The 57,671-nt window shown below is 43.2% G+C and carries 35 protein-coding genes, 1 other RNA gene and 1 pseudogene (2 of these 37 running past the window's edge); 33 read left to right on the forward strand and 4 right to left on the reverse strand.

Going from position 1 to position 57,671, the window contains the following annotated elements; all coding sequences use genetic code 11:
* From F597_RS0112270 to F597_RS0112280, 4 genes are all read right to left on the reverse strand, one after another.
* A protein-coding gene (locus F597_RS0112270; protein WP_019540047.1) for an MlaE family ABC transporter permease crosses the window boundary here: on the reverse strand, positions 1 to 453 show its 5' portion. It extends 297 nt beyond the left edge of the window; 453 of the gene's 750 nt are visible here — the first part of the coding sequence; its start codon is at positions 451 to 453; its stop codon lies off the left edge, out of view.
* 75 nt (positions 454 to 528) lie between these two features.
* Positions 529 to 2,061 carry a YihY/virulence factor BrkB family protein gene (locus tag F597_RS0112275; RefSeq protein ID WP_081624372.1) on the reverse strand — a complete coding sequence of 511 codons (1,533 nt, stop codon included), beginning with the start codon at positions 2,059 to 2,061 and terminating at the stop codon, positions 529 to 531.
* A gap of 15 nt (positions 2,062 to 2,076) precedes the next feature.
* Positions 2,077 to 2,438, reverse strand: an RNA gene (gene rnpB / locus F597_RS21685) — RNase P RNA component class A.
* Between the two features lie 108 nt (positions 2,439 to 2,546).
* Positions 2,547 to 3,401 (reverse strand): LytR/AlgR family response regulator transcription factor, encoded by an 855-nt coding sequence (locus F597_RS0112280; RefSeq protein WP_019540049.1) that lies wholly within the window; start codon positions 3,399 to 3,401, stop codon positions 2,547 to 2,549.
* Positions 3,402 to 3,678: 277 nt separating this feature from the next.
* Here F597_RS0112280 and F597_RS0112290 point away from each other — a divergent pair, with 277 nt between their 5' ends.
* From F597_RS0112290 to F597_RS0112465, 33 genes and pseudogenes are all read left to right on the forward strand, one after another.
* The gene (locus F597_RS0112290; protein WP_019540051.1) at positions 3,679 to 4,794 is read left to right on the forward strand and encodes a DUF6051 family protein; all 1,116 of its coding nucleotides are present in this window, start codon (positions 3,679 to 3,681) and stop codon (positions 4,792 to 4,794) included.
* A 329-nt stretch (positions 4,795 to 5,123) separates the two neighbouring features.
* Positions 5,124 to 6,272, forward strand: coding sequence for an efflux RND transporter periplasmic adaptor subunit (locus F597_RS0112300; RefSeq protein WP_019540053.1), 1,149 nt, complete (start codon positions 5,124 to 5,126; stop codon positions 6,270 to 6,272).
* Between the two features lies 1 nt (position 6,273).
* The gene (locus F597_RS0112305; RefSeq protein ID WP_019540054.1) at positions 6,274 to 9,456 is read left to right on the forward strand and encodes an efflux RND transporter permease subunit; all 3,183 of its coding nucleotides are present in this window, start codon (positions 6,274 to 6,276) and stop codon (positions 9,454 to 9,456) included.
* Complete coding sequence (locus F597_RS0112310) at positions 9,443 to 10,852, forward strand: efflux transporter outer membrane subunit (RefSeq protein WP_019540055.1); 1,410 nt, start codon at positions 9,443 to 9,445, stop codon at positions 10,850 to 10,852. The genes F597_RS0112305 and F597_RS0112310 overlap by 14 nt, the downstream gene beginning before the upstream one ends.
* Positions 10,853 to 11,003: 151 nt before the next feature.
* A complete protein-coding gene (locus F597_RS0112315) occupies positions 11,004 to 11,567 on the forward strand; it encodes an RNA polymerase sigma-70 factor (RefSeq protein ID WP_019540056.1) in 564 nt (187 codons plus the stop codon).
* 149 nt (positions 11,568 to 11,716) lie between these two features.
* Positions 11,717 to 11,953, forward strand: coding sequence for a hypothetical protein (locus F597_RS0112320; RefSeq protein WP_139224192.1), 237 nt, complete (start codon positions 11,717 to 11,719; stop codon positions 11,951 to 11,953).
* 184 nt (positions 11,954 to 12,137) lie between these two features.
* Positions 12,138 to 12,305 (forward strand): annotated as a pseudogene (locus tag F597_RS22005) (sigma factor-like helix-turn-helix DNA-binding protein); the annotation flags it as partial.
* Positions 12,306 to 12,442: 137 nt separating this feature from the next.
* Positions 12,443 to 13,414: a FecR family protein gene (locus F597_RS0112330; RefSeq protein WP_019540059.1), complete on the forward strand. Its 972-nt coding sequence runs from the start codon at positions 12,443 to 12,445 to the stop codon at positions 13,412 to 13,414.
* 356 nt (positions 13,415 to 13,770) lie between these two features.
* Positions 13,771 to 17,022 carry a SusC/RagA family TonB-linked outer membrane protein gene (locus tag F597_RS0112335; protein ID WP_157279121.1) on the forward strand — a complete coding sequence of 1,084 codons (3,252 nt, stop codon included), beginning with the start codon at positions 13,771 to 13,773 and terminating at the stop codon, positions 17,020 to 17,022.
* A gap of 18 nt (positions 17,023 to 17,040) precedes the next feature.
* A complete protein-coding gene (locus F597_RS0112340; protein ID WP_019540061.1) occupies positions 17,041 to 18,615 on the forward strand; it encodes a RagB/SusD family nutrient uptake outer membrane protein in 1,575 nt (524 codons plus the stop codon).
* 52 nt (positions 18,616 to 18,667) lie between these two features.
* Positions 18,668 to 20,329 carry an FAD-dependent oxidoreductase gene (locus F597_RS0112345; protein WP_019540062.1) on the forward strand — a complete coding sequence of 554 codons (1,662 nt, stop codon included), beginning with the start codon at positions 18,668 to 18,670 and terminating at the stop codon, positions 20,327 to 20,329.
* A 2-nt stretch (positions 20,330 to 20,331) separates the two neighbouring features.
* Positions 20,332 to 21,699, forward strand: coding sequence for a glycoside hydrolase family 2 TIM barrel-domain containing protein (locus F597_RS0112350; protein ID WP_245542037.1), 1,368 nt, complete (start codon positions 20,332 to 20,334; stop codon positions 21,697 to 21,699).
* A gap of 35 nt (positions 21,700 to 21,734) precedes the next feature.
* Positions 21,735 to 22,952: a hypothetical protein gene (locus tag F597_RS0112355; protein ID WP_157279123.1), complete on the forward strand. Its 1,218-nt coding sequence runs from the start codon at positions 21,735 to 21,737 to the stop codon at positions 22,950 to 22,952.
* Between the two features lies 1 nt (position 22,953).
* Positions 22,954 to 25,290: a glycoside hydrolase family 3 N-terminal domain-containing protein gene (locus F597_RS0112360; protein ID WP_019540065.1), complete on the forward strand. Its 2,337-nt coding sequence runs from the start codon at positions 22,954 to 22,956 to the stop codon at positions 25,288 to 25,290.
* 20 nt (positions 25,291 to 25,310) lie between these two features.
* A complete protein-coding gene (locus F597_RS0112365) occupies positions 25,311 to 26,885 on the forward strand; it encodes a sulfatase family protein (RefSeq protein ID WP_081624373.1) in 1,575 nt (524 codons plus the stop codon).
* A 12-nt stretch (positions 26,886 to 26,897) separates the two neighbouring features.
* Positions 26,898 to 28,754, forward strand: coding sequence for a sulfatase-like hydrolase/transferase (locus F597_RS0112370; RefSeq protein ID WP_019540067.1), 1,857 nt, complete (start codon positions 26,898 to 26,900; stop codon positions 28,752 to 28,754).
* A 33-nt stretch (positions 28,755 to 28,787) separates the two neighbouring features.
* Complete coding sequence (locus tag F597_RS0112375) at positions 28,788 to 30,785, forward strand: FAD-dependent oxidoreductase (protein ID WP_019540068.1); 1,998 nt, start codon at positions 28,788 to 28,790, stop codon at positions 30,783 to 30,785.
* Positions 30,786 to 30,878: 93 nt separating this feature from the next.
* On the forward strand, positions 30,879 to 31,904 hold the full coding sequence (locus tag F597_RS0112380) for a sugar phosphate isomerase/epimerase family protein (protein ID WP_019540069.1): 1,026 nt from the start codon (positions 30,879 to 30,881) through the stop codon (positions 31,902 to 31,904).
* A gap of 54 nt (positions 31,905 to 31,958) precedes the next feature.
* Entirely contained in the window at positions 31,959 to 33,404 is a 1,446-nt protein-coding gene (locus tag F597_RS0112385) for a carbon starvation CstA family protein (RefSeq protein ID WP_019540070.1), read from the forward strand.
* Between the two features lie 316 nt (positions 33,405 to 33,720).
* Entirely contained in the window at positions 33,721 to 35,124 is a 1,404-nt protein-coding gene (locus F597_RS0112395; RefSeq protein ID WP_019540071.1) for an arylsulfatase, read from the forward strand.
* Positions 35,125 to 35,233: 109 nt separating this feature from the next.
* Complete coding sequence (locus F597_RS0112400) at positions 35,234 to 36,790, forward strand: sulfatase family protein (RefSeq protein WP_019540072.1); 1,557 nt, start codon at positions 35,234 to 35,236, stop codon at positions 36,788 to 36,790.
* Between the two features lie 401 nt (positions 36,791 to 37,191).
* Positions 37,192 to 37,758, forward strand: coding sequence for an RNA polymerase sigma-70 factor (locus F597_RS0112410; protein WP_019540074.1), 567 nt, complete (start codon positions 37,192 to 37,194; stop codon positions 37,756 to 37,758).
* A 127-nt stretch (positions 37,759 to 37,885) separates the two neighbouring features.
* The gene (locus F597_RS20750) at positions 37,886 to 38,881 is read left to right on the forward strand and encodes a FecR family protein (protein WP_019540075.1); all 996 of its coding nucleotides are present in this window, start codon (positions 37,886 to 37,888) and stop codon (positions 38,879 to 38,881) included.
* 256 nt (positions 38,882 to 39,137) lie between these two features.
* Positions 39,138 to 42,440, forward strand: coding sequence for a TonB-dependent receptor (locus tag F597_RS0112420; protein ID WP_019540076.1), 3,303 nt, complete (start codon positions 39,138 to 39,140; stop codon positions 42,438 to 42,440).
* A gap of 183 nt (positions 42,441 to 42,623) precedes the next feature.
* The gene (locus tag F597_RS0112425; protein ID WP_019540077.1) at positions 42,624 to 44,462 is read left to right on the forward strand and encodes a RagB/SusD family nutrient uptake outer membrane protein; all 1,839 of its coding nucleotides are present in this window, start codon (positions 42,624 to 42,626) and stop codon (positions 44,460 to 44,462) included.
* A 107-nt stretch (positions 44,463 to 44,569) separates the two neighbouring features.
* Entirely contained in the window at positions 44,570 to 47,575 is a 3,006-nt protein-coding gene (locus F597_RS0112430; RefSeq protein ID WP_019540078.1) for an FAD-dependent oxidoreductase, read from the forward strand.
* Between the two features lie 147 nt (positions 47,576 to 47,722).
* Complete coding sequence (locus tag F597_RS0112435) at positions 47,723 to 49,429, forward strand: FAD-dependent oxidoreductase (protein ID WP_019540079.1); 1,707 nt, start codon at positions 47,723 to 47,725, stop codon at positions 49,427 to 49,429.
* 2 nt (positions 49,430 to 49,431) lie between these two features.
* A complete protein-coding gene (locus tag F597_RS0112440; RefSeq protein WP_019540080.1) occupies positions 49,432 to 51,075 on the forward strand; it encodes an FAD-dependent oxidoreductase in 1,644 nt (547 codons plus the stop codon).
* Positions 51,076 to 51,082: 7 nt separating this feature from the next.
* Positions 51,083 to 52,507, forward strand: coding sequence for a carbon starvation CstA family protein (locus tag F597_RS0112445; RefSeq protein WP_019540081.1), 1,425 nt, complete (start codon positions 51,083 to 51,085; stop codon positions 52,505 to 52,507).
* Between the two features lie 81 nt (positions 52,508 to 52,588).
* On the forward strand, positions 52,589 to 53,617 hold the full coding sequence (locus F597_RS0112450) for a sugar phosphate isomerase/epimerase family protein (protein ID WP_044060301.1): 1,029 nt from the start codon (positions 52,589 to 52,591) through the stop codon (positions 53,615 to 53,617).
* A 2-nt stretch (positions 53,618 to 53,619) separates the two neighbouring features.
* Complete coding sequence (locus tag F597_RS0112455) at positions 53,620 to 55,131, forward strand: sulfatase-like hydrolase/transferase (RefSeq protein WP_019540083.1); 1,512 nt, start codon at positions 53,620 to 53,622, stop codon at positions 55,129 to 55,131.
* Positions 55,132 to 55,500: 369 nt separating this feature from the next.
* The gene (locus F597_RS0112460) at positions 55,501 to 56,781 is read left to right on the forward strand and encodes an acetylxylan esterase (RefSeq protein WP_019540084.1); all 1,281 of its coding nucleotides are present in this window, start codon (positions 55,501 to 55,503) and stop codon (positions 56,779 to 56,781) included.
* 66 nt (positions 56,782 to 56,847) lie between these two features.
* On the forward strand, positions 56,848 to 57,671 hold the 5' portion of the coding sequence (locus F597_RS0112465; RefSeq protein WP_019540085.1) for an alkaline phosphatase family protein. 106 nt of this gene lie beyond the right edge of the window; only the first 824 of its 930 coding nucleotides appear in the window; the start codon lies at positions 56,848 to 56,850; the stop codon falls past the right edge of the window.

Genomic DNA, 57,671 nt, shown 5'->3' on the forward strand with positions numbered 1-57,671 from the left:
AATAACCAATACCGGCATAAAAGCCACAAATGAAGCTATCTTGGGGAATATCAGGTAATTGGCGGAATTCACTCCCATAATATCTAATGCGTCGATCTGTTCGGTAATACGCATCGTTCCTATTTCCGAAGCCACATTCGATCCCACTTTACCGGCCAGAATAAGACACATGATGGTAGAGGAGAACTCCAACAGGATGATCTCACGCGAAACCATACCGACCGTAAACCGGGGTAGCATAGGAGAATCTATATTGAGTGCGATCTGCAGCACAATAACAGCTCCGATAAAGAAAGAGATAATCACTACAATCCAGATAGAATTCACTCCTAAAAAAAAGATACCTTTCATGAATTCTTTCATGAATTCACTCATCCTATCCGGAATGGTCAGCACCTTTTTCATCAGCAGTGCATATTCCCCTACATCTTCTATGGAACTTATAAAACTCATGTGGCCTGTTCGAAAAGTATCCTGTTTCTATACTTCGCAAAGATAATCATTTTATTTTTTATCTACGGCGGCGGCTCAAAGATCTTTCAGCAGGAGATCACTGTTTCCGCCATGGAGCCCCATACGCGTGTTCATCAACGCTTTCCAGTGCTCGTGATAATTCCCGTCAATATCAATCATAAAATCTTCCGACCCCTGTTCATCCAATTCGGAAATTAACCGGTCTACGGTAATCAGATTTATATCCATGGCAGGCTGAAAGGCCGGCACACGTTCGTCGCTTCCTGAAGGAGTCACTGAAATGATGTTCAGTTCTACCAATTGATCCAGGATATCGTTGGTAAGCCGTCCCGGCACCTTACATCTGACCGATATCTGATCGGCAGTAAGGGGAGGTTTTTCATCGGCAAAACGCTGTACAATTTCCGAAGCGATCATCAATGTGAAGAAGTCTCTGTAACGCCGGCTGATATTACGGGTCTCCTTTTCGAATGAGAATTTCCGCACGTTCTGCGCCGCATAGGAGATCTCCGCCCCAATCAGTACAATGAACCAGGACATCTGTATCCACAGCAGCATCAGGGGGATGGCTGCAAACGTACCGTAGATGGCGTTATAGCGGGTAATCCACATCTGTCCGCTCAGGTAGAGCATCTGGAAGAACTGGAATGCCATGCCGGCGACAATCCCGGCGATCAGGGCATTCATGAACTTCACTTTTGTATTGGGCAGGAACTTGTAGAGCGCGGTGAACAGCAGGATCATTACCACAAAAGGCACAATATCCAATAAACGGGGAATAAAGGGATAAAGGATATAGATAATTTTGAGAGTATCGTTTTGCGGGTAGCTGAGAATGTTCAGCGCATTGACGAGAATAAAAAATACAGGCATAAAAAGCACCATGGCGGTGTAATCGGTCATCTTGCGCCCGATTGCCCTCCCTTTGCTCACCTGCCATATCTTGTTCAGGTTGTTCTCTATATCGTTAAAAAGGATCAGCACCGTGTAGAGGAACAGCAAAATACCAATTCCGGCAAATACACCACCGCCTTTTGCTTCTTCGAGCGAATTATCAATAATCTGGAACAGGAGGTCGAGAAATTCTCGTGTCCGTCCCTCTGCCGAAACTTCTTCTTCAGCGGTTATAGCTGGGGAGATAGCTGGGATCGTATCCACAACTCCTATCCCCGAAACAATGGCTATCGTACTATCGGCTCCCGCTCCCGGTGCTGCAATCACAACCTCATCAGAAGGCCTGTTACCCAGCATAAAACTGAAGATACTGCTCTCCATAATATTCTCGATGCCAAACCCGCGGGCAATAGCAAAGATAATAGCCAGTAGCGGCACAATAGAGAGCAATGTCCTGTAAGTGAGTGAGCGGGCACTTGCAGCGATATCCAATTCCTGCACATTTCTGACGGTAAGCATAATCGTCTTTATGGCATCATACAGGATATTTCTCTTGCCGGATAGTGTTTCTGGATTTTGGCGCCAGATACCGTAGGAGAGGAAGTGGATCAATTCCTTTATCTTGATCCTCAACAGTTCAAGCCTGCCGGGCCTTTCCTCTTCCGGTTCATATCTTTTCCTTTTCTTCGCCATGACTTTTTTTGTAAAAAAAGCAGCCGGTCTGTAAGCCGGGTTCTGTATACCGACGAATCGGATGTTTGTCATTTATCTACGGAGAAATGTCACCACCCTCCTTTAGCGGCCTACCCCTCGGCATCGGGCGAGCAACCCTAAAAATCCGATATACATGGCCTTGCAACCCATAATGCGTACGGCACACTGCATTACTACAGCGTCCGGTGAGCTCTTACCTCACCTTTTCACCCTTACCCCGACATCAGCCGGGGCGGTTATTTTCTGTTACGCTTATCCGCCCTCACGGACAGCTTCCCGTTAGGAAGTATGGTGCTCTGTGTTGCCCGGACTTTCCTCCACGACAATAGTGTCGTAGCGACAAACCGACCTGCTGCAAGTACAAAAGTAATACGAAATTAGCGATTTAACCCCTATTTCCTGCAGTTTTTTTACATTTCAGGATATGATTCGGGATGTGGGATCCCAATTCCGAATTCCACATCTCAAACCGAATAATACGAAAATTTATGCATAAATGACTCATAATAGGTCTTTGAGACAGGGATATCGGGTGTGCGTTCCTCATCCAGTTCCAGGACAATGCCACCTTTTATCTTTTTCAGTATTTTCACCTTGTCCATATTTACTATATAAGAACGATGGCAACGGACTAAAGGAGTCTCTTTTGTAAGATGTTCCTCCATCCATTTCAGGGAATTACGCAACAGGAATTGCGATACACCCGATTTATTCAGGTAATAGATAGTCGCATAATTATCCGCGGATTCAATATAGAGCAGATTTTCCAGCATCACCGAGATTTTCAGGTCACCCTTCTCATCAGGGAACGCAATCAACGTTTTTGCGCGGGCATCGGCAGATTTCTCCTGTTCGATATGTTCCAGCAGGGCGCTTTTTTCTTTCCATGAGAAATAGAGCCAGGTGATGGCATAAGGTAAAAGCAGCACTAAGGCTGTATTAAAAAGACTCTGCCTGAAGATCTCTGAGATATCCCTCTCGATCCCGTCTTTGGGAAAGAATTTCGCAAAGAGGGTATAGAAGATAGCCATTGCCACTATCTCACATAATATCCATAATGCATATTGCCAATATAATATATCCCGTTTTTTAGAGTAGGCCGTAAGAATTACCCGGCTGATAACTACCACTAACATACCGGTAAGGATGATCAGGCTTGAAAAAGCAAAATACTTGATATCAGATACGCCGGGATACCAGTCACGGGATCCGAACGGTTGAAAAAGATTGATAAACAGCAGGGCAAAGAGAGCCGTAAAAAAGATAGTTTTTATACTGTTTTTCTTTTCATACAAATATGCAGGGATCTTTCCTTCCATCGTTGAATGAATTTATATGTTCACCCACTACAAATATAATGAAAGCCGAACGCAGAGACAAGCTTGCTTGATCTATGCTGAGGCGCATCTTATATTATGCAAAAGTAAATTTTTATTGATGATTAACCAAAATAATCAGATTTTCCGACATTTTTTTCACCCCTGAATAACCGATTTCACCCCATATATAGGATTTTGCCCCATTTTCATTGCAATTTTCCCTTTGATTTGCATACAAGCGGGAAAGCATGTTTTTTTGTCGGAAAACAACTTGATTATGATAAATTACAAGGAACGATACATTACACTGAACAGTCATTTCAAACAGGGAATGGACTGTCATTTAGAAGAAACCGGCATCAACATACGTTTCTTCCGTTTTCACAGCCTTTCAAGCGACGAAAAAGGCGGCACAATGCAACATACGGACAGTAATATAATAGAGAACTTTTCTTTTGAATACCCGGTATTCACTCCTTCAGGCAAATGCAGGCAAGAGAAAGCCATACTGCTACTGCATGGGTTGAATGAACGGAATTGGAATAAATATCTCCCCTGGGCAGAGTTTTTATGCCTTAATACTGGTAAACCCGTAATACTTTTTCCGATCGCGTTCCATATAAACCGGGCGCCCGTAACATGGTCGAACCCACGCAGCCTGATCGGCCTGCTGAACTTCCGGAAAGAGAAATATACGGACGATCGCACTATTAGCTATGCTAATGTGGCTTTGAGTGACCGGATCAGTCAGAGTCCGGAACGGTTCTATCTGTCGGGGAGGCAAACCTGGGCAGATTTGACTGTGTTGTTCGAAGAGATAAAAACAGGACGCCATCCTCTTTTCAGGGAAGATACAAAAATTGATATCTTCGCCTACTCTATCGGTGCGTTCCTTTCTCAGGTAGCTCTGATGGCCAATCAGAAGGGTCTTTTTTCCGACTCCCGTCTCTTTATGTTCTGTGGAGGAAGCATCTTTCGCTCCATGTTCGGCATTTCCAGAAGTATCCTGGACAAACCTGCTTTTGAAAAACTGCAGGAGTACTACATTCATATTTTTGGAAACGAAGCCACTCCCCTATGGGAGCGTGACAATGCTTTCAACGCTTTCCTTCAGATGATCACCCCCGAAAGATTCCGTTCCGAACGTGAAAAGTTCTTTACATGCTTAAAAGGAAAAATCAAAGGAATCGCCCTGTCGAATGACATGGTGATCCCTTATCACGGTGTATTGGAGGCATTGGGCAGAAAAAATGCGGAATCGACCATTCAGTTACTTGATTTTCCGTTCCCCTATACGCACGAAAATCCGTTCCCCCTCACTTCAAAAGATACCACCTCCCTGAACAATGCCTTCACCAATGTTTTTTCCCGGGCAGCAGAGTTTTTGGCATAAATTCATTTTGCACTCACTTAATGAAATAGTTCAGCTATTCCCTGTCAAATAACAGCGTTGTTGCTCCTTCGTAATAAATCGTCTTTGTAGAGGCGTCCTATCGGCACTATTTTTCCGGCTAAGGTCAATTGATTGCGTTCTATCATTTCGATAACACAAAAAAATGTTTATTGGCCATAATATGCAGTTCGTCGATTTTTTTTGTCAAAACGAAAAATTATACTTTTTTTTGTACGTCAAAAAGGTTTGGGTTATTGAATTCATCTTCCTATTCCTTTTAAGATTGGGTTATTCCTCATTTGTTACGATGTAAAAATCATCAATTATTTATGAGTCATAAAATTAAAAAAAACGCGTATTTCATTTCGTCGGCGCTTCTGATAATGCTATTCTCAACCGCCTGCGGAAACAGATCAAAAAATGACGCCAACACTTTATCAGCAAGGGTTTATCCAGTACAGGAGCTTACAAAGCAAACTGCCGTACTGGAGTCAGTGTTCCCCGTTACGCTGAGAGGGGAAGAAGATGCGGAGATCAAACCGCGGGTGAACGGATATATCGACAAGGTATATATCGAAGAGGGCGCTGTTGTGAAAAAAGGGCAGGCGCTGTTCTCTATTAATTCGCCTACTTCCGAACATGATCTGGCCTCGGCAAAAGCAGCATTGGAGAGTGCGAACGCCAACCTCAACACAGCACGGTTAAATGTGGAACGCATACGCCCTCTTGCCGAAAAAAATATCGTCAGCGGGGTACAGCTACAAACCTACGAGAACGCTTATAGTGCGGCACAAGCGGCTTACAGTGAAGCTGAGGTGGCACTGAAAGCGGCGCAAGCTACTTCCGGCTGGACAACTGTCAGCAGTCCGATCGATGGAATAGTCGGATCAATCCCGTACCGTAGCGGAAATATGGTTACCAATGCAACCACACTGACCACCATTTCAAAGACCCACACCACGTATGCTTATTTCTCTCTGAATGAAAAAGCATTATCATCCTTATTGGAGACTCTTGAAGGAGAAACCCAGGCCGAAAAAATAAACAATATCCCCGAGGCCACTCTCCTTCTGGCAGATGGGAGTATATATCCCGAAAAAGGGAAAATAACAGCCATTTCCGGCATTGTCAATTCCCAGACAGGCGCTGTAAGCCTCCGCGCGAATTTCCCCAATAAGAACGGAGCGCTCAGAAGCGGAGCCAGTGGCAGAATATCCATTCCCAGAGAGCTGGATGATGTTTTTGTCATACCCCAAAAAGCCACTTTTACCCAACAGGACAAAGTGGTACTCTATAAAGTGGTGAAAGATTCGGCCAATGAAAACGACTCCACCGTGCAAACAATTATATCGGTACTTCCTTTGCCCGATGGCAAGCATTACGCCGTAACCTCCGGCTTGTCCGAAGGAGACAGGATCGTCGTGGACGGGATAGCCACATTAGCCAACGCACGAAAAATAAAAACCGCACAACAATAATATGCTGAAAATATTTGTAGAAAGGCCGGTGCTTGCCACCGTTATTTCGATCCTGATAGTAGTGTTGGGCATAATAGGCCTGGCTACGCTTCCCGTAGAGCAATATCCCAATATTTCTCCTCCCACCATACGTGTATCCACTAATTATAGTGGAGCAAGCGCAGAAGTGGTGATGAACAGCGTGATCATACCGTTGGAAGAGCAGATAAACGGTGTGGAAGGTATGACCTATATGACTTCCACCGCTACAAACAGTGGTTCCGGAAGTATCACTGTATATTTTGAACCGGGGGTTAATCAGGATATCGCTGCCGTGATGGTACAAAACCGGGTAAGCCAGGCAACCTCCCTCCTTCCGGCAGAAGTTACACGATCCGGTGTAACCGTTGCAAAACAGCAGAGTGATAATGTGTTGACAATCTCTTTATCGTCCACCAATCCGGATCATGACCAGGCGTTTATCCAGAATTATACCGATATCAACGTACTGCCTCAGATAAAACGTGTGATGGGTGTGGGTGATGCCAGCGTAATGGGAGCAAAGACATATTCAATGCGAATCTGGCTGAATCCAAACCTTATGGCATCCTACAATCTGACTCCTGCCGAGGTGCAGGCAGCGTTAAACGACCAGAATGTGGAAGCAGCTCCGGGTTCAATCGGCCAAAACAGCGATCAGACATTTGAATATTCACTGCAATATACCGGAAGATTAAAGTCGGTAGAAGAGTTCGAGAACATTATTATCCGTTCTCAGGACGGACATATACTCCGTCTGGGCGATGTGGCAGAGGTTGAATTAGGAGCCCTGTTTTACGCAGTAATGTCGGCTACCGATGGTACCCCTTCGGTAGTGATGCAGGTAAGCCAGATCGCCGGCTCCAATGCTACCGAGTTGATCAAAAATATAAAAGCGACACTCGATGAAGCCTCAAAGACGTTCCCTCCGGGTTTTAAATTCGTCTATATGGCAGACGCCAGCGAATTTTTAGATGCATCTATCTCCAAAGTTATCTCCACCTTCTTTGAAGCGTTTCTGCTTGTATTTCTGGTAGTTTTTGTCTTTCTACAAAGTTTCCGTTCCACCCTAATACCTGCAATAGCTGTTCCGGTAGCCATTATAGGAACTTTCTTCGTGTTACAGGTAATGGGATTTTCGATCAACCTGTTGACGCTGTTCGCCCTTATCCTTGCCATCGGTATTGTGGTGGACGACGCCATAGTGGTGGTCGAAGCAGTACATGCCCAATTGGAGAAGGGAGTTAAAAATGCGAAAGAAGCGACCCTGTTGACATTAAAGGAGATAGCCCCGGCCATTATATCCATTACGCTGGTGATGGCATCGGTATTTATTCCGGTCAGCTTTATCGGGGGGACGAGCGGTGTCTTCTACAGACAATTCGGCCTCACGCTGGCAGTGGCTATTTTTATTTCAGCTATCAACGCTCTCACATTAAGTCCCTCGTTGAGTGCATTGTTACTCACTTCACCGCACGCAGCAGAGGCGGCAGAGAAGAAAAATATATTCAAGCGTTTTACGGCATGGTTTAACAAATGGTTTCAGAAACTGACCGATCAATATGAAAAAACATTGCGTTATCTGGGAAAGAAAAATCACCGCTGGATAACCGTAGTAATGATTTTAGTATTCAGCCTGGCACTGTTTTTATTGATGAGAACTACCCCCACCGGATTTGTTCCCCAGGAGGATAGCGGATCGGTACTCTGTATGATCACCCTGCCGCCGGGATCCTCACTCGAGAGGACTGACTCGATGGTGCACCGGGCATACGAAATCGCAAAAGAAATACCGGAGGTGGCACACATTTCAAGTATCAGCGGTGTTAACTTTATGAGTGGTCTGGGCAGCCCTTACGGCACACTCATCATCAAACTGACACCCTGGAAAGATAGAAAGAGGACAGCTTCAGATATAGTGACTGTTTTAACCGAAGAAACAAGCTCTATCATAGGTGCTTCGTTTACGGTGTTCAGTTCTCCTACTTTAAGAGGGTTTGGTTTGAGTAGCGGTGTGGAGTTAAAGATGCAGGACAGGACAGGGGGGAATATCTACGATTTCTTCGATGTCACACAGAATTTTCTGGGCAAGTTACAGGCCACAGATCAGATCCTGACCGCTTACACCACTTTTAATCCCAATTTTCCTCAGAAGCAGATAGAGGTGGATATTGCCAAGGTAAAAGAATCGGGGTTACAACTCAACGATATTTTATCCACCCTGCAAATGTATATCGGCAGCATGTACACCTCCAACTTTACGTTGTACGGAAAGCCCTACCGTGTTATTATACAGGCTTCACCCGAATATCGTAAAAATATGGATAACCTGGATGCTCTTTTTGTAAAAACAGCATCAGGCGAAATGGCTCCTATTACCGAATACCTGACAATAACCGACTTTTCCGGTCCACAATCCTACACCCGGTATAATATGTACGCGTCGATGGACGTAACCATTGTTCCCAACTTTAGTGAAGGATACAGCACCGGTGACGTTATCGATCTTGTCGACCGGATGGGAGCGGACGAACTTCCGGTAGGATATGGCTTCGAATATACGGGGATGACGCGCGAGGAGGTCAGCAGCGGTAACCAGACACTGCTTATTTTTGTGATCTGTCTGATATTCGTCTATCTCCTTCTCTGTGCCCTTTATGAAAGTTATATCATCCCTCTTTCTGTAATATTTTCGCTTCCGGTAGGTTTGGCAGGTGTATTTATCTTCCTGAAATTATTTGGGGTGACACAGGGTATTACTAATAACATATACGTTCAGATCTCCCTTATCATGCTGATCGGTTTGTTGGCTAAAAACGCCATCCTGATTGTGGAGTTTGCCATCCAGCGACGAAAACAGGGAATGAATATAGTGGAGGCAGCCGTCAAGGGAGCGGTGGCCCGTTTGCGTCCTATCCTGATGACCTCGTTTGCTTTCATTGCAGGACTGACACCCCTCTTTTTTGCAACCGGAGCAGGTTCTGTCGGAAACCGTTCCATCGGTATCAGTGCCATTGGAGGTATGCTGATCGGAACCGTACTGGGTGTATTGATCATTCCTTCACTTTACATCATATTCCAGACGCTACATGATAAATTCGCGAAATCAGGTATTGTGAACATAAGTGATGACTCAATAAACAAAAATAGCAATGAACAAAAATAAAAATATAGTACCGGTTATTTTCGCAGGGATCGTCTTTGTTTTTCTGGGATTATCCTCCTGTCAGGTGTTAAACCGCTACCAAACACCGGAAATAGATACGTCGGACCTATACAGGGACAGTCACGCAGATGATACAACCACCATTGCCGATATCCCCTGGAGGGAGTTTTTCACCGACACCTACCTGATTGGATTGATCGAGGAAGGTCTGGAGCACAACGCCGATTTACAGGTGGCGGTAACCGGTATCCGTCAGGCCGAAGCGATCCTGAATATGGCGCGCGCATCCTATTTCCCCACCGTATCACTTACAGGGCAGGTATCGAATATTACAACGAGTGATGCCAATAAAACACTCGCTTACAGTTCGAATAACGTTACATTGGGAATTGCGGCCTCGTGGGAACTGGACCTGTGGGGAAAACTGAACCGCCAGGCCAGGTCGAAATATGCATTGTTCCTGCAAAGCCATTCTTATAGAAACCTCATCCAGAGCTCACTTATCGCCAATATTGCTACCTCTTATTACTCTCTGCTGGCGCTCGATGAGCAACTGCGCATCACTACAGAAACAGTCAATCTTCTGGAAAAAAATGTGGAAACAATGAGGGCGCTGAAAGAGGCAGGGATGCAAAATGTAAATGAGGCCGCCGTAGAACAAAGTCGGGCTTTGATGTTAAGGACAAAATTGAGTATCTATGATTTAGAAAGTGCTATCCATCAACTGGAAAACGGTATTTCAGTGATGCTGGGACGTAAACCCGGTGCAATAGAACGCTCGGCATTCGAGGCACAAACTGTCCCCACGGAGTTAGAGACAGGAGTTCCCGCCCAGCTATTGGCAAGACGTCCCGATGTAATACAGGCAGAACTTGACTTACGTTCTGCTTTTGAGTTGACAAATGCGGCACAGGCGAGCTTTTATCCCTCTGTCACATTGAATCCGGGTTCGATGATAGGTTTCGCGGCCTCGGGCTTTACCAACTTCTTCAGCAGTGAAAACTTATTGGCAAACGTTATCGGGGGATTAACCCAACCGATCTTCAACAGGGGACAATTGAAAGGAAACCTGAAAATAGCAAAAGCCCAACAGGAAGCAGCCCTGATTACTTTCAAAAATACCCTGCTAAGGGCGGGACAGGAAGTCTCGGATATCTTGTTTTCTTATGAATCATCCGTTAAAAAAAACAGTATCCGCCAGGAGCAAATCGTCTCAACCCAAAAAGCAGTGGAATATACAAAGGATTTACTGATCGCCGGCGAAGCCAATTATACCGAAGTGCTCACAGCAGAACAAAACTATCTCTCGGCACAACTTAGCGAGGTAAGCGACAAGCTTGAACAATTGCAATATTCAGTCAATTTATACCGGGCTTTGGGAGGAGGCGCGGAATAATCTGATTAAAAAGTTCCGGGAGCTTACTTGCCTTATAGTTATCCTTAAAAAGGGGATGGCAGATTGTTAAATGATAGCCGATTCACCAGGTTATCACAAATTTTTGTATTTTTGACTCTTAATATATAAAAAAACGCAAAATTATTATACAGTGCAGGTCTCCACAGAATATAAGGTTCAGTTTGAAGGAACGTATGTTTCTTACTATGCACGGATGAAGCGTTTTGCCCGGCAATATGTAATCTGTGAAGAAGATGCGGAAAATATTGTACAGGATATTTTTTTCGAACTATGGGAAAAGCAGTTAGAATTCACCTCTCTTGTCAATCTCAGCGGGTTCCTGTTTATGATGTTAAAGAACAGGTGTATTGATTTTCTCCGACGAAAGACATTAGAGCAACATGCCGTTGACGAAATACAATCTGAGTACATCCGTACACTGAAGCTGAAATTTGAATCACTGGAAGCCCTGGATAATAAATTGCTCAACGAGACCGATATAGATACCATTATTCATAATGCTATAGATAGCCTTCCGGAGAGATGCCGGGAGATCTTTGTGATGAATAAGATCGAAGGGAAAAAACAGAAAGTGATCGCGCAGGAACTCAATATTTCCATCCACACCGTGGAAAGCCAGATGGCCATTGCCTATAAAAAACTAAAAGAAGCATTAAAGGATTACACCTTCCTTTTCCTTTTCTTTTTTATTTGATTTCTTCAATGAATTCATCAAGTTTTTCCGCTGTATTCGCTTATCAAAAACGTTCGTATTACTCATGATTATATGAAGTTATTTAATTGTACTTATAAAAAAGATTTATATCTTTGTTACTCCGACAAACAGAAAGGAAGGAGTTTAGTATGAAGGCAATAGAGATTAAAACAAAGGAGCAGGAATTGATCCGGGAAATAAATAGCGATGTCAATTTACTTGAGTCGGCTTTGGAGTATGTCCGAAAAATAAAGAAATCACAACTAAAATATCCTTGTCAATATTCTGTAGATGAATTAAAAATAAGACTAAAAGAAGGACATAAAGCAGCAAAAGCGGGTATTTATAAGACTCAATCAGAAATGAGAAGCAAACATCCATTATGAGAATATCGTTCACTATTGGTCAGAAAACATTATAAAATTATCTATTTCATAGAGGACGAATATATTTACATTGCCGCCGTATGGGATTGTCGGCAAAACCCATATACAAATATTAGCAAGATGAAATAAATCCGGCGTTTTTTCAAAACCTGTCAAAAACCATAGAGAGTTTATCGGAAAATACCGGGAAATATTCGTGATGAATAAGATCGAAGGGAAGAAACAAAGAGAAATCGCACAGGAACTCAATATCTCCGTTCATACCATGGAAAGCCAGATGGCCATTGCCTATAAAAAATTAAAAGCAGCATTAAAGGATCACACACTCCTCCTCCTCTTCTTTTTTATCTGATTTTCAATATGTTTATATTTCCTTTGTATGCAAGTCCGCCAAAATAGGTTTTACCTTTGTATTTGTTTTGCGAAAAAAATTCTTTTCCTTTAGCGGATTTTCACTACCCATTCGTTTTATAAGTAATAAGCATCAAAATGGAAGAACAACTTTTGCGATATTTCTCTGGAGAATTAACGGTCGAAGAACGGTTGGAATTGATTCACCGCATTGAAAACGACAGTCGGTTAAAGGCTGAATTTATTCGTTTACAGAACCTGAACACGGTCTCACAACTCTCATCCCACCCTTCTGACCGGAGTGAGGGAATCACGCATTTCAAGATATTTGCCTCTCGGATTAAGCGGAACGCCCAAAGAAAACTTTTTGGGAATATTACGAAATATGCCGCAATAGCACTTATTCTTGTAACCTCAACCGTTTGGACTACAATGCATTTGTCGGATACCTTCATGGAACCGACTATGAATACATTACACGTTCCGGCGGGTCAACGCGCTCAAATAACATTGCAAGACGGCACAGAGGTCTGGTTGAATGCGCAGTCAACAATGAAATATCCTTCCCGTTTTTCGAAAAAAAATCGTGAAGTCGAGATTACGGGAGAAGCATTCTTCGATGTGGCTCAGGAGAAGAAGAGACCATTTATCATCTCCACACAACATATAAACATGGAAGTGTTAGGAACGCAGTTCAACGTATACAGTTATCCCGGCGCAGGTTACATTCAAACTAAACTGATAGAGGGTTCTTTGAGGGTTTATCAGGCAGACAATAAAAATAGCAGTATTATTCTGAAACCGGATGAACAGGTGACAATCCGGGGAAATAATATGACTGTCGGTCATATCAATAATCCGGACCACATGCTCTGGAGAAATGGAATTTATTCTTTTAACAACGAACGTTTGATCGTTATTCTTGAAAAATTACAACTCTATTATGACGTGAAAATCGTAGTGGAAGACCCTGAAATATTTAATGTCCGATACACCGGTAAATTCCGCCAGCGTGACGGTATCGATGAGATCTTACGTATCTTACAAAAAATCCAACCCTTCAAGATCATGAGAGACAGAGAAAATAACATTATTACATTAACAAAATAAACATATCAATCTTCTCGATAAGCGAATACGGAAGAGAAACTTATTTTGATATGTTGAACATAGAACAAATTTATTGAACCTTTTAAACGGAATTGCCTATGATGAATAATCTGAGAAAATGAGAGCGACAGCTGCGCCAACAGCCGTCGCTCAGATTAAAGCAAACACTCAACTATTTCGTTAAGCAATACGAGCAGAAGACAAACTTGTTTGGATTATGCCGTTGCGAGAAATAGTCTAATTGCAATGAACATTCAATTTAGTATTCACTTTAAACACACAAATGTATGAAAATAAACATTTCATCAGATCACTTTTTGCGAAAAAAAAGTGATTATAAAGAACTTATTAAGATCATGAAAATCTGCCTACTATTCCTATTTGCCTTCACTTTCCAATTGATGGCACTCAATACCAACGCACAGGATGCGGTTATTGAGTTAAAGACAAGTTCCGTTACCATTGGCCAGTTAATCAACGAAATTGAGAGACAAACCAATTACCTGATAGTTTATAGCAACCGGGAAGTAGATACCAACCGGAAAGTAAATTTCCCACAAAATTCGGATAAGGTATCCTCCTATCTCAGCACAGCGTTCTCAAATACCGATATCGGCTATAATTTTGAGAATGATTACATCATACTTTCAAAGAAAGCACATCAGAATACATTAGATATAAACCGGTTGATCGAAGCTAGTCAGCAGCAAAGAAAGACAGTAACGGGTACAGTCACCGACGAAAATGGAGATCCGGTTATTGGGGCAACTATTGTTGAAAAAAATAATCCTTCACATGGAACCGTTAGCGATGTGGACGGAAACTTCACCGTGACAAATATACCCGAAAATGCCATCCTGCAATTTACATACGTTGGTATGAAAACACAGGAAATGGCGGTAAAGGGACAAACTACCATCCATATCATCATGGAACCGGATGTAGAATTGTTGGATGAACTCATAGTGGTGGGTTACGGAGTACAAAAGCGTAGCGATGTAACCGGAGCTATAGCTTCCGTTACAGCAGAAAAACTAAATGCAACTCCGTCTACCAGTTTGGGAGAGATGCTTAGGGGAGCCGCACCGGGAATACAGGTAACGATGGGTAGTGCTGCACCGGGTGGAAGTTCGAATATTTTAGTGAGGGGAAGAAGATCCTTATCGGCAGGGAATGATCCGTTATATATTGTGGACGGCGTCCCCAGTCCGAGTATTGATGATATTAATGCCAATGATATCGCTTCTTTGGAAATCCTGAAAGATGCTTCCTCCCAATCAATCTACGGTGCAAGGGCCGCAAACGGGGTAATTTTAATTACCACCAAAAGAGGAATGGCAGGAAAAACCAAGGTAAGCGTAAATACCTATGCCGGTGTGCAGAACCTTTATAGAAATTTTGAGTTTTATGATGGTGAACAATGGGCCGCATACAGAAAAGAGGCTTTTTATAATGCCTATGGATATTACAATGAAGACGAAGCATTTAAAGGCGTTATGCGTGATGTACTCCATTCTAAGAAATACGTAGATTGGGAGGATGTAATGTTAAGTCCGGCATGGCAAAACAAGAATGATGTATTGATTCAGGCCGGAAATGAAAAAACCAAGTATGCTCTGTCTCTCGGTCATTTCTTCCAGGATGGAATTGTTCCTTCTTCCAATTTCCAGCGTTTTACCGGAAGACTGAACGTAGATCAAAAATTATCCGAAAAAATTTCGTTAGGAGCAAATATATCCTATACCAAATCTTTCAGAAAAATTGCAGACGGCTCATTCAACTCCTTTATTACCATGCCCCCTTTAGCGGAAGTATATAAGGAGGATGGTTCGTTGCGTGAAGATGTAACGGAAGCCGGCGAATCACACTATAATCCGCTTTGGAATAACCGGAATTCCGAAAACGTGAATATTACAGACCGTCTCAATCTGAATGTAGTGGGGGACTGGAAAATACTGAAAAATTTATCCTACCGACTCAATACAAATTTGAATAAAAGAGATGTACAGGAAAACTCTTATTTGGGTATCAACCATACCACGGGCAGAAACAACGGGGGAAGAGCTATCGTTGGGCAAAGTACCTATACCGATTACCTCGTAGAGAATATTCTTAATTACAGCAAAGACATCCATAAACATCATCTGGATGCAACGGCTGTGGCCAGTTTAAACGGTATACAATGGAAACGTATAAGCAATACCGGTTTCGGATTCGCGAATGACGACCTCTCTTATCATGCCATCGCCTCGGCCACAACCCATTCTGTTCCTGTCTATGAATTCTCGGACAGAAAGCTGCTCTCCTATATGGCAAGGGCAAGATATAATTACGACAGCAGATACTTACTTACTTTGGCCATACGGGTTGACGGTTCTTCCGTATTCGGGGCAAATAACAAATACGGTTATTTTCCATCGGCAGCCTTTGCATGGAGGGCCAGTCAGGAAGAGTTCCTGAAAGATGTGGGATTCCTGTCCGATTTAAAAGTCAGGGTTAGTTATGGCCAGGTAGGAAATCAGGCTATCAGCCCCTACACTACATTAGGATTAGCCGACAAATATCTGACGGAATTTGGTGACGAAATACATGTGGGTTATTTACCCAATGCTGAATTAACAAATCCGAATCTAAAATGGGAAACTTCCACATCAGCCAATTTAGGTTTAGATTATAGTTTGTTCAAAGGAAGAATAAACGGTACAATAGAACTCTATGATACCCAAACCACAGATCTTCTCGTTAGCAGATCATTGCCGACAACAAGCGGTTACTCCAGTCAGTTAGTTAATCTGGGCCATGTACAGAACAAGGGATTTGAACTTGCTCTGAATGTGATCCCTATTGACAAAAAAGATTTCCAATGGGAGGTAGGTGTGAATTTCACGGTTAACAGGAATAAGATCAAGAAGATTGATGGCAAACTGGATGCCGATGGGAATCAGGCGAATGACTTAAACAACAGGTGGTTCATCGGAGAATCCATGAATGTTTATTACGATTATCAATTCGATGGTATCTGGCAGTTAACGGATGATATCGCCAATTCACATATGCCGGAAGCTACTCCGGGAAGTGTCCGCGTGAAGGATGTAAACGGAGACGGGGTAATCTCAGTAGATGATAGGGTCGTTATCCAAAGAGATCCTAAGTTTATTACTTCTTTTGTTACCGGTTTCGATTATAAGAACTTTAACCTGTCGTTCGATTTTTATTACCTGAACGGAGGATATTTCTACAATCCTTATCTGGCAACTTTTGAAAACGGAGGTGATTTAACCGGAAAAAGAAACGGATTACGCAGGAATTACTGGACCATTCACAATCCGTCGAATGAAGCCCCTGCTCCCAATTTTATCCAAATGCCCGCTTATTTGTCTTCATTAGCTTATGAAAAAGCCGATTATATAAGGTTAAGAACCGTCTCTCTTTCTTATAATGTTTCACAAAAAAATTGTAGAAAAATAGGAATAGAGAGTCTGAAGCTATTCTCTACTATGAGTAATGTATGGACATTGACGGACGTACAGGGATACGGACCGGAACAAAACCCGGGACAATATCCGGAACCCAGGACATTACTATTCGGATTAAATTTCTCATTCTAACTTGTAATTTAATGACTTATGAAACAAAATATATATTTTTTGTTATTGATAACAGTGATAGCCTCCTGTAGTGATCTACTGGAAGAGGAAAACAGGACCAAATACTCAGCCGATTACATATACAGTACAGAAGGTGGTTTAAAACTGGCTGTAAACGCGTTATATAATTTACAGCGTAATTACGCCGATGATGACGCGACTATTTTCGCTTTGGATAGAGCTACCGATTTAGCTGTAACAAATGGAGGTACGGGTAATTATTTTGGGACTTACGATCCGGTCTATATCAAACCGTCATCAAATCAAGCCGGTTTTATGTGGAGAACTATGTACCTGATTATTGGGAAATCCAATGAAATTATCAACGCCGGTGAAAAACTCCCACAAACGGATGCATTAAAGGCTACTATAGCGGAAGCAAAAAGTTTCAGGGCTCAATCCTATTTCTTGTTGTACCGCACTTTTGACAGGATCTGGTTGAATACCGAGCCAACAACCTGGGAGAATGTCGATAATCCTAAAACATACAGAACAGCAACTACCGCCGAAGTATTCGAATTACTGTATCAAGATCTGGATTATGCCATTGAGAATCTCCCGTGGCAATCAGCCGATGCAGGCCGTTTTAACCAAGCGGTAGCCCGGCATATGAAAGCAAAAGCCGCTCTATGGATAAAAGATTGGGATGAAGCTTTAGAACAAGTCGATAAAATTGACAAGTCCGGATACTACGAACTAATCGATTTAGATGCCATCTTCAATAGCGCGGATTTAAATCATAAAGAGGCACTGATGGTACAACAATGGAGTAAAAATCCCGGAGGTAATCTTTCGGAAGGAACACCAAAAGGCCATCATTTTGCTGCTTTCTATATCGCGTCTTACAGACAGGAAATAGGAGGTACATCAGAATATGCATGTACCTATGAAAACGGAGGCTATACCTATGGAAGATGCTTTCCAAGTCCATACCTGTTTTCTTTATACGACCAAACAAAAGACAAACGCTATAATAGTTACTATATACACCGTTATAAAAATACGACCGATAAAGCATTACCATACGGTTCAGTAACCGTTCAACCCGGTGATTATTTTCCATTGTACAAAAACGGCTCCAAGAACAGGCTTGTCTACCCAGGATGTATAAAATTTGCAGATAGCTGGACCCGTGAACCCTATGAAACAAGAAGTTACAAAGATATTATTCTATATCGGTTAGCAGAGACCTATATTATCGGGGCCGAAGCGGCATTAATGAAAGGGAATCAATCTCTGGCAAAGGAATACTTTAACAAAACGTGGGAAAGAGCCGGGAACGACACTTTTACCGGCACATTGACCATCAAAGATATTATCGATGAGCAGGCAAGAGAATTGTCATTCGAAGGTGACCGGTGGTACTTCCTGAAAAGACTGGGGATATTGATTACTCAAGTGACAAACTATGCTGGCGATCCGGAACTTTCCAGTACTACACTGGGAAGAACAAATCTGCCGGCCAATCCGCATTTCATCCGCTGGCCTATTCCCGAATCGGAAATAATCAATATGGGAGCAGAGAATTTTCCTCAAAATCCGGGCTATAATTAAAGAATAGGAAATGTGAAATAATTGTAGATTAATATATAGACTTGCAAATAATATGACAAAAATAGTAAAGACATTCATTTTTTTCTGGATAACCCTGTTTGGGTTCAATATGTGTGCGACCAATAAAGAAAATGTTTTCGATATATGTGTGTATGGCGAATCTGCATCGGGTGTAATGGCTGCTATCCAAGCGGCGCGTCTGGGCAAAAACGTAGTATTGATTTCTAAAAATCAGCATGTGGGAGGCTTGGCCACCTCAGGACTTACCGCTACCGATATGAACCGCAATGACATGGTGGGAGGCATTGCCAGGGAATTTTATCAGCGTATATATGCCTATTATCAGGATCCAGCAGCATGGAGAAACCAGGACCGGGATGAATTCTTCATTCAATCGATCAGGAGAACCTATCGGGGAAAAAATGACGACCGACAGATGCAATGGGTTTATGAATCCAGAATTGCGGAGAAGATTATGCTGGATATGCTGGAAGAAGCAGGAGTAAAGCTCTGGTTTAACGAACGCCTGCAATTTGAAGATGGCATTAAAAAGAGAGGCACCAGGATTACTGCGATAAGTATGGAAAGTGGAAAAACCGTAAATGCCAAGGTATTTATTGATGCCACCTATGAAGGCGACCTGATGGCGAAGGCCGGTGTTTCTTATACTGTTGGGCGTGAATCCAACGATACGTATAACGAGACTCTCAATGGATACCGCATAAATTATGAAAACGGGACGGATCTAAGTGCTATTGATCCATATATAGTGGAAGGAGACAAAAGCTCAGGACTATTGCCATATATCGATAGTGAGATTCCGCTTGGTCAAGGTGAAGCAGACCATAGGGTACAGGCATATTGCTACAGGATGACGTTGACCGATGACCCGGACAACAGGATAAAAATACAAAAACCAGATAACTACAATCCTTTATGGTATGAGGTTTTAGTAAGACGCATACAGCAGAATCCGAAGTTAACATTACAAGATATCATCACGTTGACCCCCATGCCCAACCGTAAGACCGATACCAACCATCTGGATTTCTTCGGGGCCAGCTACGACTATGCAGAAGCGAATTATAACAAAAGGAAAGAGATCGAACAATTGCATAAGGATTATGCGCTTGGGATGTTATGGTTGTTAGAGCATGACCCCCGTATTCCGGAACATATCAGAACCGAAATGAGTGACTGGGGCTTACCCAAAGATGAATTCGAAGACACTGGAAATTTCCCTTACCATATCTATGTAAGGGAAGCGAGAAGAATGATCGGTGAATATGTGATGGTGGAAAAGAATGTGGCAAAAGAAAACAGAGAAGATGCACAACATCCGGTGGGTGTAGGAAGCTATGCATTGGATTGCCATTACGTATCTAAAGTGATCGATAAGGAGGGTAAGTTAAGATATGAGGGAACTATTTTTACACCGGTTATTCCTTATACTATCAGCTATTATTCGCTTACACCAAAGAAAAACGAATGCAGCAATTTACTGGTACCTGTCTGTTTATCGGCATCACACGTTGCTTTCAGCTCTATAAGGATGGAACCTGTATATATGGTATTAGGGCAGTCGGCAGCCGTTGCGGCATCGATGGCTATCGATAAAAATACAGCAGTACAGGATATCATTTATGATAAATTGGCTGAAAAACTGTTGGAATTGAAACAAATCATTAAACCGGGCAACACTAAACCTCATTAATTATGAAACACTTAATTTTCAAAATAAAGAATACAATCCTTCTCTCTTTCAGTTTAATTATGATATTCTGTAGTTGTGCCGACAGGTATAACTACCCCATACCTCCGAATTCTTTTGAAGAAACTGAATTGGCACCTCCCGTAAAAGTAACTTTAACAAAAGAGGGAGGCGAATGGAAAATGTTTGTAAACAATGAAGAGTTTTATATAAACGGAGCTTGTACGAATGGATTTTACGGGAAAGCAGCAGAGTTTGGAGCCAATACCATAAGAACATATGGTGTTAGCGATGAATCACGCAGTATATTAGACGAAGCGTATGAAGCAGGTTTATATGTCAACTTTGGTTTATATATGAAGCGGGAAACAGATGGTTTTGACTATGATAATGAAGCAGCGGTAGCTCAACAATTGGAGGAAATGAAAGAGGCTGTAATGAGATTTAAAGACCATCCCGCTTTGCTATGCTGGTCCATCGGAAACGAAGCAGAAGCGAGCTATACCAATACCAAGTTGTGGACGGCTGTGAACGATGTGGCTAAATTTATTCATCAGGTCGATGCCAATCATCCCACAACAGTAGCATTATCCAATTCTGATGTCAACAAGATCACACTGATCAGGGAAATGGCCCCGGAAATAGATATACTGTCTATAAATATGTATGCGCCGGCACTGCCTAATGTGTTAGCCAATATTACGGCTGCAAATTGGCAGAAACCCTATATGATCACAGAATTCGGCCCAAGGGGAACCTGGCAAATGAACCCGGAACCTTCAAGGATTTTAGAATGGGGAGGATTGGTAGAGCAAACCAGTACAGAAAAAGCGGATATCTATCTACAGGCACATACCGATCATATTCTTGCAAATAAACCAAACGGATGTATAGGTTCATTTGTATTCCTGTGGGGATATCAGAAGCATGGAGAAGTACTGACATGGTATGGACTCCTTGATAAAAAAGGTTATACTTTCCCTGCGGTTGATGCGATGCAATATGCCTGGACAGGTTCGTACCCAACCAACAGGGCACCAGTGATACAGGATAGAAGTGCAATCTTAATGAATAATAAAAGAGCCGAAGAGAATATCAAGGTGGATAAAAACTCTACTAATATAGCTTCTGTCGTAGCTACTGATCCCGATGGAGATCCTCTGACTTATTCATGGATGATCATGAAAGAGGGAACCGCAGCTTCCGACGGAAGTCTCCCCGAAGGAATTTCAGGCTTAATCACCGATAATACACTTGCAAATATATCCTTTAAAGCGCCATCCGAATCAGGGGCATACAGGTTGATTGCCTTCGTGAATGACGATGCCAATAAAAAAGTGGCCAGCGGTGTGATTCCATTTTATGTCAATTAAGTTGATTACAAGAAATATTTTAAATTAGATTGATTATGAAAAATATACCAATAAAAATTTTCACGTTCTTTTTGATGTTAGCTATGATAAGCTGTACAAAAGACGACGAAAACATACAAGAGATAAATACTTTTTCCATTAAAGTTACACAGAATGTAGATTTACCTTACGTGATTACACCAAAAGAAGAAGTAGTATTCGACATAACGATCTCTCCAAATTCGGATAATAAAATCAAGAATGTAGTTTTAAGTCTTGATGGAAAAGAACTACAATCGGTTTCAGCGTCTTCCTCTAACAATATCACTTTAAAATACACCTACAAAGTAATGGGAAATGATATTGGAAAAAGTCTGATATTCAGATTAACGGTCACAGACGAGGAGGATCATATCGTTGATAAAGATTTTACGATATACGTCGAATCAGCGCCAGCCGATATTAACGTGATCTTCCCTTCAGAAGCTCCTTCAGAAATCAAAGATGACGAATCGGTTGATTTCAATATTACCGTTGTTTCTGAAAATGATTTGAAATATATTAAAACTTTTTTGGATGGAACCGAAATAACCTCTTTAACAAAGGAGACCTTTGACACTCCGAAAGAAGATATTTACAACTTCACCTATCAGCCAACGGTGGCTGATGCAGACAAAACCCTTGTTTTTACTATCGAGATTATGGATGTTTTGGGGAATATTAATAGACAACCCTATTCCTTGTTTATTGAGCGATCCCAAGAAGCTGACTTCAGTGCTTATTATGATGTCAACTTAGGAGCCCAACGCTGTACTACCGACGGACCTTTCTTCAATGCTACCACAGGGGAGGTATACGTTACAGCAGGAGCTGCGGCAAAATCGGCTGATATAGATTTGGCCACCTTCTTTAGTGGATCGACTACTGCATATAATATCACTTCCCCAACATTTGCCAACACGATCAATATTATTTATAACCCTGCCAGCATTGGAGAAGATGCGATGGAAAATTGGGCGGTACGTAACCAGACGTTAATTAAGAAAATAACGCTCACACGTGAAGAGTTTGACTTGTTGGCCGATGCAGCCGAAATAGAGGCTTTATATACGGGATCAAGTGTAGCGGAGAGTGAAACTTCCGGAGGCCTGGCCAATAACAATGTGATTGTATTTAAAACTGCAGGTGGAAAATACGGGGTTTTATATGTGAAATCCAGGTCAGCCAATGCAAATACAGGTTATTTAACAGTAGATATAAAGGTTCAGAAATAAGATGAAAATCCTGAAAGAATATAGGAGCGTCCCGGTAAAATGGGGCGCTATCCTCCTTCTTCTCTGTTTTTTTTCATCGGGTTATGCCCAGCAAAAACCAAAATATCTCGACCCTCAACAACCTGTCAGTGAACGGGTAAAAGATTTAATGGGCAGGATGAGCCTGGATATGAAGATCGCGCAAATGTGCCAATATGTAGGATTGGAACATATGCGCGATGCGGAGAAGAATATTACCGAAGAGGAACTGTTAAGTGGCCATGCAAGGGGGTTTTATAAAGGATTACATTCTTCCGGCGTAGAACGTATGGTGAAACAGGGATTGATTGGTTCTTTTCTACATGTATTGACGATAGAAGAAGCCAATCATCTTCAAAAACTGGCAGAAGAAAGCCCTTTGAAAATTCCACTATTGATGGGTATCGATGCCATACATGGCAACGGTTTAATGTCCGGTTCAACGATATACCCCTCCCCCATCACCATGGCTTCTACTTTTGCCCCCGATTTAATAGAAGAATCGTTTCGCCAAACAGCCCTCGAGATGAGGGCAACAGGTATGCATTGGGCTTTTTCTCCCAATATTGAGATAGCACGGGACCCCAGATGGGGCAGGGTCGGTGAAACTTTTGGTGAAGATCCTTATCTGGTGTCCCAAATGGGAATTGCCAGTGTCCGTGGTTTGCAAATGGACAAATTGGATAAAGACAAAAGCGTACTGGCTTGCGTTAAACATATGGCAGGGGGCGGCATTGGAAATAACGGTACCAATGCATCACCTGTAGAAATTGGTGAAGGAGAATTACGGAACGTTATTCTTGCCCCGTTCAAAGCCACTATCCGGCAAACACAGCCTTTCTCATTGATGCCGGCACATAATGAGATCAACGGTACACCGGGACATGCCGACAAGTGGCTTTTGACAGAGGTTGCACGAAATGAATATGGATTCAAAGGATTCATTATAAGCGATTGGATGGATATGGAACGTTTAAGCCAGACCCATAGGATTGCTGCAACCATAAAAGAGGCTTTTCAGATTTCGGTAGATGCAGGAGTTGATATGCACATGCATGGCCCGGGATTTTTAGAGAGTATTAAAGAACTTATTGAGGAGGGAAAGCTTTCGGAAGAAAGAATTAACAGGGCCTGTGAGAAAATTTTGGAAGCAAAATTTATGTTAGGCCTTTTTGAAAACAGATACGCTGACCCAAAGAATCTGTCAGAGACCGTATTTATAAAAGAACACCGGCAAACCGCATTGGAAATTGCCAGAAAAGGTATCGTTTTATTAAAGAATAAAAACAACATTCTTCCGATTGCAGTCAATAAATATAAAAATATTTTGGTGACTGGTCCCAACGCAGATAATCAATCCATCATGGGAGACTGGGTATTTGATCAACCCCGGTCGAATTACAAAACCGTTTTGGATGGTATCAAAATGTTGTCGGAAGGAAGCAATGTCAATTACGTCGATGTGGGATGGAATTTACGTGACTTAAATAACGATTCTATCACAAAAGCTATTGAAACAGCTGATAAGATGGATCTGATAATACTGGCATTGGGGGAAGACTCGTTCAGACAACATTGGAAAGAGAAGACCGCAGGTGAGAACCGCGATAGAATGGATATCACTCTTTGGGGAAAACAGCAATATCTGGTAGAAGAACTCAAAAAATCAGGAAAACCCATTGTAGTGGTTTTGGTAAACGGAAGACCTCTGGCAACACCCTGGTTAGAAGAAAATGTGGATGCTATTCTGGAAGCATGGGAACCTGGATCATTCGGAGGTCAGGCTGTTGCTGAGATTTTATACGGAAAAGTGAACCCAAGTGGTAAATTACCCATAACTATTCCCAGGCATGTAGGGCAGATACCTATTTACTACTATCATAAACCTTCGCAGTATTCTCATGCTTTTATTGACGGAGCAAAAGAACCTTTATACGATTTCGGGTATGGATTGAGCTATACCGATTTTCAATATAGCGAATTAAAGTGTCCGAAAGATTTAAAATACGGAGAACCTTTACACGTCACCCTGACAGTAGAAAATACAGGGGAAATGGAAGGAGAAGAGGTGGTACAACTGTACTTGAAGGACGATTTCAGTTCCACTACCAGACCTGTAAAATTACTCGTCGGATTCCGGCGTATCCATCTTGAGAAGGGAGAGAAAAAAACAATGGTCTTTTCTTTAGACAAAGAAGTTTTCGGTTACTACAACAATAAAGGAAAATATGTATTCGAACCGGGAAGTTTCACTTTGATGGTAGGAGGAAGTTCTCTCGGTAAAGATCAAATTTTTCAGAAAGTAACGGTAAATAATTAGAAAAGTAACTAAACCCGGTTATGAAAATAAAAATACACGCTATATCGAACCAAATGATAAAATGGATGAAATCCGGTGCAATAGTTGTACTGATTCTGTTAAGTACTTTTATGTCACGCATATATGCACAAATGCCTAAAAAGAAATGTCACGAGAGTACGGAAAAACCAAATATTCTGTTGGTTATCAGTGATCAGTTAAATTGGGATTATATTTCGGCTATGGGTAATTCCTATGTCAAAACCCCTAATATAGACCGGTTGTGTCGGACAGGGGTTCGTTTCGACCGCGCATATGCTATTAATCCGGTAAGTATTCCTTCACGGGTAAGCATGTTTACGGCGGCACGTCCCAGCAAATTCGGAGTATTTGTCCCTGATGAAATAGAGGCAGAGCACACAAATATCGTACCGTATGTCAGAGAAAAGAAAATAGCTTTTCATTTGCAACAGCAAGGCTATAAAACTTATTATGGAGGCAAGACACATTTTCGGTTCTCCCCAAAAGATATGGGGTTTGAAATATATGCGGGCAGTGAAGAATACCGCGGTGTAGATTGCGTACCGAAAGCAATCGCAAAACTGAAAAAACATGCAGCCGACCACTCTGATCAACCTTTTTTCATGGTCGCCTCTTTAATGAATCCACATGATATATGTTATGCACATATCAAAGATAACCGTTTTGATATGGAGCAAATTCTAGAGCGGACAGACGGGGAAGGGTGGAAAGCAAAATTGAGGGTATCAGTATTGGAAAATCTGAAAATTCCTGAGGGAGAACCCGGAGCCGGAGAATACAAACCTATTGATTATTATCTTCGTCAGGCTCCTCCTCTGCCCGATAATTATATGCCGCAGGAGAATGAGCCGAGCATCATTTCAGGTATCGGAGAAGAGAAAGGGATGGCTTCGGCATTCGGAAGGTATAGGGGACAATATGATGAAACCGACTGGTTACTACATCGATACGCATATTGTCGATTTGTAGAGGATTTCGATAGAGAACTCGGCCTGTTACTTGATGGTCTAGAAGCAAGCGGAATGGCAGAGAATACTTTTATTATTTTCACGAGCGATCATGGAGAATCTTTAGGAAGTCATCAAATGGCAGGAAAAGGGTTCTTCTTTGATGAAGTATGTCATGTACCTTTCATCATAAGCCATCATAGTATTGATGGGGGACGGGTAGATTCAGTAAATCTGATATGTAATGGTCTGGATCTTATCCCTTCCGTCTTCGAATTGGCAGGTGCTGGCGCTGATCCGACATGGGAAGGAAAAAGTATTATTCCTCTCTTACATGACGCTAACCATAAGTTGGACAGAGATATCATTCCTGTTGAATTTGTCTCCGGTATGGGAATTATCACCCATAATTTCTACTATGGTATATATACGAGTGGCAAAGCAAATAACGAGCAACTTTATGATATAAGAAAAAGACCATTGCAAATGGAGAATGACGCTTTAGATCCTGCATACAGTAAGGTCTTGGATGATCATCGACATCACTTTAAAACCGCACATCGGGAAACGCTGGTACGGTATGGTCATCCTGAAGTATTTATGAGATATTTAAATGACAAACAATAGATATTTAGATTGATGAAAAAATATTTAGTTATCCTCTTATTGCTGTCTCTGTTTTATTTTGCTCAGGCACAGCAAAAGAAGAATACACGCCCCAATATTATTTGGCTTGTCAGTGAAGACAACAGCCCGTTCCTGGGTTGTTACGGCGACACATATGCCAACACTCCCTACCTTGATAAGCTTGCATCGGAAGGGGTACTTTTCGAACAGGCATTCTCAAATGCTCCGGTGAGTGCCCCTTCCAGATCTACACTTATTACAGGTGTTTATTCCACCACAATGGGAACCGAAAACATGAGAAGCCAGTACCCGGTACCGGATTTTATCAGGCTGTTTCCGGAGTATCTGAGAAAAGCCGGATATTATACAGTGAATAAAGCAAAGACGGATTACAACATGTCTCCTTTGGAAGATAGGATGAATGGCGCATGGGATGATTCATCGCTCAAAGCTACCTATAAGAACCGGAAGCCGGGACAACCATTCTTTGCGATGTACAATTCTTCCATCACACATGAAAGTTCCCTCCACTCAAGAAAAGACACCTTAAGACATGATCCGGAGAAGGTGCCTATCCCACCCTACCACCCTCGTACCCCCGAGATGAGACATGATTGGGCGCAATATTATGACCGGATGGAGCAGATGGACAATTGGGTAGGCAATATATTGGAAGAGTTGGAAAAAGAAGGTCTGGCGGAAAATACAATTGTGTTTTATTTCAGTGATCACGGAGGTGTACTGGGCAGGAGCAAAAGATTCCTTTACGAAGCCGGCCTGCATGTGCCGCTCATTATACGTATCCCGAAAAAGTTTACGCATCTGGTGGCTGAAAAGGCCGGAACGAGAAGTAGCCGTATGGTCTCTTTTATTGATTTTGCCCCCACTGTATTAAGCCTTGCCGGTATACCTATACCCGAATACATGCAAGGCGAAGAATTTCTTGGAAAAATAAAGGACAGGACTGAAACACCGGCATATGGATATAGGGGGCGTATGGATGCGGGTGTTGACCTTAGCAGAACAGTGCGCAAAGGAAAATATCGATATATCCGGAATTATATGCCCCATAAAATATGGGGGCAATACATAGAATACCTCTGGAAGGCCCCCTCCATGCCTTCATGGGAGAATGCATATAATAAAAAACAATTGAATGCAGTTCAAAGCGCTTTTTGGGAAAGCAAACCGTTCGAAGAGTTGTATGATTGTGAAGCAGACCCTCATAATATATACAATCTGGCGCATAATGAATCCTATGAAGGAATTCTGGAGCAGATGCGCATGAGTTTGGATAACTGGCAGGTTGCTACGAATGACCTGGGATTTATTCCCGAACCAATGATAGAAGAAATCAGTAAAACCATATCCCTGTATGAATGGGCCAAAGGCGATAGATATCCGTTGGTAAAAATATTGGAAACAGCATCAGCAGCGGCATCCGGAGATACAAAAACATTGCCGCTACTTATGGAACGGCTTCGGGATAAAAATGCAGTCGTACGCTATTGGGCAGCAACCGGATGCCGCATATTAAAAACCAAAGCACAAGCAGCTAAACCTCTATTGTTGGAAATGGCAAATCACGACGATGAAATCTCCGTAAGAAATGTTGCGGCAGAGGCATTATATTATTTGGGAGAACAAAAAATAGCAGTAGAAGTATTAAGTCGATCTGTCTCAAGCCCCGACATCATGATACGTGTACAGTCCTTAAACATACTACAGCAATTTGGCCAGGATGCATTACCGGTACTGCCACTGGCACAAAAGATACTTGATATTGACCCAAAACGAAGTGAATATGATGTTTCGGCGGCTAAAGGATTCATAAGGGCGATGGAATATTATAAAAGCAATGGAAAATAATTGGGGTGTGAAACTAAAAAATAAAACAATCATATGAAAAATCTTAAGGCATTACTTTTTTTATTATTTGCCATTCCATCATTTATTCTCGGGCAAACAAAGGATGAAATCAATGTGGATATCTGCATTTATGGAGGTAGCTCTGCGGGTGTTGTAGCTGCATATACAGCTATCAAAGCAGGAAAAACAGCCGTTATTATAGAACCCAGCGGAAGAGTGGGAGGATTAAGTTCCGGAGGACTTGGAATGACAGACATAGGGAATAAATATGTGGTTACCGGGTTGGCGCTGGACTTTTACCGCAAATTAGGAGCATATTACGGAAATCTGGAAAACTGGATCTTCGAGCCAAAAGTAGCCTTATTTGTTTTTCACGAGTATATCAGAGAAGCGGATATCAACATCGTCTACAATCGACAGTTGATCGACGTGAAAAAAGAAAATAATAGTATAAAGGAAATTACGGTAACCAATTTAGATGAATCAAATGGGCCCCAATTAAAAGTGAAGGCAAAGATGTTCCTGGATTGTACCTACGAGGGTGATTTGATGGCGATGGCAGGAGTAAGCTATACGATTGGTCGTGAGAATAACAACGTATACAATGAGACCCTGAACGGTGTACAATTTCTCACCGGGCATCAATTCCCCGACGGGGTAGATCCTTATAAGGTGAAAGGCGACCCTTCCAGTGGACTGCTTTGGGGTGTTAACAATGAAACGTTGAAACCAAACGGTACAGGAGATAAGAAGGTACAGGCGTATAATTACCGCATTGCCCTCACCAATGATCCGGACAACAGGATACCTATCACAGAGCCCGACAATTATGATCCCGAACGATATGAATTATTGGTAAGGCAGAAAGAGATTCAGCCCTGGAAAGGATTGAACGATGTTTTCATTTGGAGTTTGATGCCTAACAACAAAACCGATATCAATAACCGTAACGGCATGTCGACAGATATGATCGGAGCCAACTGGGATTATCCGGAAGCAGACTACCACGCACGGAAGAAAATCATTAAAGCCCACGAGGATTATACCAAGGGGCTATTGTATTTTGTGGGAAATGATCCCGCCATTCCCGAATTTATCCGGAATGAGATGAATAAATGGGGATATCCGAAAGATGAGTATGTTGAGAATAACCATTGGACCCCACAGCTCTACATCCGCGAAGCCAGGAGAATGATCAGCGATCTAGTCATGACTCAACACCATTGTCAAGGCAGAGAAATAGCTACAGATGCTATTGGCTACGCTGCCTACACGATGGATTCTCATAACTGCGACAGGTTAGTGGTGAACGGCATGGTGAAAAATGAAGGGAATGTGGAAGTGGGAGGTTTCCCGCCGTTCCCTATCTCTTACCGCTCCATTGTTCCGAAAAGGAAGGAAGTGAATAATCTCCTGGTTCCCGTATGCCTGTCCGCATCCCATATTGCTTTTGGGTCTATACGAATGGAACCCGTATTCATGGTGCTGGCACAATCAGCGTCTGTGGCGGCCTGTTTGGCTATTGATCAGGGTATTTCCGTACAAGATGTCCAGACAGATGAAATCAATGAAATACTGAAGGTTAACCCCAAGGCTGATTTCCGTAAACCAGACATACTGGTTCAGGTATCAGACAGCCCATTGATCGAGATAAAAGGAGATTGGAAGAGTGTGCCATTAAGGGGGTATGGAAGATTTCATCTGGAGAACAGTGCAACTACAGATAACGAATATGTTAAGTTTAACTTTGAAAGCAATGCTATATCAGGCAGATACAAAACATATTATTACCTGCCAAGATTACAGTCGGGCACCAAATCCGTTACTTTAGAACTATTCAACGGAGAAGAGAAACAAATACTCAATCTTAGCCTGGATGACGTGAAAATTGAGGGACAAACCAGCAGTACATGGGTGCATATCGGAGAATTTAATTTCAGTTTTTCTGCAAAGCCCTATATAAAAGTAATATCAACCAAAATGGACGGCAGTGTAGCAGCTAACGCTATATTGCTGGTCCCTGAAGATTAAATAATCGTATAAAACGAGCATGAGAACCGTTCTAACACAAATACATGTTTAGAGCGAATTCCCTACGACACCTTTATAAATAATTTTAATCATATGGAACATAACAATCCTGTATCCCGAAAATTGAACCGGAGAGGTTTTTTAAGCACTACTGCAGTGATAGCAGCCGGCACACTAATTCCTAAAGTCTTCTCCTGTGGAAGTAACAAACAGTCAGGCAAATCGCCCCGAATAACAGGTTTCATACCTGACTCGAAATATGCAGGAGTCCAAATAGGGGCGATTACATACAGTTTCCGTAGTCTGAAAGGCGGACTGGAAACAACCCTCAATGCATGTGCAGAAGCGGGGATAAGTTCTGTAGAGCTCATGGGGACAGACGTTGAGGATTATCTCGGCGCTCCAAAAAATCCGGTCAAACGTCAACCAAATGCACAAAATCCTCTGACTTCGGAGGAGAAAAACACTATCGAAAAATACAAAAGCGAAGTGAAAGAATGGAGAAAAAGCAGAGGAACTCCTGACTTATATGCACAGCTACGTAAGAAATTCAATGACAGAGGTGTAAATATTCACATTTACAAATGGCTTGCCGGAACCAGTGAAACGGAAATCGATTATTCTTTTAAAGTGGCAAAAGCGCTTGGCGCTATTGGTATTACGGCTGAAATAAACGATGACAATGCACGATTGTTAGGCCCGGTAGCGGAAAGAAACGGAATGTATGCCATTCTTCACAATCATTATCAATATGCCGAACCTGATTTTGATGTGGATAAATTACTGGCTTACTCTCCGGCAAATATGCTGAATTTTGATATTGGCCACTATTTCGGTTCTACCGGTTTAAATCCGACTGAATTTATCCGCAATTATCATGACCGGATAGCCAGTATTCATCTGAAAGATAAAACAAGTGTAGGTAATGTAATCCAGAAGAACACGAATCAGGTTTGGGGTCAAGGAGAAACTCCCATAGCTGAAGTTCTTCACCTTATCAGAGACCAAAAATGGCCTATCTATTGCGATATTGAACTTGAATATCCTGTCACACCTTGGTCTTCCTCTGTAAAGGAGGTGAAAACCTGCAGGGAATATTGTCGACAAATTCTGTTGTAATCCAATGCCGCGAAACGAATCCCGATCATCTATTTTTAAATATATAATAAACAAATGATCACCTTCTTTATTTCGATAATAGCCCTCCTGGCGGGATATGGGTTCTACTCTAAATACCTGGAACGTGTGATGAAAGTCGATCCTACGCGAACTACACCAGCCACCACCTTGAACGATGGCGTAGATTATGTGCCCATGTCTTGGTGGCGCGTATTCCTGATACAATTCCTGAATATTGCCGGATTGGGCCCCATTTTTGGCGCCATTGCAGGGGCAATGTGGGGGCCGGTCGCTTTTCTATGGATTGTACTGGGAACTGTTTTTGCAGGAGGCGTACATGACTATTTCTCCGGGATGCTTTCGGTCAGGCACGATGGTAAAAATATCACCGAGATAATAGGGATTTATTTGGGAAAGTATGCCAAGCAGGTCATGAGAATTTTCGCTGTTGTTCTATTGATCCTTGTAGGCGTTGTCTTTATTTCCGGACCGGCAGGGTTACTGGCCGGTCTTACCCCGCAATCTCTCGATTTTACTTTTTGGGTATGGGTGATATTCATCTATTATATATTGGCCACTCTCCTTCCTATTGACAAGGTTATCGGGAAGATTTATCCCGTTTTCGGATTCGCACTGCTTTTCATGGCTGTCAGTTTAATTATCTCGTTAATAGTAAAAGGATATCATATCCCTGAACTGACCGCGGAGAATTTCAAAAATTTTCATCACAATAAAGAAAACCTCCCTATTTTTCCCATGATGTTCATTACCATCGCATGTGGGGCGATATCGGGTTTCCATGCCACACAATCGCCTCTGATGGCGCGTTGTCTGAAAAATGAGAAAGAGGGGAGAAAGGTCTTTTATGGTGCTATGGTAACCGAAGGTGTGGTAGCTTTGGTATGGGCCGCGATCAGTATGAGTTTCTTTGGCGGTATGAAAGGGCTTAACGAGGTGATGACAGCACAGAAAGGGAACGCAGCATGGGTGGTGAATGAAGTTTCCTATTCATTGCTGGGAGCATTCGGTGCAGTATTGGCAATCTTAGGCGTTGTGGCCGCACCGATCACATCGGGAGATACGGCTTTCCGAAGCGCCCGGCTGACAATCGCCGATCTCTTCAAAACATCCCAGAAACCTCTCAGGAATCGTTTGATAATTACTGTTCCCCTGTTCGCTATCGGTTTCCTGCTGACCAGAATCAATTTCGACGTGATATGGCGCTATTTTGCATGGGCAAACCAAACACTGGCAACCGTCGTTCTATGGACCATCACTATATATTTATTACAAAAAAAGCGAAGGCATTATCTGATAACACTGATTCCTGCATTATTTATGACAGCGGTAGTGACTACATATATCATGCTGGCGCCTGAAGGATTTTCATTACCTACTCCGGTCTCGTATGGCATAGGATTATTCTTTGTTATTTTGACGCTCGCACTATTTTTAATTTATAAGAAATGTATCATTAAAAAATCCGTGAAGCACATGTAAGGGCGGAAGTGGAAAGATTCAGATTTCCTTTTGAAACGAGCATGTAAATCATTACACGCAAGAACATGATTAAAAGCGAGTTCCATATGATACCTTTGAACTATTTCGATAAGCTAGATGAGCAGAGCCAAGCTTGCTTGAGCTATGCCATAGCGAGAATTGTAAATCGAGGAGCGAAGGCGACTCAATTGACAACCGAGGAGCGAAGGCGACTCAAATAGTCTAAATAAATTGAAAATCCATAGTTTTAATCATATGAAAATGATGTTTCACTCTATTTGATATAACTTTGAAAAAATAACGCGAACGAAACAATATGAAAACTACAGTTTTCACTGCGGGACTTTCCCTCACAGCGTTAACCCCGCTCAACGCACAGCAAAAACCCAATGTGGTGTTTATCGTTGCCGATGATTTGGGCTACGGGGATCTGAGTTGTTTCGGCCAGGAGAGATTCCAAACGCCTAACATCGACGGACTGGCACTTAACGGGACGCGTTTTACCCGTTCCTATTCAGGAACCACCGTGAGCGCACCCTCGCGCGCCAGCCTGATGACCGGATTACACACCGGCCACACCCCTATTCGTGGAAATAAGGAAATAAAACCCGAAGGACAGTTTCCACTGCCGGCCGGTACATTTACGCTTTTCCACCTGTTTAAGAATGCAGGTTATACCACCGGCGCCTTTGGTAAATGGGGATTGGGGCAACCCAGTTCTGCAGGCGACCCCAACAATCAGGGTGTGGATGAATTTTACGGATACAATTGCCAACTCCTGGCACATAATTATTACCCAAGCCATTTATGGTACAATCAGACAAAAATAGCGTTTCCAGAAAATGATAACGGACAATTCGGCGCGTACTCGCAAGACCTGATCCAGGCAAAAACGCTGGAGTTTATCGATAAATACAATGGGGATCCGTTCTTCCTCTTCGTACCCATGGTGCTTCCACACGCCGAATTGGTTGTGCCCGAAGATTCCATCATCCAAAAATTAAGAGGAAAATTCGATGAAAAACCGTATAAAGGTACTGATTCCGGTCCCGCTTTCAGAAAAGGCGGATACATGTCGCAGGAATATCCGCGGGCGACACATGCCGCCATGATTACACGTATCGATATGTATGTGGGACAGATCATTGAGAAACTCAAAGAGACAGGAGTCTATGAAAATACATTGATCATATTTACCAGTGATAACGGACCGCACCGCGAGGGAGGCGGTGATCCGGATTTCTTCAATAGCAACGGCATCTATCGCGGATATAAACGTGATCTGTACGAAGGCGGCATCCGTGTGCCGACCATCATTTCGTGGCAGGGGAAAGTAGCGGCCGGCAAGGAAAACGATTTTGCCTTCGCATTCTGGGATTACATGCCCACGTTTGCCGAACTGTTGAAAACCGATTCGCCGGAAAATACCGACGGGATCAGTATATTGCCCACACTCCTCAATAAAAAAGAAGGTCAGAAGAAGCGCGATTATTTCTATTTCGAGTTTCAGGAATTGGGCGGCCGCCAGGCGGTAATAAAAGATAACTGGAAACTGTTGCACCTCGATATCCGCCAGGAAGGGCTGTACGAACTCTATAATCTCGCGTCCGATCCTTCGGAGAATCACAACCTGCTCGATCTCTATCCTCAAAAAGCGGCAGAACTGAAAGAGATCATGAAGAAGGCCAGAACCGATGATCCCAACTGGCCGTTGTTTTAAGTAATTGATTCAGTCATACAATAGAGTTTATATCGAATAAGATTTTAGATATCTGATTATCGGAAGTCTTATTCTTTAATCAATATAATATCTAATAAACTTTCCAATTATGAGACATTTTTCTACCCGGTCAGTCCTCACTTTTGGTACCTGTCTGGCACTTCCCACGCAGGCACAGGAGATAAAACAAGAAGCAATCCAGGAGAAACCCAACATTGTGTTGATCTATGCAGATGATATAGGGTATGGAGACCTTTCGTGCTACGGAGCTAAGCGTGTAGAGACTCCTAATGTGGATCTGCTCGCCGAAAATGGTGTTCGTTTCAGTAATGCCCACTCTGCCGCAGCAACCAGTACCCCTTCACGTTACGGCCTCTTTACGGGTGAATACCCATGGAGAAGGAATGGTACAGGAGTTGCCCGAGGTGATGCAGGTTTGATCATCAAACCGCATCGATACAATGTGGCAAAACTAATGAAGGAGGCGGGTTATACCACCGGAGCGGTAGGAAAATGGCACCTAGGCATCGGAGAGGAAACTGGTACCCAGAATTGGAACGAAAGAATTACTCCCGGCCCGTACGAGATTGGATTTGACTACTCCTACCTTATGGCGGCAACGGGCGATAGAGTACCCTGTATCTATCTGGAAAACCAGGAAGTGGCAAACCTCGACCCCAATGATCCGATCAGCGTAAGCTATTCGCAGAACTTTCCCGGAGAGCCTACCGGCAAGGATAATCCCGAACTGCTGACAAAATTGGGGCCAAGTCCCAACCACGGACACGATCAGAGTATTATCAACGGGATCTCCCGTATCGGCTTTATGAAAGGGGGCAAGGCCGCTCTGTGGGAGGATGAAACGATTGCCGACAGTATCACCTCACACGCTGTCCGTTTTATAGAACAGAATAAAGAGAAACCCTTCTTCCTTTATTTCGGCACCAATGATATCCATGTACCGCGCTATCCGAACGAACGGTTCCGGGGCAAAACCGATATGGGACACCGGGGCGATGCAATCGTCCAGTTCGACTGGTCGTTAGGTGAAGTGATCCGTGCATTGAAAGAGGCGGGTGTGTATGAGAATACGCTGATTATTTTGTCGAGCGATAACGGCCCGGTGGTGGATGACGGCTACGCAGACGAAGCCGTGGAGCGCCTGATGGATCATAAACCGTGGGGACCTTACCGGGGCGGTAAGTACAGTATGTTTGAAGCAGGAACAAGAGTACCTTTTATTGTTCACTGGCCGGAGGTGGTGCGGCCAGGTATTTCCGATGCGCTGGTTTCCCAGATCGATCTGTTGGGTACGCTGGCTGCTTTGACGGGTATTGAGCTGGAGGAAGAAAAGTTGAGTGATAGCAGGAATCAACTTCCCGCATGGCTCGGTCTCGATAACGAAGGACGTGAATACCTGATTGGTGCCGGTACTTCGCTTATGATCCGCACCAAAGACTGGAAATATATTGAGCCAAATAATGGCAGTGCATACCAAAGGCTCACCGATATTGAAATGGGGAACAATCCAGAGGACCAACTCTACCATTTACGCTATGACCGGGGAGAGTACGATAATGTGGCTGGAAAGAACTCCCTGAAGGTAAGATTTTTTAAGCAGATACTCGAAGAGGAGAAGAGTAAAGGCGTAGGGTTGAACCTGTAAGAAAGAACCGTATCAAAGGAAGAGGTTGCTCAGACATTGGACTGAACAACCTCTTTTTTGAATTAAAATTACTGATTTATCGAATTTTACAATGGATATTGTTCCCTGACAGGATCATCATATTGTTCCTGTAACCATTTCAGTTCGGATTTCAAATCTAATAATGATGCTGTCATATTCCACTAGTATTCCCATAAGGAAAGTTCTTTTCCTTCTAAATTATCCTGGTAGAATTTATCAATAATGGGCTCGTAGTGTTTGTCCCACACCGCTTTTTGTGCCGGATTCAGCCGTGCATATTCGCCATTCTCATACGTTCATCGACGATTTCACCAACAAACCGGAATAGTTTCTATAAGAATTTATATACCTTTGTCCTTAATCAAAAGGGTCAGAACGCATTGAAAGGCAAAACAATCCATATACATTCTAATATCCTTCGTCTTCTGCGGCAAGGAGATGAAAAGGCCTTCGAATACCTTTTCCATCACTATTACAATCAAATCTATACGTTTGTCCTGAATACCCTTTTCGATAAAACATTTGCCGAAGACATTACCCAATCCGTTTTTGTTTCTCTTTGGGAAAAAAGAGAAATGATCGATCCTGAAGCCAAAATCGCCCCTCTTCTTTATACCATCGCCCGAAATCATGTATACAGACAAACCGAACAATTACTACTGAAATATAAATACGAGCAATCTCAACAAGAAAATATGCAGGAAAGCAATGATATTGAAGAAGATTTGAATAATCGTTTTCTGGAAAATATTCTTTCAGAATTTATCGAGAAACTACCTTCGGAACGACGCAGGATCTTTCTGTTGAGTCGAAAAGAGAATCTATCAAACAAAGAAATCGCCTCCCGGTTAAACATTTCCGAGAAAACAGTGGAAACACAAATAAGACGCTCTCTTATTTTTTTAAGAGAAAAGATGAAATACTACCTTAATATTGTCTTACTTTAATTTATTTATACTCCTAATTTTGTCGCTCGTTAACAAGCTGAAATATTAATAAATATTAATTTACTGTTAAAAACAATATTCCTGTAAGGATTTCGCACCTATTACGTATAATATATCAAGAATGAATATGTCAGAAGAAATTATAGGGCTGGTTGAAAAGTTTCTCTCCAATTCTATATCGAAGGAGGAAATGCATGGGTTGCTACAGGCTTATCAAAAAAAACAAATAAGTGAGAAGCAACTTGATGAATATTATGCAAGTAAATGGAGAAATGCAGAACAATATTCATCACCATTTGCTGATGAAAGTAAGAAGAGAGTATGGGAACAATTCCAGAAGCATATATACCAAAGGTCGCAGATGGCGCCGAAGCAGAAAAGCAGATGGCTCTTGTACGCGGGTGGGGCGGCCGTTGCGGTTTTATTTTTTATACTGGGTATATCACTCCAACTGATCCGTGAGAATGCACAGCAAGAGCTTGTGGTTACGGTTCAAAACGGACAAAAGGCAAGTGTTCAACTCCCCGACGGGTCTCACGTGCAACTCAATTCGGCAAGTGAATTGCGGTATTCCCCGGATTTCGGGAAGAAGAACCGTACTGTACAACTGGCAGGGGAAGCCTATTTTGACGTAAAAAGCAATCCGGATAACCCGTTTATTGTGCTGACACACTCCGGCTTCCAGGCAAAAGCGCTTGGGACAAAGTTCAATATCAAGTCTTATATTAACGACAAACAAATAACCGGAACGCTCATTGAAGGCAGTATTGAAGTAAGCAGTACCCAGTTTTCCGAAATATTGAGCCCCAACGAGCGTATTTCATTCGACACTAAAGAGATGATGTTCTACAAGTCCCGCATCAATAATGCAAATGAAGCTATTTTCTGGATGACAGATCAATTCGTATTCGACAAGGAAACATTAGAAAATATTGCCAAAATGTTGGAAAGAATGTATAATGTGACCTTTTCTTTTACATCATCCGACATAAAAGAAATACAATACAGTGGAAAGATAAAGAATAACAGTATGGAAAACGTATTAAACCTTATCACTATCGTTTCTCCGTTACAATATACAATAACAGGATCACACATTACATTCAGTAAAAAACAGAAATAATAATCCACAAAAATTGACGCCTATGACATAAAACAAAAAACAAAGAACTCTATGCATAACAAAGAAAACCGGAGTAATGTAACGGCATCACTCCGGCAAGAATGCAATTATGCTAACAGCACGGTAGCACTTTAATAGGTAAAAAGGCTGCAAATCGCACTCATAAAAAACAAAATTACTCAATTAGAGTTAATTCCGCGCTTGTTTATCCTTAATTATATCCTAAAACAAACTAAAATCTAAAAAGATTATCTTAATGAACGCACAAATCAAACGAATTGGCATAAGCTGTTTGCTTTTGCTCCTGTTAAATATTGGGCAAAGCATCGCACAAATAAGTATTTCTGCAACGAATACGGAAATAAATAACGTACTTCGTCAAATTGAGGAAAAGAGTGATTATACCTTTTTCTATAGTGACAATTTTCTGGATTTAAACCAGAAAGTGACTATTCAGGCAAAGGACGAAACAATTGAAAACATATTGAATAGATTGTTCCGGAACACAAATATTGGCTATCGAATTAACAATAAACAAATAGCACTGTCCGAAAAAAGCGTACAGAATAGAAATCGTGAAAACATCGCTCAGCAACAAGGCCGGACAATCACAGGTAAAGTTATAGATGAAAACGGCGATCCGGTTATCGGAGCGAATATTATTGAAAAAGGGACGACAAACGGTACGGTTACGGATGTGGACGGAAATTTCTCCTTGAGGTTAGAAGAGAATGCCATACTTCATATTTCTTACATCGGCTATTTACCACAGGATATTACCACCTCAGACAAAATGACTTTTAATATTGTCTTAGAGGAAGACACCAAAGCGTTGGAAGAATTGGTGGTAATCGGCTATGGTACGGCACGTAAGATCGACCTGACAGGTTCAATCTCTTCTTTAAGCGGTGATAAACTGCAAATGAAGAGTACACCGCAGCTTTCCAGCCAATTGCAAGGACAAATGGCCGGCGTACAGATCACACGTTCCAACGGTGACCCATCAGCCGGAGCGACCATCCGTGTGCGCGGAGTCACTACCATGTCAACCAACGACCCATTGGTGATCGTGGATGGCATACCGGGTACCCTTACAAACATTGCTCCTGAAGATGTAAAAGACATCCAGGTACTGAAGGACGCAGCATCTGCCGCCATCTACGGTTCCCGTGCGGCTGCCGGTGTTATCCTGGTCACGACAAAACGTGCCCGGAATAACGAATTCCACCTTTCATATAATGGGGAATACGGCATTAATGCACCCACAGCCAAGCCAAAATTCGCCAATGCAGTACAATGGATGAGTGGCCTTAATGAATTGGCTTTCAACGATGGGGCTTCCTCTCCTCACTCTCTTTACTCGGAAGATCTAATCAACAATTATGCACAACTGCGGGCTGAAGATCCTGACCGCTACGCAGACACCGATTTCATGGACCTGGGGCTAAAGAGCAGTACGCATCACCAACGTCATTCACTCTCACTTAGCGGCGGGACTGATAAACTGAAAACGAACTTCAGCTTTAACTACTATGATTCGGAAGCCCTTATAGATACAAAAAACTATGAGCGTTTTAACATCCGTACCAACAATGACTATACGATCAACAACTGGATCAATGCAAATGTAGACTTGAACCTGCTTTATTCTAACGCGAATGAACCACATCTCTCCATGGGTGAGCTGATGGAACGTGCACCAATCTATAACGCCTATTGGTCTGATGGACGTTTTGCCGATGGCAAAGATGGTGACAACCCCATTGCGCAACGTGATCTGAGTGGAGTACACAAAAAGCAAAACTATGGGGCGGGTGGAAAACTACAGTTAGTGCTCACTCCTATAGAAGGATTGGCTTTAACAGCCATCGTCGCTCCTCAATACTCCTTCTATAAAGGGAAAGATCATAGAAAAAGATATGAGGTCTACCGGATCACTGGTGATCCTATCCCCGGAGTCGGTTATTCCTCAACCAGCCTTAGTGAAGCGCGCAACGACAACCATAGTTTGACGAAGCAGTTTTATGCAAACTATAACCTGCAACTGAAACGCCACTCTATCGGATTGATGGCCGGTTATGAGGATTATTTTTATAAATGGGAAGAACAAGGGGCTTCACGCACCAATTATAGTTTGGTAAACTTTCCCTACCTGGACTTAGGTCCTGAAGATTATCAGTTCAACAGCGGAAAAGCCGGACATAATGCGTATCGTTCATTCTTTGGTCGTATCATGTATTCCTGGGCAGACCGCTATATGTTGCAAGCCAATATCCGTTCCGACGGCTCTTCCCGTTTTGCCGATGGTCATCGTTGGGGCACATTTCCTTCAGTCAGTGCCGGTTGGGTCATCTCTGAAGAACCCTGGTTCAATAAGAGTGTTGTCGATTTTCTGAAGCTGCGCGGTTCTATCGGACAGTTGGGTAACGAGCGTATTGGTTCGGAATTCCCCTACCAGGCAAGGTTGTCTTTCGGTACCGGTTTTATTCCCAATGCTTCTACCGGGGTTGCTGACATTGTGCAGACAGCTTATCAGATGGACTACGCGTTCAGGGACCTGACCTGGGAAACAACGACGACCTATGGTATCGGTGCAGACATCAACTTGTTAAAGAACAACCTACGTGCCTCGGTAGATTACTATTACAAAAAGACGACGGATATGTTAATGGAGGTAGGATTCCCCTCCTATTTCGGTTATAACGCACCGCAAAAAAATGCTGCCGACATGAACACGACTGGTTGGGATTTCGAACTTTCCTGGAACGACCGGATCAGAGACTTCCACTACGGTGTAAGTTTCAACTTATATGATTATCGTTCAAAAATGGGATATATGGCAGACAGACAAAGGATTGACGATAACAGAATCACCGAAGAAGGTTCTTACTATAATGAATGGTATGGTTACAAGAGTTTGGGGATTATTCTAAATGAAGCGGCCATGCTGGACGAAAATGGCAACCAGATTCCCGTTCTGACCAATAACGACAAGGCTGGCAATATCCGCTACCAGGATATTGATGGCGATGGTAAAATCACCGCTTCCAACGATCGTGTACGTTTGGGGAACTCTTTGCCGGAACTGCAATACGGCGGATCTCTCTGGGCTGAATGGAAAGGGTTCGATTTCAACTTATCATTCCAGGGGATCGGACACCAACGTGCTTATTGGTCATGGCCAGGCACACCGTTCAATTATCAAGCCTATGCCAGCCCGTTGAATCTGATCGAAAGCCATTGGAGTCCCACGGCTACGGATGAGGAAAATGCTAACGCAAAATATCCGAAATTGACAACCAACAATGCCAATATTTACGCCAGAAGCGACTTCTACCTTTTCAACGGAGCTTATATGCGTATCAAAAACATCACATTGGGATATACCCTTCCGTCCGAAATCACAAAGAAATTATCTGTCAACAAGTTGAGAGTTTATTTCAGTGCCAACGACCTGCCCGCTTTCTCAAAATATCCCAAAGGATACGATCCGGAATGGGATCGTAGCGGCGATCTCCTCTTGTCCTCTTATATTTTTGGTCTGAATCTTTCATTTTAATTAGAGAATCCAGTTATGAAACGAGCATGATAATCATTATCACACAAGTACATGATTAAATGCGAGTTCCATATGATACATTTGAACTATTCGCGTTAAGCTAAATGAGCAGAGCCAAACTTGTTTGAGCTATGCCGTAGCGAGCGAATATCTAAATTTATTGAAAATAAAAGTTTTAATCATATGAATAAAATAAGCAAATATTTACTCGCCGGAATAGTGGCATTTGGCATGACTGCTTGTGCCGACCTTGATCTGAATCCATTATCGGAAGGATCGAGTGAGAATTGGTATCACAATGAAACCGAAATAGAAATGTCTCTTAACGATTTGTGGAGACCGGATTTTTTTCCAATTGATGCCATTTTCTGGGATGACGATTTAATGAACCGTAATGGGTCTAACCCTATTACGTTAGGAACGGTAACCTCTCAATGGGGAGATGCTTCAACCCGTTGGACCTCATTATATAAAGCCATCGCCCGTGCAACAAAGGTAATAGAAGCATTGGATAATGGGGTAGCCGAAGGAATAAGCGAAAGTAAAGTGAATCAATACAAGGGTGAAGCCTATTTTATGATAGGATTCGCTTATGGCGAGTTGACGGCCTATTATGGAGATTGTGTATTAAATAAAGGGATGACTCTGGATGAAGCCTATGAGGCAACCCGTTCACCCAAAAGTGAAGTGTTGGCCTACGCCTATGAATGTCTAGATAAGGCAGCCGAATACTTGCCGGACTCCTACAAAGCGCAACAACGGCCGACCAAAGGGGCTGCCCTTGGCTTTAAAGCCCGTTTCGCGCTCTTCCACGAAGATTGGCAAACAGCAGCGGATGCCGCAGATAAATGTATGAAGTTGGGCGTTTACCAATTGCACGACAACTATCGCGAAATGTTCATAGCAAACAGTTCTCCCGAATTCATGTTCTATTTCAAAGGTGATTTGACGCTAAAGAAAGGATATGGTTTTATGACGAATGTTCGGGATTTTGTCATTCGTAATATCGGGGGCCACTGTAACCAAAGCCCGTCGTTGGAGTTGTTTTGCTCTTATACCTGTACGGATGGTTTGCCTATCAATCAGTCTCCACTCTACAATCCGAAAGATCCGTTTACCAACCGCGACCCGCGTTTAGCGATGACAATCCAGCCGTTCAAGACAAAGTACTCTTCCGATTACGCAGAATATGAAGCATCTAAAAAAGATGGTACATTCCCTGAAAAATATCCGGACTATATCACGCTGGGTTATGAATTCAACCCCAGTCCTTATGCCAATAAAGTATATCAAGTGGCTACCGGCAACATGGTGGTTAATACTGATTCGAAAGCTTCAAACCAACATTCGGCGTACAACGGACTGATCATTCGTAAATTCGTGAAAGATGATTGGAAAGATTTCAATAATTACGGTTTAGTGGCAGACAACTGCTATCCTTACTTGCGTTATGCCGAAGTTCTGATGACCTATATCGAAGCTAAGAATGAGATGGGGCAGTGTACTCAGGAAGATTTGGACAAAACCATCAACCTGTTGCGGGAACGTGCTTACCGGGGAACCGGGATCGCTTACCCACGTGTAGAAGTAGCTTCGCAGGCTGCTTTACGTAAGATCATCCGCATGGATCGCCGTTCGGAATTTGCATTCGAAGGGGTGCGCTATCGTGACCTGTTGCGTTGGCGTATCGCTGAAAAATCGCATAACAAATCGATGTACTACCTGTCCCGTGCCTGGTCCAATTCCGCCAACTGGAATGGTTTGACCGGCAGTGAATCAAACATTGAGCTGTCTCAGGATTTCCTAACCTTACTGAAGAACTGGGACGAAGGTAACTACCCCATCGGTGGCATACCGACAATCGACGAAAACGGCCTGCCTGACCTTTCACCGATGGAAACAGCGGGATATATCACCACGTTCTATAAAATGTCGTTCGATGCAAAGAAAAACTATCTATGGCCCATCCCAGCCAACGATATTCTGGTCAATAGCAATTTAACGCAGAATGATGGTTATTAATATTTTCTGATATTTACCCCAGTTGTAGGATCTGTTTATCCGGAGGATTTTCAGATTACAACTGGGGTGTTTTTTATGTTTATCTCATCCCATTCTTTTAAAAGTATATGATTACACGACGTGATTTCCTAAAAGTAACGGCAGCCGGCAGTGCATTGACCTCGTTAGGCAGCGTGGCGGAAGCAAAGGTCGCTATGCAGACTATTGTTCCGGACGAAAAATTCTGCCATGAAGGCCCGCGCAAGATACCGGTGATTGCCGAAGTAGATATTATAGTAGCAGGAGGGAGCTCGCGTGCCGTTGCAGCAGCGATTGCAGCAGCGAAAGCGGGCAGCCGGGTTTATCTGATCTGCTATATGCCTTACCTGGGTGAAGATATATGCGGTTCGTATCTATATGATCGGGAGGAAGAGGAAAAACCGCAAACAGCCCTTGCAAGCAAACTCTTTCCCGGAAAAGATTACCCGACTCCTCTTCACATAAAGAAAACCCTGGAAGACGAACTAATTGACAACAACGTTCAGTTCCTTTACAGCAGTTATATAACGAATGCCCTGACCGATCCGGCAGGCAAACCGGCAGGATTAGTGATAGCCAACCGTTCGGGCAGGCAGGCCATCCGCTGCAAAGCGGTTATTGATGCAACACATAACGCCTCTGTCGCCGGATTGTTTGGAGTAGAACGCAAACCTTTTACCGCCGGTACACAGGAATTCTGCTATACCGTAGTAGGAAACAAAAAAAAGGAAGCTTCGGAAATCATCAAAGCCGAAGAGTTATCCCAGCCTATCAGGGTTGGAGAAAAAAGCTATCCGGTCATACGCTATACTTTCCGTCTGCTGCTTAAGGATGAGTCATACGCTTCATTGGCAGAAGCCGAACAAATCATCCGCAACCGGACGTGGGATATCGACCAGGTCGATAGTTCCGATTTGCTCTGGTATATTCCGAAACAGACAATTATTAGCGAACAGGCCTACAACGGAAATCCGGCTTCCCTGCGCAAACTACCGATACAGGCATTCAAATCAAAGAATATGGCTAATCTTTGGGTACTTGGTCTTTGCGCCGAAATACCAAGAGAACTGGCAGCCAAAGTAATGCGTCCTATTCCGGCTTTATTCATAGGAGAGATGATGGGTGAAATGATTGCCGGACAGATAAAAGATATATCCATACCGACCCAGGCTGTTGTCCACCAGCACAAGATTAATGCTTCAAACTACGGACAAATAGGTGAACAACTCTCTCCTTTGCGTCCATCCCTCCAAAAAGGCTTCATCGACTCTCCGGCAGGCGTACTCCCGGTTTTGGGCAGTTATGACGTTGTTGTGATAGGAGGTGGCACAGCTGGCGCTTCTGCCGGAATATCTGCAGCTAAACAAGGGGTCAATACACTGGTACTGGAATACTTGCACGGGCTTGGAGGATTAAGCACACTGGGAATGATCGGTGTCTACTGGGACGGCTTCCGGGGTGGATATACAGCTCAGATGGATAAGAGCGTTCTGGCAATGGCGCCAAAAGAACATCCAAGACAGCCCAAAGGGGAAGGACGTTTCCCCGCCGACTGGAAAATGGAATGGCATCGCAGAGAATTGATGGAAGCAGGAGGAAAGCTCTGGTTCGGTGTGATGGGATGCGGAGTATTGACAGAAGGCAATCAGGTAAAAGGTGTTATTGTAGCCACTCCGTTCGGACGAGGCGTTATCCTTTCCAAAGTTTTGATAGACAGCACCGGCAGTGCAGATATAGCCATTTCCGCCGGTGCAGCTTTTGAATACACAGGCAAAAAAACAATCGCCGTACAAGGTGCGGGAACCGGGAAATGGGCACCGGGCGATTATTACAACAACAACGACTGGCTGTTCATAGACGATACGGATATTCTGGATGTTTCGCGTGCTTTTATACAAGCCAAAACAAAGCTGCAAGGACAGTACGACCTGGTGAAAATACCCCAGACACGCGAACGCCGTCGGATCATCGGCGACTATATTATCTCGGTCTACGACGTAATCAACCAGCGCCGTTATCCCGATACGATCTCTTATCACAAGAGTTCGTTCGATACACATGGCATGATTATCGACCCGTTCTTCATCCTGAACCCACCGGAAAAGCGGCATACGATTTACGATGCGGATGTCCCGCTACGCAGTCTTCTGCCCAAAGGTCTGGAAGGTATTCTGATAACCGGACTGGGGGCTAGTGCCCACCGGGATGCCATGCCGGTGATTCGTATGCAACCCTGCCTGCAAAACCAGGGATATGCAGTCGGTTATCTTTCCGCCTTATGCGTCAAAGAAAATAAATCCCCCCGTAAAATAGACATTAGGAAGGTACAACGCCATCTGGTCAAAATCGGCAATCTGCCGGAACGGGTTCTGACGGATAAAGAGTTCAAAGGTTTCAGTAACTCCGAAATGAAGAAAGCGGCTGCCAGTGTGATAGACAACTATAAAGGACTTGAGATATTATTGACCGACCACGAACGTTGCATCCAGCTTGTCAATAAACAAATAGCACAAGCAACCATACCGGAGGAAAAAGTAATCCTTGCCAGCATCCTTTGTATCTTGGGACAAGGAAAACAAGCATCGATACTGGCAGAAGCCATCCGGCAGTACAAAGACTGGGATGAAGGCTGGCACTATACTGGTATGGGACAGTTCGGCATGTGTCTTAGCCGGTTAGATGCCCTGATCACCTCGTTAGGGAATGCCCGCGAAACCTCGACTCTTCCCGTCGTACTGGATAAGGCCGGAAAACTGGAACCGGAAGATTATCTCTCTCATTTCCGTGCTATCGCAATGGCTACGGAAGCAATAGGCAGCCGGGATGCAGTTCCTGTACTTGCATCCATGCTAACGACGCCAGGTGTACGAGGGCATTCGATCCTCTCATATGCTGAGGCGCGCAGCAGTACTGTTCCCGGTCTGAACGACACATCCACCCGTAACCGCGCATTGAAAGAATTGCATCTTGCAAAAGCACTTTACCTCTGCGGCGATCAGAATGGCATAGGAGAAGAGGTACTCCGCCGGTATGCCGACAGCCTGCAAGGTCATTATGCGCGTTATGCAAAGGAAATATTAAAAAAAAGTAACTAAAAACAAATTTACCACTATTTATTAAAAAGATATTCCTATTTTTACGGTTCAACATGAAATATAAATAACAACAGGGAAACAATTCATTTAATACCGATCAGGAATATCTTTCTGAAATTACTTTTTTCACATTAAAGAAAGAAAATTATGTTTACAAAAAAAATTATTCGAGCCTTAAGCCTGAGTGTTATCTTTTTGATGCTGAATTATTCAGGAATATTCGCACAAAATAAAAAATACGATGTCATCATTTACGGTGGCACCTCTGCCGGAATTGCATCGGCCATCCAGACATCGAGAATGGGAAAATCGGTAGTGATCATTGAACCGACTCATCGTCTGGGAGGGCTGACGACCGGCGGATTAGGCCAAACCGATATCGGGAATAAACATGTGATCGGAGGAATATCCCGTGAATTCTACCAAAATATCCGGAAATACTACGATGATCCAAAGAACTGGAAGTGGCAGGATAGAAACGACTATTTAGATGAAGGACAAACCAGAACAGCAAAGGGTGAAGATGCCATGTGGACATTCGAACCCTCCGCAGCCTTGAAAGTATATCATCAAATGCTTTCCGGAGAGAAGATCAATATCGTGTACGGTGAAAGATTGAACAGGGAAAGCGGTGTTACTAAAAAGGGTAGCACGATTGAATCAATTGAAATGGACAACGGTGCAAAATATACCGGAAAAATGTTCATAGACGCAACCTACGAAGGAGACCTCATGGCCGCGGCGGGAATCAGCTACCGGGTAGGCAGGGAATCCAACCGCGAGTATGGCGAAACACTGAACGGTGTACAAGCCAACAAAATCAGTGCCACCCTCAAATGGACACTTTCACGAAACGCATACAATCATAATTTTATTGACAGGGTCGACCCCTATGTAGTCAAAGGTGATCCGAAAAGCGGACTCCTGCCCTACATCTCCGAAGGCCCTCCGGGGGTGGATGGCGAAGGTGACGATAAGATACAAGCCTACTGTTTCCGGATGACACTGACTGATCATCCCGACAACCGTATTCCTTTCAAAAAACCGGAGAACTATGATGAGTTGAACTATGAGCTGCTTTTCAGAAACTATGAAGCGGACAACGGGTCGGAGGTGAATCAGATGCCCTGGATCAATTCGCCGATGCCAAACAGGAAAACCGACACGAATAACAGAAGAGGATTCTCTACAGATTTTATCGGGCAGAACTACGATTATCCCGAAGCATCTTATGAAGAACGTGAAAAGATTATACAGGCTCACCGCGAATACCAACAGGGGTTGATGTGGACACTGGCCTATCATCCCAGAATTCCTGAAAAAGTGAGGAATGCCGTATCAAGATGGGGAACATGTAGGGATGAATACGAAGAAGGAAGTAACGGATGGCAGGAACAACTTTATATCAGGGAAGCAAGACGTATGCTGAGCGATTACGTGATGACCCAGAAAAACTGCGAAGGGATAGATACAATAGAAGACCCGGTCGGCATGGGAGCTTACGGAATGGATTCGCATCACATACAGAGATATGTGGATGTAAACGGATTTGTACAGAATGAAGGTAATGTGGAAGCACACGGCTTTTCTCCTTATTCCATTAGCTACCGTTCTATTGTTCCTAAAAAAGAAGAATGTAACAACCTGCTGGTACCCGTGTGCGTAAGCGCTACCCATATTGCATTTGGCTCAATCCGTATGGAACCGGTATTTATGGTATTGGGACAGTCAGCAGCCACCGCCGCATGTCAGGCCATCAAGGAAGGTGTGGCAGTGCAGGATATCAATTATCCGGCTTTACAAAACACTTTATTGAAAGATAAACAGATTGTGGAAATTCAAATCAATAAATAGATATGAGACGAGTAATTCAATTATTTACACTCTTATTTGCAGTTTCTTTTTCCTTTCTATCCTGCAATAAGGATCCGTTAAGTGCGGATGTTATCATTTACGGCGGTACTTCAGCTGCCGTAATCTCAGCCGTTGAGACCGTACAGTCAGGCAAAAGCGTAATCATTGTTTGTCCCGATAAGCACCTTGGGGGATTGACTTCCGGAGGGTTGGGATTTACCGATTCGGGCAACACCAACTCCATCGGAGGATTGGCCCGGGAATTTTACCATCGTGTTTGGCTTCATTATAATGATTCGGCAGCATGGAAATGGCAAAAACATTCCGAATACGGGAATAAGGGACAAGGCACAGTGGCAATGGATGGGGAAAGCAGGACAATGTGGATATTTGAACCCCATGTGGCTGAAAAAATATTCGAAGACCTTATCAGGGAGAATAATATCCCGGTTTATAGGGATGAATGGCTCGACAGGGAGTCGGGCGTGGAGGTCAACAATAACAGGATTATTTCCATGACTACACTTTCAGGCAAGAAGTTCAGCGGAAAAATGTTTATCGACGCTACATACGAAGGAGACCTGATGGCCACAGCCGGTGTATCTTATACAGTAGGAAGAGAATCTTGCTCTCAATATAATGAAGAGTGGAACGGTGTACAGGCCGGTGTATTTCATCACAGACACTATTTCAGTACTCCTATCGATCCGTACGTGATCCCGGGGGACTCTTCCAGCGGTTTACTCCCCTACATTTCCAATGAACCGATACAGCCCAATTGTAGTGGCGACGATAAGATCCAGGCCTATTGTTTCAGGCTGTGCATGAGCAATCACCCTGAAAACAGGGTACCTTTTGAAAAACCTGAAGGATATGATCCTGCCGATTATGAGCTTCTCGCCAGGGTTTTTGAATCGGGATGGAACGAATGGTTTGCAAAGTATGACATTATTCCCAACAGAAAAACCGATACAAACAACCACGGCCCTTTCAGCTCCGATCATATCGGGATGAACTATGATTATCCCGAAGCATCCTATGAAAGGCGTAAAGAAATTATTGAGGATCATACCAATTATCAAAAAGGACTGCTCTATTTTGTATCGACCGACGAACGTGTGCCCGAAGAGATAAGGAGCAGTATGCAGGATTGGGGACTGGCCAAAGATGAATTTACCGACAACGGTAATTGGCCCCATCAGCTGTATATCCGTGAAGCGCGAAGAATGGTCGGAGCCTATGTCACGACTGAGAATGAAGTCCTCGCAAAGATGGATGTGCCTGATCCTATCGGGATGGGTTCCTATACCATGGACTCCCACAATGTGCAACGTTACGTGACAGCAGAGGGATATGTACAGAATGAAGGAGATGTAGGCGTACATCCCGGAAAACCATATAAGATTGCCTATGGCTCAATCGTACCCCAGGCAGGAGAATGTACAAACCTGCTCGTTCCGGTCTGTCTTTCGTCCAGCCATATCGCTTTCGGCTCCATCCGGATGGAACCGGTATTTATGATCCTCGGGCAATCAGCAGCGGCAGCAGCGGTAATCGCCATAGATAATAAAATCAACATACAGGATGTTCCCTATGGGCAATTGGAACAGGTATTGCTTTCTAAAAATCAGATTTTAAATAATTAATCGCTGAATGATCACCTTTATTATTTCGATAATAGCCCTCGTGACAGGATATGCTCTCTACTCAAAATACCTGGAACGAGTGATGAAAGCCGATCCTGGACGTGTTACACCTGCCATTACCTTAAATGATGGAGTAGATTATGTGCCCATGCCCTGGTGGCGTGTATTCCTGATACAATTCCTGAATATTGCCGGATTGGGTCCGATTTTTGGCGCCATTGCAGGGGCAATGTGGGGACCGGTCGCCTTTCTATGGATCGTGCTGGGAACTATTTTTGCAGGGGGTGTGCATGACTATTTCTCCGGGATGCTTTCGGTCAGGCACGATGGCAAAAGTATCACCGAGATAATAGGGATTTATTTGGGAAGACAAGCCAAGCAGGTCATGAGAATTTTTGCGATTGTCCTACTGATCCTTGTAGGCGTTGTCTTTATTTCGGGGCCGGCCGGTTTACTGGCCGGACTTACCCCGCAATCACTCGATTTCACTTTTTGGGTATGGGTGATATTTATCTATTATATATTGGCCACGCTTCTTCCCATAGATAAAATTATCGGAAAAGTATATCCTGTCTTCGGATTTGCACTGCTTTTCATGGCTGTCAGTTTAATTATCGCGTTAATAGTAAAAGGATATCATATACCTGAACTGTCCACTGAGAATTTTAGGAATTTTCATCACAATAAAGAAAACCTCCCGATTTTTCCTATGATGTTCATTACCATCGCCTGTGGGGCTATATCGGGTTTTCATGCCACACAATCCCCTCTGATGGCGCGTTGTTTGAAAAACGAAAAAGAGGGGCGAAAGGTCTTTTACGGTGCCATGGTAACCGAAGGGGTGGTTGCTTTGGTATGGGCTGCCATCAGTATGAGTTTCTTCAACGGCATGAGAGGGCTTAATGAAGTGATGATAGCACAGAACGGTAACGCTGCATGGGTGGTGAATGAAGTTTCCTATTCATTGCTGGGAACATTTGGTGCGATATTGGCAATCTTAGGTGTTGTCGCGGCACCTATCACTTCGGGTGATACTGCTTTTCGCAGCGCCCGGTTAACGATTGCCGATCTCCTCAAAACCTCCCAGAGGCCTATCAGGAATCGTTTGATGATTACTATCCCCCTGTTCGCGATCGGTTTCATGCTGACAAAAATTAATTTCGATGTGATATGGCGTTATTTTGCCTGGGCAAACCAGACACTGGCAGCAGTGGTCTTATGGACCATTACCGTATATTTATTGCAGAAGAAAAAGAAATATTATCTGATAACGCTTATTCCTGCATTATTTATGACAATGGTAGTCACTACATATATCATGCTGGCCCCTGAAGGTTTTTCATTGCCCAAACCTGTCTCTTATGGCATAGGATTATTCTTTGTTATTTTAACGTTCATACTATTTCTGATTTATAAGAAGAAATCGAGATGATTTAAACGTAATGAAGAAAATCAGGATAGATGATCCAAACTAGCCCTTGTTTTAAACATCAAAATGATAAATTACAAGAATATGAAAAACAAAGAAAACACATCCGGCAAATTATCCAGAAGGAAATTTCTTGGCACTGCAGCTTTTGCTGCTACAGGTACACTACTCCCATCCGTTCTGTCTTACGGGAGTAATCCTAAAGTTGTAAGTAAAACGGGGAATACATCTGACCGAATCCCCAATTCTCAATTCTCAGGAGTACAGATTGGTGCAATCACTTACAGTTTCCGGGACCTGAAAGGAGGTTTGGAAGCGACGCTTAACGCATGTATCGAAGCGGGATTAAGTTCCGTAGAACTAATGGGAACAGGTGTAGAGGATTATCTCGGAGCACCGAAAACTCCGGTACAACGTCGCCCCGCCCCCGACAATCCGTTCACCGCTGAAGAAAAGCGCTCCATCGCACAATACAACAGCGAATTGAAAGAATGGAGGAAAACAAATGGTACAATTAACGCTTATACGCACCTTCGCAAAAAATTCAACGATGCCGGTGTAAATATCCATATCTATAAATGGACTGCAGGTGATACCGAAGAAGAACTCGACTATTCATTCAAGGTAGCCAAGGCTCTTGGGGCTATCGGTATAACAGCCGAAATAAATGAACAAAACGCCCGCTTATTAGGGCCGGCAGCAAAAAATAACGGAATGTACGCCATACTTCATAACCATGCTCAGTTTGCTGAACCCGGTTTTGATGTTGACAAACTTCTCTCCTATTCTTCCGCGAATATGTTGAACTTCGACGTCGGTCATTATTTCGGTTCTACCGGTTTGAATCCGGCTGATTTTATCCGCAAGTATCATGAGCGTATCGCGAGTATCCATCTCAAGGACAAAACCGGTCCTGATAATATCACTGCAAAGAATGCCAATCAGGTATGGGGGCAGGGGGAAACACCCATTGCCGAGGTTCTTCATCTTATCAGAGATCAGAAACTACCGATCTATTGTGATATTGAACTTGAATATCCGGTGGCTCCCTGGTCGACTTCGGTAAAAGAGGTAAAGACATGCAAAGAATTCTGCCGCCAGATATTGATATAACGATGTATGCCATCCCTTCCCTATTACTCCTTACCGGTTGTCAGGTAATCACACAGACGCAAGAACAACCGAATATCATTGTGTTCCTTGTTGACGACATGGGATTAATGGATACACAAGTCCCTTTCCTGACAGATGGAAATGGAAATCCACTCCGTTATCCTTTAAACGATTGGTATCGTACGCCGAATATGGAACGAATGGCTGACCAGGGAATTCGTTTTTCCACCTTCTATACCCAAAGTGTAAGTTCACCAACCCGGGCTTCTATTATGACCGGGCAGAATGCTACACGTCATCGAACAACAAACTGGATAAACGCAGAGACAAACAATAAAACTCCTTTCGGTCCGTCTGATTGGAATTGGGAAGGGATAAAGAGCAATACTGTAACACTACCAAAACTCTTGCAACAACACGGGTATCGTACAATTCACGTAGGGAAAGCACACTTTGGACGTCAAGGCAGCGAAGGAGAAGATCCGATACATATCGGATTTGATCTCAATATAGCAGGTTCGTCCATTGGCCATCCGGGTAGTTATTATGGAGAATACGGCTACGGGAATATTAAAGGACAAAAAAGCCGTGCCGTTCCCGGATTAGAGAAATACCACGGTACGGATGTATTTCTTTCAGAAGCATTAACGCTGGAAGCAAAAACGGCTATTTCAAACGCTGTTGAAGAAAAAAAACCATTCTTCCTGTATATGGCACATTATGCTGTACATTCTCCCTTTGAAGCAGATAGACGTTTTATAGATAATTATACTGATGCCGGCAAGTCTGATCAGGCAAAGGCTTTTGCCACGCTTATCGAAGGAATGGATAAATCACTGGGAGATATTATGGTCCATTTAGAGGACTTAGGTATTGCAGAAAATACATTGATCTTCTTTTTGGGAGATAATGGCTCGGACGCTCCGTTAGGTGAAGAGAAAGGACATTTTTCATCAGCTCCTTTACGTGGTAAAAAGGGAACGGAATATGAAGGAGGAACCCGCGCTCCTTTTATTGTCAGTTGGGGAAAACCTGACAATACGCATAAAATACAAAAGAGGTTCTCTGTCAAACAGCAAGGTGTGCAGGAACAACTTGCCACCGTAATGGACCTTTATCCCACAATCCTTTCCTTGACGGGCATTGTAAATCCTGTGAACCATATTACCGATGGCTTCAGTCTGCAGGTCCAACTTACCGGAGAAAGAAATGAAAATCGTCCGGAACGTTTCTTAATGCATTTTCCTCATGCACATCGAGGTAGTTATTTCACTACCTTGCGTCAGAACGATTGGAAAGTGATCTATTGGTATAATCCCGAAACACCTGATACACCAAAGTATGAACTTTATAATCTGGCTCTTGATCCTTTTGAGAAAAAGGATCTTTCTACTATTCGAAAAGACATTTTGAATGAGATGATACAGAAAATGATCGATCAATTAAAGACAGAGGATGCTCTGTATCCCGAAGATAAACAAGGGAACGCAATATTCCCTGTCACACCTCTGTGAATCAGTTATTTATATCTGTTTATATTTCATACAGATATATATTATTTTTTCTGAATTGCGCAAAATACGTAATTTACTTAGTATCCTACCCACATTACCCGGCAGAGAAGGACAACAAACAAAGCATGATTATTTTTATTTCGAGTTTCAGGAATTAGGCGGCTGTCAATTTTTCTCAAGAAGTGACCGCTTAAGTAAGTTTTTTTGCTTACCTTGCCGGAAAATAACAAAACAGTTGATTGCACATGAATTCAAGGTCTTGCTCAGGCCTTGGATAGCATCTTTTTACGGAGTACATACAATGAGAGAACGTTTTCGATAAGTTAAATAAAGGAAATATCAATAAAGCAATAATTAAAACTACCTACAATGAAAAATCGTCTATTTCTACTCTGTTTCTTTATTTTATCTATTTGTTTACAGGTATTTTCTCAACCTGCACGGCAATTGGTACAGGTGATCGTGACACCCGATAAATCAGATTGGACCTATGAAAAGGGTGAGCAGGCCCAATTTCAGATCACGGTGCTGAAAAACAATGTTCCGTTGGAAGGCATCGATGTGAAATACGGTATCGGTCCCGAATTGATGGATGCATGGGAAGAGAAAACCGTTACACTTAAGGAAGGAATAGCTACGATAAAAGCCACACAGTTCAAAGAAGCCGGTTTCTTGCGTTGCCATGCATCAGTAGAGGTAAACGGAAAGACCTACACCTCCTACGCTACTGCCGGATTTTCTCCGGAACAGATTAAGCCGACCACTACACTGCCATCCGACTTCGAACAGTTTTGGGATGGAGCTAAAGCGGAATTGGCCAAAATACCCATGAAACCCGTATTAACTCTGATACCCGAACGATGCACCGACAAAGTGGATGTATACCATGTGAGCATCGATAATATTAAAGGTAAGATTTACGGTATCTTATGTAAGCCCAAAGCCGAAGGAAAATATCCGGCCATACTGCATGTTCCCGGGGCAGGGATCCGCCCCTACTATGGCGATGTATGGAGTGCTGAAAACGGGATCATCACCTTCCAGATCGGTATTCACGGTATTCCGGTGAACCTTGAACAAAAAGTTTACGACAATCTGGGTGCCGGTGCGCTCAACGGTTACCAGACCGCCAATCTGGACAACAGGGACAATTATTATTACAAACGCGTTTACCTCGGCTGCGTGAGGGCTGTAGACTTTATCGAGTCACTCGACTGTTTTAACGGCCGGGATATTGCAGTAACAGGTGGAAGCCAGGGCGGGGCACTTTCTATTATCACGGCTGCACTGGACAACCGTATCGATTATCTGGCGGCCTTTTACCCGGCTCTTTCCGACTTGACCGGCTATCTACATGGCCGCGCCGGAGGATGGCCCCATATGTTCAAAGACAATTTTACCAATAAACCGGAAAAAGTGGAAACTTCAAAATATTATGACGTGGCGAATTTTGCCCGCTTCGTCAAGGTACCCGGTTGGTATAGCTGGGGCTATAACGACAATGTATGCCCTCCCACATCGATGCACGCCGCCTATAATGTCATACCCGGACCTAAAGAGTTGCATCTTTTCCAGGAAACCCAGCACTGGACTTTCCCCGAACAACAGGAGCAGAAAAATAACTGGTTATTCCAAAACCTCTTGAAATAAAAAATATACCGGCAAACCATTCATACCGCAAGTAAAATGGCTATTTGCCTGTAAAAATTTAATCGTATGCAAAAAACGAATCTGACAATTGGCGTTCTTCTCTTACTCTGTATTTTTTCTATCACAGGATGCGGATCAGGCATGCAGGAAAAAGAAAAACCGGAATGGAAAGCCAAACATGTGGTCTTTATCGGTCTGGACGGTTGGGGCAGCTACAGCATGGCAAAAGCCGATATGCCCCACGTACAACAGCTCATGAGCGAGGGCTGTTATACCTTACAAAAACGGACAGTGCTCCCTTCATCGAGCGCGGTAAACTGGGCATCCATGTTTATGGGAGCAGGGCCGGAGTTGCACGGATACACTACCTGGGGGTCTCAGACTCCCGACCTTCCCTCCCGCGAGTTAAACCGGAACGGCATGTTTCCCAACATTTTTAATATGCTGAGAGAAGCTGTCCCCGAAGCGGAAATCGGAGCAATCTACGAATGGGAGGGAATAAAATACCTGGTCGATACGCTTTCGCTGGATTATTACCAGCACGTCCCCAATGATAATAAACTCAATACTGCGCTCACCGGAGCCGCAGTAAAATATATCAAAGAAAAAAAGCCGACCCTGGCGGCATTTATCTATGACAGTCCCGATGATACCGGCCACGCAGACGGGCACGATACGCCCGGCTACTATGCCAAATTGAAAGAGTTGGATGATCAGATCGGTGAAATAATCCAGGCAATGAAAGAGGCTGGTATATACGATAATAGTATAATCATTGTTACTTCTGATCATGGAGGTATCGATAAAGGGCATGGAAGTATCTCGATGATGGAGATGGAAACACCATTCATCATTGCCGGTAAAGGTATTTATCCGGGGAGAAAATTCCA

This window comes from Proteiniphilum acetatigenes DSM 18083, assembly GCF_000380985.1.
GTDB classification, from domain to species: Bacteria; Bacteroidota; Bacteroidia; order Bacteroidales; family Dysgonomonadaceae; genus Proteiniphilum; species Proteiniphilum acetatigenes.

Bases quoted from the DNA above. Each gene is read 5' to 3' on its own strand.
- F597_RS0112275 (WP_081624372.1), bottom strand. From the start codon at position 2,061: ATGGCGAAGAAAAGGAAAAGATATGAACCGGAAGAGGAAAGGCCCGGC.
- F597_RS0112280 (WP_019540049.1), bottom strand. From the start codon at position 3,401: ATGGAAGGAAAGATCCCTGCATATTTGTATGAAAAGAAAAACAGTATA.
- F597_RS0112290 (WP_019540051.1), top strand. From the start codon at position 3,679: ATGATAAATTACAAGGAACGATACATTACACTGAACAGTCATTTCAAA.
- F597_RS0112300 (WP_019540053.1), top strand. From the start codon at position 5,124: ATGAGTCATAAAATTAAAAAAAACGCGTATTTCATTTCGTCGGCGCTT.
- F597_RS0112305 (WP_019540054.1), top strand. From the start codon at position 6,274: ATGCTGAAAATATTTGTAGAAAGGCCGGTGCTTGCCACCGTTATTTCG.
- F597_RS0112310 (WP_019540055.1), top strand. From the start codon at position 9,443: ATGAACAAAAATAAAAATATAGTACCGGTTATTTTCGCAGGGATCGTC.
- F597_RS0112320 (WP_139224192.1), top strand. From the start codon at position 11,717: ATGAAGGCAATAGAGATTAAAACAAAGGAGCAGGAATTGATCCGGGAA.
- F597_RS0112330 (WP_019540059.1), top strand. From the start codon at position 12,443: ATGGAAGAACAACTTTTGCGATATTTCTCTGGAGAATTAACGGTCGAA.
- F597_RS0112335 (WP_157279121.1), top strand. From the start codon at position 13,771: ATGAAAATCTGCCTACTATTCCTATTTGCCTTCACTTTCCAATTGATG.
- F597_RS0112340 (WP_019540061.1), top strand. From the start codon at position 17,041: ATGAAACAAAATATATATTTTTTGTTATTGATAACAGTGATAGCCTCC.
- F597_RS0112345 (WP_019540062.1), top strand. From the start codon at position 18,668: ATGACAAAAATAGTAAAGACATTCATTTTTTTCTGGATAACCCTGTTT.
- F597_RS0112350 (WP_245542037.1), top strand. From the start codon at position 20,332: ATGAAACACTTAATTTTCAAAATAAAGAATACAATCCTTCTCTCTTTC.
- F597_RS0112355 (WP_157279123.1), top strand. From the start codon at position 21,735: ATGAAAAATATACCAATAAAAATTTTCACGTTCTTTTTGATGTTAGCT.
- F597_RS0112360 (WP_019540065.1), top strand. From the start codon at position 22,954: ATGAAAATCCTGAAAGAATATAGGAGCGTCCCGGTAAAATGGGGCGCT.
- F597_RS0112365 (WP_081624373.1), top strand. From the start codon at position 25,311: ATGAAAATAAAAATACACGCTATATCGAACCAAATGATAAAATGGATG.
- F597_RS0112370 (WP_019540067.1), top strand. From the start codon at position 26,898: ATGAAAAAATATTTAGTTATCCTCTTATTGCTGTCTCTGTTTTATTTT.
- F597_RS0112375 (WP_019540068.1), top strand. From the start codon at position 28,788: ATGAAAAATCTTAAGGCATTACTTTTTTTATTATTTGCCATTCCATCA.
- F597_RS0112380 (WP_019540069.1), top strand. From the start codon at position 30,879: ATGGAACATAACAATCCTGTATCCCGAAAATTGAACCGGAGAGGTTTT.
- F597_RS0112385 (WP_019540070.1), top strand. From the start codon at position 31,959: ATGATCACCTTCTTTATTTCGATAATAGCCCTCCTGGCGGGATATGGG.
- F597_RS0112395 (WP_019540071.1), top strand. From the start codon at position 33,721: ATGAAAACTACAGTTTTCACTGCGGGACTTTCCCTCACAGCGTTAACC.
- F597_RS0112400 (WP_019540072.1), top strand. From the start codon at position 35,234: ATGAGACATTTTTCTACCCGGTCAGTCCTCACTTTTGGTACCTGTCTG.
- F597_RS20750 (WP_019540075.1), top strand. From the start codon at position 37,886: ATGTCAGAAGAAATTATAGGGCTGGTTGAAAAGTTTCTCTCCAATTCT.
- F597_RS0112420 (WP_019540076.1), top strand. From the start codon at position 39,138: ATGAACGCACAAATCAAACGAATTGGCATAAGCTGTTTGCTTTTGCTC.
- F597_RS0112425 (WP_019540077.1), top strand. From the start codon at position 42,624: ATGAATAAAATAAGCAAATATTTACTCGCCGGAATAGTGGCATTTGGC.
- F597_RS0112430 (WP_019540078.1), top strand. From the start codon at position 44,570: ATGATTACACGACGTGATTTCCTAAAAGTAACGGCAGCCGGCAGTGCA.
- F597_RS0112435 (WP_019540079.1), top strand. From the start codon at position 47,723: ATGTTTACAAAAAAAATTATTCGAGCCTTAAGCCTGAGTGTTATCTTT.
- F597_RS0112440 (WP_019540080.1), top strand. From the start codon at position 49,432: ATGAGACGAGTAATTCAATTATTTACACTCTTATTTGCAGTTTCTTTT.
- F597_RS0112445 (WP_019540081.1), top strand. From the start codon at position 51,083: ATGATCACCTTTATTATTTCGATAATAGCCCTCGTGACAGGATATGCT.
- F597_RS0112450 (WP_044060301.1), top strand. From the start codon at position 52,589: ATGAAAAACAAAGAAAACACATCCGGCAAATTATCCAGAAGGAAATTT.
- F597_RS0112455 (WP_019540083.1), top strand. From the start codon at position 53,620: ATGTATGCCATCCCTTCCCTATTACTCCTTACCGGTTGTCAGGTAATC.
- F597_RS0112460 (WP_019540084.1), top strand. From the start codon at position 55,501: ATGAAAAATCGTCTATTTCTACTCTGTTTCTTTATTTTATCTATTTGT.